The sequence below is a fragment of the Rhodococcus sp. NPDC059234 genome, assembly GCF_042754225.1.
Lineage (GTDB): Bacteria > Actinomycetota > Actinomycetes > Mycobacteriales > Mycobacteriaceae > Rhodococcus_G.
On record NZ_JBHZAH010000015.1, the window covers coordinates 1 to 56,188 of the forward strand.

Annotated in this window: 55 protein-coding genes and 4 tRNA genes; 50 read left to right on the forward strand and 9 right to left on the reverse strand. The window is 68.9% G+C overall.

What is annotated here, in order from left to right; genetic code table 11:
- Positions 1–306 precede the first annotated feature (306 nt).
- Positions 307–1,704, forward strand: a complete 1,398-nt coding sequence (locus ACFXGJ_RS05245) for a hypothetical protein (RefSeq protein WP_378617189.1) — start codon at positions 307–309, stop codon at positions 1,702–1,704.
- A 13-nt stretch (positions 1,705–1,717) separates the two neighbouring features.
- Here ACFXGJ_RS05245 and ACFXGJ_RS05250 read toward each other — a convergent pair whose 3' ends face one another.
- Together ACFXGJ_RS05250 and ACFXGJ_RS05255 are read right to left on the reverse strand one after the other, a co-directional pair.
- Positions 1,718–2,098 (reverse strand): VOC family protein, encoded by a 381-nt coding sequence (locus tag ACFXGJ_RS05250; RefSeq protein WP_378617288.1) that lies wholly within the window; start codon positions 2,096–2,098, stop codon positions 1,718–1,720.
- Between the two features lie 2 nt (positions 2,099–2,100).
- A complete protein-coding gene (locus tag ACFXGJ_RS05255; RefSeq protein ID WP_378617191.1) occupies positions 2,101–2,550 on the reverse strand; it encodes a hypothetical protein in 450 nt (149 codons plus the stop codon).
- A 101-nt stretch (positions 2,551–2,651) separates the two neighbouring features.
- On the opposite strand from ACFXGJ_RS05255, the gene ACFXGJ_RS05260 reads away from it, so the two are divergent.
- On the forward strand, positions 2,652–4,976 hold the full coding sequence (locus ACFXGJ_RS05260; RefSeq protein ID WP_378617193.1) for an arylsulfatase: 2,325 nt from the start codon (positions 2,652–2,654) through the stop codon (positions 4,974–4,976).
- Here ACFXGJ_RS05260 and ACFXGJ_RS05265 read toward each other — a convergent pair.
- On the reverse strand, positions 4,973–5,599 hold the full coding sequence (locus tag ACFXGJ_RS05265; RefSeq protein ID WP_378617195.1) for a TetR/AcrR family transcriptional regulator: 627 nt from the start codon (positions 5,597–5,599) through the stop codon (positions 4,973–4,975). The two genes, ACFXGJ_RS05260 and ACFXGJ_RS05265, sit on opposite strands and share 4 nt — an antisense overlap.
- A 104-nt stretch (positions 5,600–5,703) precedes the next feature.
- Between ACFXGJ_RS05265 and ACFXGJ_RS05270 the strand changes: the two genes are divergently transcribed.
- Genes ACFXGJ_RS05270 through ACFXGJ_RS05305 form a run of 8 tightly spaced genes read left to right on the forward strand, consistent with a single transcriptional unit; the run spans position 5,704 to position 13,644 of the window.
- Positions 5,704–6,495 carry a 3'(2'),5'-bisphosphate nucleotidase CysQ gene (locus ACFXGJ_RS05270; protein WP_378617197.1) on the forward strand — a complete coding sequence of 264 codons (792 nt, stop codon included), beginning with the start codon at positions 5,704–5,706 and terminating at the stop codon, positions 6,493–6,495.
- Positions 6,492–7,397 carry a sulfate adenylyltransferase subunit CysD gene (gene cysD / locus ACFXGJ_RS05275; RefSeq protein WP_378617199.1) on the forward strand — a complete coding sequence of 302 codons (906 nt, stop codon included), beginning with the start codon at positions 6,492–6,494 and terminating at the stop codon, positions 7,395–7,397. The genes ACFXGJ_RS05270 and cysD overlap by 4 nt, the downstream gene beginning before the upstream one ends.
- The gene (gene cysN, locus ACFXGJ_RS05280) at positions 7,397–9,298 is read left to right on the forward strand and encodes a sulfate adenylyltransferase subunit CysN (protein ID WP_378617201.1); all 1,902 of its coding nucleotides are present in this window, start codon (positions 7,397–7,399) and stop codon (positions 9,296–9,298) included. Before cysD ends, cysN begins: the two co-directional genes overlap by 1 nt.
- A 39-nt stretch (positions 9,299–9,337) precedes the next feature.
- Positions 9,338–9,697 carry a nuclear transport factor 2 family protein gene (locus ACFXGJ_RS05285; RefSeq protein ID WP_378617203.1) on the forward strand — a complete coding sequence of 120 codons (360 nt, stop codon included), beginning with the start codon at positions 9,338–9,340 and terminating at the stop codon, positions 9,695–9,697.
- Positions 9,694–10,506 (forward strand): SDR family oxidoreductase, encoded by an 813-nt coding sequence (locus tag ACFXGJ_RS05290; RefSeq protein ID WP_378617205.1) that lies wholly within the window; start codon positions 9,694–9,696, stop codon positions 10,504–10,506. The genes ACFXGJ_RS05285 and ACFXGJ_RS05290 overlap by 4 nt, the downstream gene beginning before the upstream one ends.
- 23 nt (positions 10,507–10,529) lie before the next feature.
- The gene (locus tag ACFXGJ_RS05295) at positions 10,530–11,675 is read left to right on the forward strand and encodes a sulfotransferase family protein (RefSeq protein WP_378617207.1); all 1,146 of its coding nucleotides are present in this window, start codon (positions 10,530–10,532) and stop codon (positions 11,673–11,675) included.
- A 35-nt stretch (positions 11,676–11,710) separates the two neighbouring features.
- Entirely contained in the window at positions 11,711–12,775 is a 1,065-nt protein-coding gene (locus tag ACFXGJ_RS05300) for a DUF1214 domain-containing protein (protein WP_378617209.1), read from the forward strand.
- Positions 12,772–13,644, forward strand: coding sequence for a TIGR03619 family F420-dependent LLM class oxidoreductase (locus ACFXGJ_RS05305; protein ID WP_378617211.1), 873 nt, complete (start codon positions 12,772–12,774; stop codon positions 13,642–13,644). Before ACFXGJ_RS05300 ends, ACFXGJ_RS05305 begins: the two co-directional genes overlap by 4 nt.
- A 54-nt stretch (positions 13,645–13,698) precedes the next feature.
- Here ACFXGJ_RS05305 and ACFXGJ_RS05310 read toward each other — a convergent pair whose 3' ends face one another.
- On the reverse strand, positions 13,699–14,592 hold the full coding sequence (locus tag ACFXGJ_RS05310) for a 1,4-dihydroxy-2-naphthoyl-CoA synthase (RefSeq protein ID WP_378617213.1): 894 nt from the start codon (positions 14,590–14,592) through the stop codon (positions 13,699–13,701).
- Between the two features lie 94 nt (positions 14,593–14,686).
- On the opposite strand from ACFXGJ_RS05310, the gene ACFXGJ_RS05315 reads away from it, so the two are divergent.
- The 4 genes from ACFXGJ_RS05315 (at position 14,687) to ACFXGJ_RS05330 (ending at position 17,744) form a co-directional block, all read left to right on the forward strand.
- The gene (locus ACFXGJ_RS05315) at positions 14,687–15,352 is read left to right on the forward strand and encodes a PaaI family thioesterase (protein ID WP_378617215.1); all 666 of its coding nucleotides are present in this window, start codon (positions 14,687–14,689) and stop codon (positions 15,350–15,352) included.
- Positions 15,353–15,384: 32 nt separating this feature from the next.
- The gene (locus ACFXGJ_RS05320; RefSeq protein WP_378617290.1) at positions 15,385–16,140 is read left to right on the forward strand and encodes a 2-phosphosulfolactate phosphatase; all 756 of its coding nucleotides are present in this window, start codon (positions 15,385–15,387) and stop codon (positions 16,138–16,140) included.
- Entirely contained in the window at positions 16,137–17,123 is a 987-nt protein-coding gene (locus tag ACFXGJ_RS05325) for an o-succinylbenzoate synthase (protein WP_378617217.1), read from the forward strand. Before ACFXGJ_RS05320 ends, ACFXGJ_RS05325 begins: the two co-directional genes overlap by 4 nt.
- Before the next feature lie 174 nt (positions 17,124–17,297).
- A complete protein-coding gene (locus ACFXGJ_RS05330) occupies positions 17,298–17,744 on the forward strand; it encodes a DUF6918 family protein (protein ID WP_378617219.1) in 447 nt (148 codons plus the stop codon).
- Positions 17,745–17,813: 69 nt separating this feature from the next.
- Here ACFXGJ_RS05330 and ACFXGJ_RS05335 read toward each other — a convergent pair whose 3' ends face one another.
- Together ACFXGJ_RS05335 and ACFXGJ_RS05340 are read right to left on the reverse strand one after the other, a co-directional pair.
- Complete coding sequence (locus ACFXGJ_RS05335; protein WP_378617221.1) at positions 17,814–18,656, reverse strand: siderophore-interacting protein; 843 nt, start codon at positions 18,654–18,656, stop codon at positions 17,814–17,816.
- 78 nt (positions 18,657–18,734) lie between these two features.
- Positions 18,735–19,337 (reverse strand): flavin reductase family protein, encoded by a 603-nt coding sequence (locus ACFXGJ_RS05340; protein ID WP_378617292.1) that lies wholly within the window; start codon positions 19,335–19,337, stop codon positions 18,735–18,737.
- 79 nt (positions 19,338–19,416) lie between these two features.
- Between ACFXGJ_RS05340 and menD the strand changes: the two genes are divergently transcribed.
- The 9 genes from menD (at position 19,417) to ACFXGJ_RS05385 (ending at position 30,280) form a co-directional block, all read left to right on the forward strand.
- Positions 19,417–21,039 carry a 2-succinyl-5-enolpyruvyl-6-hydroxy-3-cyclohexene-1-carboxylic-acid synthase gene (gene menD / locus ACFXGJ_RS05345; RefSeq protein ID WP_378617223.1) on the forward strand — a complete coding sequence of 541 codons (1,623 nt, stop codon included), beginning with the start codon at positions 19,417–19,419 and terminating at the stop codon, positions 21,037–21,039.
- The gene (locus ACFXGJ_RS05350) at positions 21,036–21,452 is read left to right on the forward strand and encodes a DUF3592 domain-containing protein (protein ID WP_378617225.1); all 417 of its coding nucleotides are present in this window, start codon (positions 21,036–21,038) and stop codon (positions 21,450–21,452) included. The genes menD and ACFXGJ_RS05350 overlap by 4 nt, the downstream gene beginning before the upstream one ends.
- Before the next feature lie 80 nt (positions 21,453–21,532).
- Complete coding sequence (locus tag ACFXGJ_RS05355) at positions 21,533–22,678, forward strand: glycosyltransferase family 4 protein (protein ID WP_378617227.1); 1,146 nt, start codon at positions 21,533–21,535, stop codon at positions 22,676–22,678.
- 71 nt (positions 22,679–22,749) lie between these two features.
- The gene (locus ACFXGJ_RS05360) at positions 22,750–23,448 is read left to right on the forward strand and encodes a demethylmenaquinone methyltransferase (protein ID WP_378617229.1); all 699 of its coding nucleotides are present in this window, start codon (positions 22,750–22,752) and stop codon (positions 23,446–23,448) included.
- Between the two features lie 113 nt (positions 23,449–23,561).
- Positions 23,562–25,883, forward strand: coding sequence for an ATP-binding protein (locus ACFXGJ_RS05365; RefSeq protein ID WP_378617231.1), 2,322 nt, complete (start codon positions 23,562–23,564; stop codon positions 25,881–25,883).
- 118 nt (positions 25,884–26,001) lie between these two features.
- A complete protein-coding gene (locus ACFXGJ_RS05370; RefSeq protein WP_378617233.1) occupies positions 26,002–26,463 on the forward strand; it encodes a Zn-ribbon domain-containing OB-fold protein in 462 nt (153 codons plus the stop codon).
- Between the two features lie 68 nt (positions 26,464–26,531).
- A complete protein-coding gene (locus ACFXGJ_RS05375; protein ID WP_378617235.1) occupies positions 26,532–28,886 on the forward strand; it encodes an ATP-binding protein in 2,355 nt (784 codons plus the stop codon).
- Between the two features lie 138 nt (positions 28,887–29,024).
- The gene (locus ACFXGJ_RS05380) at positions 29,025–29,894 is read left to right on the forward strand and encodes an alpha/beta fold hydrolase (RefSeq protein ID WP_378617237.1); all 870 of its coding nucleotides are present in this window, start codon (positions 29,025–29,027) and stop codon (positions 29,892–29,894) included.
- Positions 29,891–30,280 carry a Zn-ribbon domain-containing OB-fold protein gene (locus ACFXGJ_RS05385; protein ID WP_378617239.1) on the forward strand — a complete coding sequence of 130 codons (390 nt, stop codon included), beginning with the start codon at positions 29,891–29,893 and terminating at the stop codon, positions 30,278–30,280. Before ACFXGJ_RS05380 ends, ACFXGJ_RS05385 begins: the two co-directional genes overlap by 4 nt.
- A 22-nt stretch (positions 30,281–30,302) precedes the next feature.
- Here the strand turns inward: ACFXGJ_RS05385 and ACFXGJ_RS05390 are convergent, their stop codons facing one another.
- A complete protein-coding gene (locus ACFXGJ_RS05390) occupies positions 30,303–31,529 on the reverse strand; it encodes a geranylgeranyl reductase family protein (RefSeq protein WP_378617294.1) in 1,227 nt (408 codons plus the stop codon).
- Positions 31,530–31,730: 201 nt separating this feature from the next.
- Here ACFXGJ_RS05390 and ACFXGJ_RS05395 point away from each other — a divergent pair, with 201 nt between their 5' ends.
- The 3 genes from ACFXGJ_RS05395 (at position 31,731) to ACFXGJ_RS05405 (ending at position 35,651) form a co-directional block, all read left to right on the forward strand.
- Complete coding sequence (locus ACFXGJ_RS05395) at positions 31,731–32,762, forward strand: polyprenyl synthetase family protein (RefSeq protein ID WP_378617241.1); 1,032 nt, start codon at positions 31,731–31,733, stop codon at positions 32,760–32,762.
- A 103-nt stretch (positions 32,763–32,865) separates the two neighbouring features.
- The gene (gene htpX, locus ACFXGJ_RS05400; RefSeq protein WP_378617244.1) at positions 32,866–33,738 is read left to right on the forward strand and encodes a zinc metalloprotease HtpX; all 873 of its coding nucleotides are present in this window, start codon (positions 32,866–32,868) and stop codon (positions 33,736–33,738) included.
- Positions 33,739–33,848: 110 nt separating this feature from the next.
- Positions 33,849–35,651 (forward strand): CocE/NonD family hydrolase, encoded by a 1,803-nt coding sequence (locus ACFXGJ_RS05405; protein ID WP_378617246.1) that lies wholly within the window; start codon positions 33,849–33,851, stop codon positions 35,649–35,651.
- A gap of 101 nt (positions 35,652–35,752) precedes the next feature.
- Here the strand turns inward: ACFXGJ_RS05405 and ACFXGJ_RS05410 are convergent, their stop codons facing one another.
- A complete protein-coding gene (locus tag ACFXGJ_RS05410) occupies positions 35,753–36,244 on the reverse strand; it encodes a YajQ family cyclic di-GMP-binding protein (RefSeq protein WP_142099886.1) in 492 nt (163 codons plus the stop codon).
- 171 nt (positions 36,245–36,415) lie between these two features.
- On the opposite strand from ACFXGJ_RS05410, the gene ACFXGJ_RS05415 reads away from it, so the two are divergent.
- From ACFXGJ_RS05415 to rplA, 11 genes are all read left to right on the forward strand, one after another.
- Positions 36,416–36,498, forward strand: a tRNA-Tyr gene (locus ACFXGJ_RS05415).
- A 146-nt stretch (positions 36,499–36,644) separates the two neighbouring features.
- Positions 36,645–36,717: transfer RNA gene (locus tag ACFXGJ_RS05420), tRNA-Thr, on the forward strand.
- Positions 36,718–36,758: 41 nt separating this feature from the next.
- Positions 36,759–36,831 (forward strand) — tRNA-Met (locus tag ACFXGJ_RS05425).
- A gap of 84 nt (positions 36,832–36,915) precedes the next feature.
- Positions 36,916–37,080: a 50S ribosomal protein L33 gene (gene rpmG, locus ACFXGJ_RS05430; RefSeq protein ID WP_142099888.1), complete on the forward strand. Its 165-nt coding sequence runs from the start codon at positions 36,916–36,918 to the stop codon at positions 37,078–37,080.
- Positions 37,081–37,227: 147 nt separating this feature from the next.
- Positions 37,228–37,683, forward strand: coding sequence for a (3R)-hydroxyacyl-ACP dehydratase subunit HadA (hadA, locus tag ACFXGJ_RS05435; RefSeq protein WP_378617248.1), 456 nt, complete (start codon positions 37,228–37,230; stop codon positions 37,681–37,683).
- Positions 37,683–38,111 (forward strand): (3R)-hydroxyacyl-ACP dehydratase subunit HadB, encoded by a 429-nt coding sequence (hadB, locus tag ACFXGJ_RS05440; RefSeq protein ID WP_378617250.1) that lies wholly within the window; start codon positions 37,683–37,685, stop codon positions 38,109–38,111. The genes hadA and hadB overlap by 1 nt, the downstream gene beginning before the upstream one ends.
- 181 nt (positions 38,112–38,292) lie before the next feature.
- Positions 38,293–38,365 (forward strand) — tRNA-Trp (locus tag ACFXGJ_RS05445).
- 31 nt (positions 38,366–38,396) lie between these two features.
- Positions 38,397–38,831: a preprotein translocase subunit SecE gene (gene secE, locus ACFXGJ_RS05450; RefSeq protein ID WP_378617252.1), complete on the forward strand. Its 435-nt coding sequence runs from the start codon at positions 38,397–38,399 to the stop codon at positions 38,829–38,831.
- A gap of 41 nt (positions 38,832–38,872) precedes the next feature.
- Positions 38,873–39,679, forward strand: coding sequence for a transcription termination/antitermination protein NusG (nusG, locus tag ACFXGJ_RS05455; protein ID WP_378617254.1), 807 nt, complete (start codon positions 38,873–38,875; stop codon positions 39,677–39,679).
- Between the two features lie 61 nt (positions 39,680–39,740).
- Positions 39,741–40,175: a 50S ribosomal protein L11 gene (gene rplK / locus ACFXGJ_RS05460; protein WP_378617256.1), complete on the forward strand. Its 435-nt coding sequence runs from the start codon at positions 39,741–39,743 to the stop codon at positions 40,173–40,175.
- 102 nt (positions 40,176–40,277) lie between these two features.
- Positions 40,278–40,994: a 50S ribosomal protein L1 gene (rplA, locus tag ACFXGJ_RS05465; RefSeq protein ID WP_378617258.1), complete on the forward strand. Its 717-nt coding sequence runs from the start codon at positions 40,278–40,280 to the stop codon at positions 40,992–40,994.
- A 97-nt stretch (positions 40,995–41,091) separates the two neighbouring features.
- On the opposite strand, the gene ACFXGJ_RS05470 is transcribed toward rplA, so the two are convergent.
- On the reverse strand, positions 41,092–42,690 hold the full coding sequence (locus ACFXGJ_RS05470; RefSeq protein ID WP_378617260.1) for an MFS transporter: 1,599 nt from the start codon (positions 42,688–42,690) through the stop codon (positions 41,092–41,094).
- Between the two features lie 425 nt (positions 42,691–43,115).
- Here ACFXGJ_RS05470 and rplJ point away from each other — a divergent pair, with 425 nt between their 5' ends.
- From rplJ to ACFXGJ_RS05535, 13 genes are all read left to right on the forward strand, one after another.
- A complete protein-coding gene (gene rplJ, locus ACFXGJ_RS05475) occupies positions 43,116–43,652 on the forward strand; it encodes a 50S ribosomal protein L10 (protein WP_378421603.1) in 537 nt (178 codons plus the stop codon).
- Between the two features lie 119 nt (positions 43,653–43,771).
- Positions 43,772–44,158, forward strand: coding sequence for a 50S ribosomal protein L7/L12 (gene rplL, locus ACFXGJ_RS05480; RefSeq protein WP_378617262.1), 387 nt, complete (start codon positions 43,772–43,774; stop codon positions 44,156–44,158).
- Positions 44,159–44,442: 284 nt separating this feature from the next.
- Positions 44,443–45,486, forward strand: a complete 1,044-nt coding sequence (locus ACFXGJ_RS05485; protein ID WP_378617264.1) for an ABC transporter ATP-binding protein — start codon at positions 44,443–44,445, stop codon at positions 45,484–45,486.
- 9 nt (positions 45,487–45,495) lie between these two features.
- Entirely contained in the window at positions 45,496–46,290 is a 795-nt protein-coding gene (locus tag ACFXGJ_RS05490) for an MlaE family ABC transporter permease (RefSeq protein ID WP_378617266.1), read from the forward strand.
- A gap of 4 nt (positions 46,291–46,294) precedes the next feature.
- Positions 46,295–47,155, forward strand: a complete 861-nt coding sequence (locus tag ACFXGJ_RS05495; protein ID WP_378617268.1) for an MlaE family ABC transporter permease — start codon at positions 46,295–46,297, stop codon at positions 47,153–47,155.
- Positions 47,152–48,516 carry an MCE family protein gene (locus ACFXGJ_RS05500; RefSeq protein ID WP_378617270.1) on the forward strand — a complete coding sequence of 455 codons (1,365 nt, stop codon included), beginning with the start codon at positions 47,152–47,154 and terminating at the stop codon, positions 48,514–48,516. The genes ACFXGJ_RS05495 and ACFXGJ_RS05500 overlap by 4 nt, the downstream gene beginning before the upstream one ends.
- Complete coding sequence (locus ACFXGJ_RS05505) at positions 48,513–49,580, forward strand: MCE family protein (RefSeq protein WP_378617272.1); 1,068 nt, start codon at positions 48,513–48,515, stop codon at positions 49,578–49,580. The genes ACFXGJ_RS05500 and ACFXGJ_RS05505 overlap by 4 nt, the downstream gene beginning before the upstream one ends.
- The gene (locus tag ACFXGJ_RS05510) at positions 49,577–50,572 is read left to right on the forward strand and encodes an MCE family protein (RefSeq protein ID WP_378617274.1); all 996 of its coding nucleotides are present in this window, start codon (positions 49,577–49,579) and stop codon (positions 50,570–50,572) included. Before ACFXGJ_RS05505 ends, ACFXGJ_RS05510 begins: the two co-directional genes overlap by 4 nt.
- Positions 50,572–51,858, forward strand: coding sequence for an MCE family protein (locus tag ACFXGJ_RS05515; protein ID WP_378617276.1), 1,287 nt, complete (start codon positions 50,572–50,574; stop codon positions 51,856–51,858). Before ACFXGJ_RS05510 ends, ACFXGJ_RS05515 begins: the two co-directional genes overlap by 1 nt.
- Positions 51,859–51,890: 32 nt before the next feature.
- A complete protein-coding gene (locus tag ACFXGJ_RS05520) occupies positions 51,891–53,168 on the forward strand; it encodes an MCE family protein (RefSeq protein ID WP_378617278.1) in 1,278 nt (425 codons plus the stop codon).
- Positions 53,165–54,412, forward strand: coding sequence for an MCE family protein (locus ACFXGJ_RS05525; protein ID WP_378617280.1), 1,248 nt, complete (start codon positions 53,165–53,167; stop codon positions 54,410–54,412). Before ACFXGJ_RS05520 ends, ACFXGJ_RS05525 begins: the two co-directional genes overlap by 4 nt.
- A 78-nt stretch (positions 54,413–54,490) precedes the next feature.
- A complete protein-coding gene (locus tag ACFXGJ_RS05530; protein WP_378617282.1) occupies positions 54,491–55,105 on the forward strand; it encodes a hypothetical protein in 615 nt (204 codons plus the stop codon).
- Between the two features lie 47 nt (positions 55,106–55,152).
- Entirely contained in the window at positions 55,153–56,070 is a 918-nt protein-coding gene (locus ACFXGJ_RS05535; protein ID WP_378617284.1) for a hypothetical protein, read from the forward strand.
- Positions 56,071–56,188: the final 118 nt, after the last annotated feature.

A 56,188-nucleotide genomic window follows, 5' to 3' on the forward strand; every position in this document is an offset into this window, starting at 1 on the left:
GGGTTGTTGTCTGTGGTGTTGTCGCACCCCAGCCTGTGGGGTCTGGCGGGGCGCCTGCGGCCCCCACCCCCCACCCCTCGTCGTTCGCCGAGCGGTGATGCAACCCGGGCGCTCACTCCCGGCGGCCGTGGTCCGCTCCGGTCCCCGGACTGCTCGTGGCGAGCCCGATCGCCCGCTCCGGCCGCACTCAGCGCGGACTTTGCCTGACGAATCACCCTTCGCAGGTGAGTCGCTCCGCGGCGTGGCCTGCTCTACTCGTCATGGGAGCGGTGCGCGTGCGCGCGGCGTGACGGAAGGAGATCCGCGATGGCGGATGCGGAAACCGGCGGGCCGCACGGCGATGCCGCGAGTGGTGCCCCGCTGAATGCAGACGAGCGCGCGGAGCTGGTCCGGCTGCGAACCGAGGTGGCCGAACTCCGGTCGGCCGAGGTCGCGCCGACCGCCGAGCGACCGACACCGCCCGCAGGCGGCCATCCGGGGCTCCGCTGGACCGCGACCGCGCTGCTGCTCGTGCTGGTGATGGTGCTCGGGTACGCGTCAGTGGTGGCACGGTTCGCCCGGAGCGAGGTCCTCGACACCGACCGGTACGTGCAGACCGTGACGCCGCTGGCCTCGAACCCGGTGCTGCAGGCCGAGCTGGCGAACCAGATCACCGACCAGATCATGACCCGGGTCGACGTGGAGAAGATGACGGCCGACGCCCTCGGCGCGCTCACCGAGCTCGCGCCCCGGGTGCCACCCGCGGTAGTTGGCCTGGCCCCGGTGATCGCCGGCCAGGCCAAGTCCTTCGTGCACGAGGCGGCCTCGTCACTGGTGTCGTCGAGTCAGTTCGAGACCATGTGGGTCGAGGCCAACCGTCAGGCGCACGAGGAACTGGTCTCGGCGGCCACCGGCGAGAACACCGGCAGCGTCAAGATCAACGAGAAGGGTGAGGTGAGCGTCTCGCTCGCCGCGATCATCGACACCGTGAAGGCCAACCTCGTGCAGCGCGGATTCTCGTTCGTGGACAAGCTTCCCGACGTGAACGCCACCTTCGTGATCTTCGAGTCGGCCGACCTGGTCAAGGCGCAGCGGGCGGTCAACGCCCTCAACAAGGCTTCGGCGGTGCTCCCGTGGCTGACGCTGCTCGCCGCGGTGGCCGCGATCTGGGCCGCGCCGCGGGCCGGGCGGCGTCGGGCTCTGTCGCTCGTCGGTGCGGCCCTCGCGGTGGCGATGGCGCTGCTGGCCGTCTCCATCAGCATCGGCCGGGCCGTCTACCTCGGCGCGATCCCGCCGGACGTGCTGTCGGCGGACGCTGCGGCCGTCCTCTTCGACACCGTCGTGCAACCCCTCCGGACGACGCTGCGCGCGGTGTTCGTGGTCGCGGTACTGGTGGGCATCGTCGGCTACCTGTCGGGATCGTCGGCCTCCGCGTCCGCGATCCGCCGGGGGTACAGCAGGGCGATGGACAAACTGCGGTCCCCGCAGACCGACCGCGAACCGAGGTCGTTCGAGCGTGTGGCGGCCACCTTCCGGATCCCGTTGCGGGTGGGCATCATCGTCGTCGCCATCGCGGCCCTGGTGTTCTGGCGCTACCCGTCCGGAACCGTGGTCGTGGTCACGATCCTGATCGCGGTGCTGGCGCTGCTGGCGGTGGAGTTGGCGGCCCGGCCGGCGCTGGCCCACCGGGCGGCGACGGAGGAGGAGCCCGCCGCCGTCGAGTGACGGCCAGCCGAGGTCAGCGACTGTCCCGGCGCAGCGGGTGGTCCTCGGGCACCTGCACCAGCACGATAGGTACACCGTCCGGGTCCGCGATCCACAGCTCGTGCAGGCCCCACGGTTCCTGCCGGGCGTCCCGGACTATCGGGACACCCGCGAGCTCGAGTTCGGACTGGGCCTGCTGCAGGTCCCGCACCTGCAGCCAGATCGCCCCGGCGAAGGTCGACCCGCCGCCCGAGCCGCCGTGCCCGGCGACCTCGATCAGACCCTGGCCGGCGAAGAACACGGTGCCGCCGGGATACTCGCGGGCGACCGCCAGGCCGAGGGCGTGCGCATAGAAGTCCCGGGTGGCCGGATAGTCGGCGGGGCGCACGATGATTCGGCTGCTCAGTACCTCCACTGTCATCCCTCCTGCGTGGGGCGCGCCTCGTGCCCGGGTCTGCCGTGCGTGCGACGGTCTTCCTTCATCTCCGCCTCGTAGACGTGGCGTCGACCGCCCGTGATCGTGTCCCGCGCGTCCCGCTCGTGGTCGCGGAACTCCGACCAGTAGCCGTCGTCGAACTCCTCGACCACCTGAAAGGTCCAGCGTCCGGGCAGCACGTTGCGGCCGAGGAGTTCCTCGCGCAGGCGGGTGGCCAGGGCGCCGTGGCCGGCCGCGGCCAGCGCGTCGACGGCGTCACCGAGTTGGTGGTCGGCGTGGCCGATCAGTTGGTGGAAGTCGTAGAGGTGGCCGCGCGCCCGCTCCACGGTCTCGAGGGCTTCGGACAGCAGCCCAAGTGCCGCGACCTCGGCGTCGGTGACTCCGTCCGGCCGACGGTGCTCGGGTGCAGGCTGTTCCCGATCGACGCCCATCCGATCAGTCTGCCCGAAATCGTCCCTGCGCACGCGCCAGGTGGTGAAGTAGTGGGGTCGGAAGCTCGACTGTTTTGCTCGGTGACGAGAGGACAGAGTGCATGAGTTCGACTGTGCTCGGGGAACCCATTCCAGGCGGCGACACGCTGCCGTTCCCGCCGACGCCCTCGGGCAGCGTGGCCGGGCGGACCATGCAGGAGTCGGTGTACAGCCCGCGGGAGAAACCGCGCAGGCTGCCCGACGACGCCCCGAACATCATCGTCGTGCTGATCGACGACGCCGGGCCCGGTCTGCCCAGCACGTTCGGTGGGGAGGTCCGCACGCCGACGCTGGAGAAGGTGCTCGCCGAGGGCGTCGGATACAACCGCTTCCACACCACCGCGATGTGCTCGCCGACCCGGGCCGCGCTGCTCACCGGGCGCAACCATCACCGCGTGGGGTACGGACAGATCGCCGAGTTCGCGAACGACTGGGACGGCTACTCCGGCTGCATCCCGAGATCGAGCGCCACGATGGCCGAGGTGCTGCGGCACTACGGCTACAGCACGGCGGCGTTCGGGAAGTGGCACAACACCCCGGCCACGGAGACCACCGCCGCGGGACCGTTCGACAACTGGCCCACGAGCGTCGGGTTCGAGTACTTCTACGGCTTCCTTGCCGGGGAGGCCTCGCAGTACGAGCCGAATCTGGTGCGCAACACCACCGTGGTGCTGCCGCCCAAGACGCCCGAGCAGGGCTACCACCTCAGCGAGGACCTGGCCGACGACGCGATCGCCTGGCTGCGCCGGCATCAGGCGTTCGAGGCCGACAAGCCGTTCTTCATGTACTGGGCGAGCGGCTGCCTGCACGGGCCGCACCACGTGATGAAGCCGTGGGCCGATCGCTACGCGGGCAAGTTCGACGACGGCTGGGACGCCTACCGCGAGCGGGTCTTCGAGCGCGCGAAGGAGAAGGGCTGGATTCCGCCGGAGGCCGAACTCACCGCTCGGGACGCGACGATGGCGGCCTGGGACGACATCCCAGAGGACGAGAGGCCGTTCCAGCGGCGCCTGATGGAGGTGGCCGCCGGCTACGCCGAGCACTGCGACGTGCAGGTCGGGCGGCTGCTGGACGAGGTGGAGCGGCTCGGGCGCCTGGACAACACCCTGGTGGTCTACATCTGGGGCGACAACGGCTCATCGGGGGAGGGGCAGAATGGAACCATCAGTGAATTGTTGGCGCAGAACGGGATTCCCACCACGGTGGCGCAGCACCTCACCGCGCTCGACGAACTCGGCGGTCTCGACGTGCTGGGTTCGCCCCTGACCGACAACATGTACCACGCGGGCTGGGCGTGGGCGGGCAGCACGCCCTACAAGGGGATGAAACTGCTGGCCTCGCATCTCGGTGGCACCCGCAATCCGATGGCGGTGCGCTGGCCGCGGAAGGTCGCCCCCGACGCGACGCCGCGGTCGCAGTTCCTGCACTGCAACGACATCGCGCCGACCGTCTACGACGTCGTCGGCATCACGCCGCCGCGGACGGTCGACGGATTCCCGCAGGACCCGCTCGACGGAGCGAGCTTCGCCCGGACCCTTGTCGACCGGGATGCCAAGGCGGGCAAGCTCACCCAGTACTTCGAGATCATGGGCAGCCGGGCGATCTACCACGACGGCTGGATGGCGTCCGCCTTCGGACCGAAGGCGCCGTGGCTGCAGGGGATGCCGCCGGGGATCGCGGACTGGAGTCCGGACGACGACGTGTGGGAGCTGTACCACCTGGACGAGGACTGGACGCAGAACCACGACCTCGCCGCCGAGCAGCCCGAGAAGCTGGCTCAGCTGCGCGAGTTGTTCGCCATCGAGGCTGCGCGCAACGACGTGCTGCCGGTCGGAGGCGGGCTGTGGGTGCTCACCCATCCGCAGTACCTGTCCGCCTCGTCCCAGCGGCGGTGGGAGTTCACCGGCGACATCACCCGGATGCCCGAATTCTGCGCGCCCAGGCTGGGGAACGTCGGCAACCTGGTGACGATCGAGCTGACGGCGCCCGAGCAGTCCTCCGGGGTGCTGTACGCGCTCGGCTCCAACTCGGGCGGGCTCACCTGCTACGTCGACGACGGGTACCTCTGCTACGAGTACAACCTCTTCATCCTGATGCGCACCAAGATCCGGTCCGAGCGCAGGCTCCCCGCGGGGGCGCACACCGTCACCGTCGCGACGTCGTTCGCGGAGGCGCGGCCGGGCGGGCCCCTGCGGGTGGTGCTCGCGGTCGACGGCGAGACGTTCGCGGAGGGCGTGGTTCCGGTGAGCGTGCCGCTGCTGTTCACCGCCAACGACTGCCTCGACATCGGGACCTGCCTCGGCTCGCCGGTGTCGCTGGACTACCGCGACCGGGCGCCGTTCCCGTTCGCCGGGCGCATCGAGAAGGTACGGGTGGAGTACGTCTAGTCGGCGGCGCCCGGTGCGGTGATACCCCGCGTGATCGCCGCCGCCGAGAACTCCGCGAAGGCGGGCACCTCGAGGTCCGGGATCCACTTGTTGACGATGGTGTCGGACACGCCCATCAGTCCCGAAAGGACGAAGCGGATGAGCGAGGGATCGTCGAGCAGCGTGCGGCCCTCTGCCTCCGCTGCCTCGAGAATCGCCCGGAGTAGTTCCGCGTTGTACCGCTCCGCGGTCACGCGCAGTTCCCGAACGGACTCGCGTTCGGAGCGGGCGGCCCCCTCGACGTCGCGCCAGGTTGCCGTCATACGCCCGACTCGCGCCCACTGTCGTGCCGAGTTCGGGATGACCGCCTCGAGCAGCGAAGCGACGCCGCGGTCGCGGGGCAGCGCGGCGACGAAGGCTGCGGACTCGAGCTGGCTCTCGTTGAGCAGCGCGATGAAGATCTCCTGCTTGTCCGCGAAGTACTGGTAGATCAACCCGGTGCTGGTTCCGGCGCGCCCCGCAACGGATCGGATCGTCAGCGCGGCATAGCCGCCCTCGTCCAGCAGTGCGGCGGCCGCGTCGAGGGTGCGCCGGCGCCTCGCCTCCGCGTCGCCGTAGATCGATTTTCCGTTCGATTCGCTCACCGCGTCACCGTATCCGTCCAGCTCGGGGCGGGCCTCCCCACAAAAGAATGAACAATGTTCGATCTAGTATTGAACATTGTTCATTCTGTGCCTACAGTCACAGCATGACCACAGAAGTCGCGGCACTCGCGCCGCATCCTCCGGCCGTCGATGGCTCCGCGGACGACCGTGCTGCCGCCGAAATCGCGACCGCTGCAGGGCAACTCCTTCAGTCGTATCGACTGGACGCCGAACGGGCGGGTCAGGGCCCGGCCGAGGTGCGCGCCGCGGGCGACCGGCTGTCCCACGAGTTCCTCGTCGCCGAGCTGGCACGGCGGTTCCCGGGCGACGCGGTGCTGTCCGAGGAGGGCGCCGACGACGCCGCGCGGCTGACCGCCGACCGGGTCTGGATCGTCGACCCACTCGACGGCACCCGGGAGTTCGGCGAGTTCGGCCGCGCCGACTGGGCCGTTCACGTCGCGCTCGTCGAGCGCGGGGAGCTCACCACCGGCGCGGTCGCGATGCCCGCACTCGGCGTCACCTACTCGACGGCGGATTCGCCGACCCCGACCCGACCGGTGCCGGCCGCGCCCCGGGTCGTCGTCAGCCGGACCCGCAGACCCGAGCCCGTCATGGCGATGGCTGCCGCCCTCGGCGCCGAACTGGTCGAGATGGGCTCGGCCGGCGCGAAGGCGATGGCGGTGGTCCGCGGCGAGGTGGACATCTATGCCCACGCCGGAGGCCAGTACGAGTGGGACTCGGCGGCCCCGGTCGCCGTAGCCCGTGCTGCGGGACTTCATGTTTCGCGAATCGACGGATCCGTTCCCGTCTACAACCAGGAGAACCCCTGGTTGCCCGACCTGTTGATCTGCCGCCCGGAGTTGGCAGGCAAAGCACTGGAGGTACTTGCGCGATGACACGTGCACTGACCCACCTCGAGAGACTCGAGGCCGAGAGCATCCACATCATGAGGGAGGCGGTCGCGGGGAGTGAGAACCCCGTGATGCTCTACTCGGTCGGCAAGGACAGTGCGGTGATGCTGCACCTGGCCCGCAAGGCGTTCTTCCCGTCCCGGTTGCCGTTCCCGCTGCTGCACGTCGACACGACGTGGAAGTTCCAGGAGATGTACAAGCTCCGCGACGAGTCCGCTGCCACAGGTGATTTCGATCTCCTCGTCCACCAGAATCCCGAGTGCGTCGAGAAGGGGATCAACCCGTTCACGCACGGGTCGTCGACGCACACGGACATGTGGAAGACCGAGGGTCTCAAGCAGGCGCTCGACCTCCACAAGTTCGACACGGCGTTCGGTGGCGCCCGCCGTGACGAGGAGAAGTCCCGCGCGAAGGAACGGGTGTTCTCGGTCCGCTCGGCCGAGCACCGCTGGGATCCCAAGCGGCAGCGTCCCGAACTGTGGCGCATGTACAACGTCCGGCGCTCGCCCGGCGAGACGCTGCGCGTCTTCCCGCTGTCGAACTGGACCGAACTGGACGTGTGGGAGTACATCCGGCAGGAGAACATCCCGATCGTGCCGCTGTACTTCGCCGCGCCGCGCCCGGTGGTCGAGCGGGACGGCACCCTGATCATGGTCGACGACGACCGGATGCCGTTGCGTCCCGGGGAGGTTCCCGAACTCAAGAGCGTCCGGTTCCGGACCCTCGGCTGCTACCCGCTCACCGGCGCGGTCGAGTCGACGGCCGCGACCCTGACCGAGGTCATCCAGGAAATGTTGCTCACCACCACCTCCGAGCGGCAGGGCCGGGTGATCGACCACGACAGCAGCGCCTCGATGGAGAAGAAGAAGCAGGAAGGGTACTTCTGATGGTTCACTCGTCCAACCTGATCGCCGACGACATCGAGCAGTATCTCGAGCGGCACGCGACCAAATCCATGCTCCGGTTCATCACCTGCGGCAGCGTCGACGACGGCAAGTCCACGCTGATCGGCCGGTTGCTGTACGAGTCGAAGCTGGTCTTCGAGGACCAGCTGAGCGTGCTCGAGAGCGACTCGAAGAAGGTCGGAACCCAGGGTGAGGGCCTCGACTTCGCCCTCCTCGTGGACGGTCTCGCGGCCGAGCGGGAGCAGGGCATCACGATCGACGTGGCCTACCGCTACTTCACCACCGAGCGGCGCAAGTTCGTCGTCGCCGACACTCCCGGTCACGAGCAGTACACCCGCAACATGGTCACCGGTGCGTCGACGGCGGATCTGGCGGTGATCCTGATCGACGCCCGCAAGGGCGTGCTGACCCAGACCCGCCGGCACTCGTACCTCGTCTCGCTGCTCGGCATCCGGAACGTGGTGCTCGCGGTGAACAAGCTCGATCTCGTCGACTACTCACAGGAGGTCTTCGAACAGATCGTCGGTGAGTACACGGCCTTCGCGGCCGAGATCGGGCTCGACCGCGTCGTCCCGATCCCGATGTCCGCGTACCTGGGCGACAACCTCACCGAGCGCAGCCCGAACACGCCCTGGTACCAGGGTCCGTCGCTGATCGAACACCTCGAGACCGTCGACATCGACGACGACCTGCGCACCGGGCCGTTCCGGATGCCGGTGCAGTGGGTGAACCGGCCCGATCTCGACTTCCGGGGATTCTCGGGACAGGTCGTCGGCGGCTCGGTGCGCCCGGGCGACCGGATCCGGGTGCTGCCCAGCGGAACGGAGTCCACGGTCGCGCGAATAGTCACGATGGACGGCGACCTCGAGGAGGCCACCGCCGGCCGGTCGGTCACGATCACCCTCGCCGACGAGATCGACATCAGCCGCGGTGACGTCCTCGCCGCGGTGGACGCCCTACCTGGGGTTGCCGATCAGTTCGAGGCGCAGCTGGTGTGGATGGGTGAGCACGACATGCTGCCCGAACGCCCCTACGTGTGCCAGATCGGGACGATGACGGTGCAGGCGCGGATCACCAAGCCGAAGTACAAGATCAACGTCAACACGCTCGAGCAGACGGCGACGAACACGCTGGCGCTCAACGAGATCGGCGTGTGCAACATCAGCTTCGACCGGCCGGTCCCGTTCGACGCCTACACCGACAACCGCGACACGGGCGGCTTCATCCTGATCGACCGGCTGACCAACACCACCGTCGGTGCGGGCATGATCGCGCACTCGCTGCGCCGGTCGGACAACATCCACTGGCAGGCCGTGGACGTGAACGCCGAGTCCCGGGCGGTCCTGAACGGTCACCGGCCTCAGGTGCTGTGGTTCACGGGTCTGTCCGGGTCCGGCAAGTCGACCATCGCGAACGAGCTCGAGCGGCAACTGCACGCGAGTGGCTGCCACACCTATCTGCTCGACGGCGACAACGTCCGCCACGGTCTGAACCGGGACCTCGGCTTCACCGAGGCCGACCGGGTGGAGAACATCCGCCGGGTCACCGAGGTCGCCCGGTTGATGGCCGATGCCGGCCTGATCGTGCTGGCGTCGTTCATCTCCCCGTTCCGCGCGGAGCGTGACGCGGCCCGCGAGCTGATCGGCGAGGACCGCTTCTGTGAGGTGTTCGTCGACACGCCGATCGACGTGGCCGAGTCGCGGGATCCGAAGGGGCTCTACAAGAAGGCGCGGCGGGGCGACCTGACGAACTTCACCGGCATCGACTCCCCGTACGAGTCGCCGGAAAACCCCGAGCTGCGGGTCGACACGACCGTGACGACTCCCGCGGAGGCCGCAGCCCAGATTGTCGAGAAGCTCCGCAGCCGCGGCGTCATCGCCTGATCCGGCCCGTTTCACCCACCACCCTGAGGAGCGTTCCCTGTGCCTACCCGAGACGACATCTGTTCGGTGATCGAGTCGTACGTCAACCATCTCGGCAATCACGATGTCGACGAACTGGTCGCGCTGTTCGCGGCCGACGCGGTCCAGCACGAGCCGCTGGGCGTGCGGACCTACCGCGGCATCGACGAGATCCGCGAGTTCGACACCGCGAACGCGAAGATGCCGTTCACGGTCAGCCGATACTCGCCGATCGTCGTTTCCGGTCGGTACGCCTCGATGCAGGTGCGCGTGCAGCGAGAGGGCATGCCCGACTTCCTCGCCAGCGATCTCTTCGAGTTCGACGACGAGGGCAAGATCGTCTCGCTCAGCGTCGTTCTGGACCCCAAGGCGCAGGTATGACGTCGGGGCTTCAGGCACCGCAGGCGATGCCGGCGCTGCTCGACGGGAAGGTCGTGGTCGTCTCCGGTGTCGGGACGGGGCTCGGGCGCTCGGTGGCGGTCCGCGGCGCGCTGGCCGGTGCCCGGATCGTCCTGGCCGCGCGCACCGCGTCGCGGCTGGCCGAGGTCGCCGAGGAGATCCGCGAACTGGGCGGTACCGCGGTGTCCGTACCGACCGACCTCACCGACGACGCGTCGGCGACGAACCTTGTCGACGTGGCACTCGCGGAGTTCGGAGCGGTCGACGCGGTGGTGCACAACGCGTTCGTGCAGCCACCGCACGAGCGGCTCCTCGACGCCGAGTTCGAGTCGGTCCGGCAGGGCCTGGACGTCAACCTGCTGGCGGCGCTCAACCTGACCCGGAAACTGGTGCCCGCGCTGGAGAAGTCCCAGGGGTCGGTCGTGATGATCAACTCGATGGTGCTGCGGAACCAGCTGCCGAACTTCGGGGCCTACCGGGTGCAGAAGGCCGGGCTGCTCGCCCTCGCCCGCAGCCTCTCGGTCGAGTTGGGCCCGATGGGTGTCCGCGTGAACTCCGTTGCACCGGGCTACATCTGGGCGGAGCGGGTCCAGCGGATGGTCGAGAAGCAGGCCGAGCAGCGCGGTGTCGACCCGGCCGAGGTCTACGCCGAGATCGCGGCAGGCACCGACCTGCGCAGGCTGCCCGAACCCGACGACATCGCGAATGCGGTGCTGTTCCTCGCCTCCGACCTCGCTCGCGCGATCACCGGGCAGTGCCTGGACGTCAACTGCGGTCACGCCCACCACTGATCCACTCTCACAAGGACGTATGGATGACACACGATTACGACGGCATCGGTTCGATCGAGGACCTGCATCAGGCCGCGCGCGAGGCGGCCGGGTACAGCGACTTCGGCGGTGACGGCTACCTCGAAGGGCTGCGGGTGCTGCTCGAGTCGTTCGAGCGGGAGGCCGACCTCACTCCCCACGGCAAGGTGATCGCTCGCAAGATGATCGTGGCGGCGCTCGCGGGACGGCTGACCAGCGAGGCCGGATTTGCGAGATATCCCGAGCACGCCGATGTTCCGATCGAGCGCCCGATCTTCGTGGTCGGCTTGACGCGGACCGGTAGCACCGCGTTGCACCGGTTGCTCGGCGCCGACCCGGCGCACCAGGGTGCCGAGATGTGGCTCGCCGAGACCCCTCAGCCGCGTCCCGATCGCGACAAATGGTCGGAGAACGAGGACTTCCGGCGCGCCGACGCCTTCTACCGGGCGCGTCAGGCGAACGAGGCGGACCTGATGAAGGTGCACTTCATGGGATCGGAGGAGGTCGAGGAATGTTGGCGCCTGCTGCAGCAGACGATGCTCTCGACCGCGTTCGAGACCGTCGCGTACGTGCCGAGCTACACGCGGTGGCTGGCGGGGCAGGACTGGACCGAGACGTACGCGCGGCACAAGAAGAACCTGCAGTTGATCGGGCTGAACGACCCGGACCGGCGGTGGGTGCTCAAGAGCCCGAGCCACGTCTTCGCGCTCGACGAGATCATGACGGTCTACCCCGACGCGTTGTTCGTCCGCACCTTTCGGGACCCGCTGACGTCGATGGCGTCCACCTTCAGCCTTGCGGAGCAGGGCGGGCACGACATGTCGAAGGCCTTCGACCGCCCGGCAATCGGGCGCACCCAACTCGACCTGTGGGCGCGCGGCAACCAGACCTTCAATCGTGCCCGCGCCCGCTACAACCCGGATCAGTTCATCGACGTCGACTACAAGGACTTCTTCGCCGATCCGGTCGGCACCACCTCGAGGATCTACGCGCAGTTCGCCCTGCCCTTCACGGACGCGGCCCGCGCCGCGGTGGCGGCGTCGCACCAGGCCAGCCTCGCCGATCATCGCCGTCCTTCGCACCGCTATTCGCTCGAGGAGTTCGGCGTGACGGCCGCGGACGTCGAGGCGAAGTTCGCCACCACTGTCTGAATATTCGAAACATCAACCAGAACAGGGATACTCAAATGAACGCTACGTGGGAAAGGTTCTGCACAGACCTGCTCGAGGTCGGGAAGATCCTGGAGGACGACATCGTCCCGCGGGACTCGCTGACGCAGGCAGAGGGCGTCCGCTACCTGAGCCGGCTGCTGCGCTACGCGACGATCAACTGCGTCGAGTACACCGACCCGCGGTGGCCGCAGTTCACGTCCGCGCCGAACCCGAACATGATGACCAAGATCGGCGCCGACAATCCGGACAACATCTACATGCGCGCCAACATCTCCGGGCAGTACACGTACCGGATCACCGGCACCCGGGGAACGGTTCCTCTGATCACCTTCGGCTCGCGGGTCAACCGCTACCACATCGACGGCACCATGCTGCAGACCGGCGACCTGCACATCCACGACCTCGAGGTCGACGAGAACGGACGCTTCCAGTTCATCGCGAGCGTGGACGAGCCCGCCGAGGGGGCGTGGCTGCCGCTCGCGCCGGACAGCAACCTGATCTCCGTGCGGCAGACCTACGCGGACCGGCGTGCCGAGGTGCCCGGCGAGTTGTCCATCGAATGCCTCGACCCCGACGGCGAATTCGTTCCGCTGACCGAGGACGAGCTTGGACAGCGGTTGGCCCGGGCGATCGGCATGCTGAAGGGCTCGGCCGCCACCTTCCTCGAGTGGTCGCGCGACTTCATGCCGGAGCCCAACGAGATCTTCGACCGCGGGCAGGAGCAGTTCCAGAAGGCCGGCGGCGATCCGACGATCTTCTACCTGCACGGATACTGGAAGCTCGCCGAGGACGAGGCGTGGGTCATCGAGACCGAGGTGCCGAACTGCGACTACTTCAACTTCGTGCTGCAGAACTTCTGGGTGGAGTCGCTCGACTACAACCGGACGAACGTCTACATCAACAACCACACCGCCAAGCTCAACGACGACGGCACCCTCACGATCGTGGTGGCGGCGAAGGATCCCGGCTACGGCAACTGGATCGACACCGATTCCCACGCCGAGGGGACCTGGGCGATGCGTTGGATCAAGGCGGACTCGCACCCGATCCCGACGTCGAAGGTAGTGCGGCTGTCGTGAAGTGGTCGCTGCCGGTCGCGATGATCGACGCCCGCGACCTGCGTGAGATCGCGATCGCCGCCGAGGACGCCGGATTCGACTCCATCGCGTTGCCGGACTCGGTGTTCTACCCCGAGACGGTGTCCGCGCCGTACCCGTACTCACCGGACGGGAAGCGGATGTGGTCGGGGGAGACGTCGATGCCGGACCCGTTCATTGCGATGACGTCGATGGCGGCGGTCACCGAGCGGATCACCTTTTACACCAACGTGTTGAAGCTACCGCTACGCGATCCGCTGCTGACCGCGAAGCAGATTGCCACGATGGCGGTGATGTCGGACAACCGCATCGCCGTCGGCGTCGGATTGTCGTGGATTCCCGAGGAATTCGCGTTCACCGGCACCGACATGCGCACCCGCGGGGCGCGCACCGACGAGGCGATCGAGATCGTCAAGGCGGTGTGCGCCGGGCGGGGTCCCGAGTGGGTCGAGTTCCACGGCAAGCACTACGACTTCGACCGGCTGATGATCAGCCCCGCACCCGACCTGCCGGTGCCGATCTACGTCGGTGGGCACAGCGACGCGGGGCTGCGTCGAGCCGCCCGTCTTGCGGACGGATGGATCTCGGTCAACGCGGGCGTGGACGAACTCAGCTCAGCGATCGAGCGACTGCGCCGACTGCGCGCCGAATTCGGGCGTGAGAACGAGCCTTTCGAGATCAACGTGTCGCCGACCGGCGTCCGCGACCTCGACGGCTACCGCGCGCTCGCGGACCTCGGCGTGACCGAGTTTCGGGTCTCGCCGTGGCACCTCTACGGCGCCGACTTCACGGACGTCGGCGAGCGGCTGCGGGCGATCCGCCGGTTCTCGGACGAGGTTGTCGCGGCCTGACGAACTCGAGTGGCGGTGACTTCCGTTGGTTGTCACCGCCACTCGGTCAGCGCATCAGAAGTACCAGGGGTACGGCGACCAGTCCGGATCGCGCTTCTCCAGGAACGAGTCGCGGCCCTCCACGGCCTCGTCGGTCATGTACGCCATCCGGGTGGCCTCGCCGGCGAAGAGCTGCTGGCCGACCAGTCCGTCGTCGGTCAGGTTGAAGGCGTACTTGAGCATGCGCTGCGCCTGCGGGGACTTGCCGTTGATCTTGTCCGCCCACTCGAGCGCGACGTCCTCGAGCTCCGCGTGGTCGACGACCTTGTTCACCGCGCCCATCCGGTGCATCTCCTCGGCGGTGTACGTCTCGCCGAGGAAGAAGATCTCGCGGGCGAACTTCTGCCCGACCATCTTCGCGAGGTAGGCGCTGCCGTAGCCGCCGTCGAAGCTGCCCACGTCGGCGTCGGTCTGCTTGAAGCGGGCGTGCTCGCGGCTGGCCAGGGTCAGATCGCACACCACGTGCAGTGAGTGTCCGCCGCCCGCGGCCCAGCCGTTGACCAGGCAGATGACCACCTTCGGCATGAACCGGATCAGTCGCTGGACCTCGAGGATATGCAGCCGTCCCGCGCGAGCCTTGTCCACGGTGTCCGCGGTCTCGCCCGCGGCGTACTGGTAGCCGCTGCGTCCACGGATCCGCTGGTCACCGCCGGAGCAGAACGCCCAGCCGCCGTCCTTGCTGCTCGGACCGTTGCCGGTCAGCAGGACCGCGCCGACGTCGGAGGTCATGCGGGCGTGGTCGAGCGCCTGGTACAGCTCGTCGACGGTGTGCGGGCGGAAGGCGTTGCGCACCTCCGGACGGTCGAACGCGACGCGGACCGTGCCCTGCGTGACGTGCCGGTGATAGGTGATGTCCGTGAGGTTCTCGAACCCGGGGACGGGGCGCCACAGCTGCGGATTGAAGGTCACGACCGCCAAGGATATGCCCCACGACGCGGCGGTGGCGCGCGCCCGGACAACCCCGCACCGAGCCCCGCGGTGCCTCCGGGCTTACCGTGCAGTCATGAGTGATCAGGTGGAGGGGACGCCGAGCCCGCGCGGCCGGGGTGACGTGGACAGCTACGACCAGCACGGCGGGTTCCCGGTCTACAAGTCCGTGGAGGACGACGGCGGCCCCGACTTCGGCAGGCTGATCGCGGCGCTGCGCACCGTGCAGGACCTGGCCGTCTCGACCGCCCCGCCCGCCGACGCCGTCCGGCTCGCCGCCGAGCAGGCGGAGGCGCTCGCTGCCACCCTCGAGCCGTTCCGGGTACGCGAGGGGTTGCAGGCGGGAGGGCGCGCGATGGGCCTGCCGGGACGCGGCAGCCTGCTGATGATGCCATGGACGATCGAGAAGTTCGACGAGACCGGCGTGCGCAGCACCGGGGTGTTCCGGCGGTTCCACATGGGCGGGAACGGCGCCGCGCACGGCGGCACGCTCCCGCTGCTGTTCGACGACCTGTTCGGCATGATCACGCACGCCTACGGCCGTCCGATCAGCCGCACCGCGTACCTGCACGTGAACTACCGCAAGATCACCCCGATCGACACCCCGCTGACCGTCGAGGGACAGGTCGACCGGGTCGAGGGCCGCAAGACGTTCGTCAGCGCCAGGCTCGTCGACGCCGAGGGCGCCCTCCTCGCGGACTGCGACGCGCTGATGCTCGTACTGATGCCGGGACAGCCCTGACAATGAGCGGGCTGCGCGGGGAGGACGGGCGCATGCTGCGCGCCCACCGGCAGGGGAGCTACCCGGTCCGGTTCGACTGGGGCGCCACCGGCGCTGCCGCGCTCACCCAGGACTGCGACGTCGCGGTCGTGGTGGACGTGCTGTCGTTCACCACCACGCTCACCGTCGCGCTCGACGCGGGCACCGTCGTCTACCCGTACCGCTGGGACCCGAGCTCGGCCGTCGGGTACGCCGCCGACCGCGAGGCGGCGGTCGCGGTCGGGCGGTCCCGCGCCGCGGCGGGGGAGATCAGCCTCTCGCCGGCCTCGATGCGCGCCGCGCGGGCACCCGCACGGCTGGTGCTGCCGTCCCCGAACGGGTCGGCCCTCTGCTTCGGGCTCGCCGAGTCCGGTGTCGAGGTGGTCGGCGCCTCGCTGCGCAACGCGAGTGCGGCGGCCAGGTGGGTGCGAGAGCGTGGGGCCGAGCGGGTCGCGGTGATCGCGGCGGGGGAGCGATGGCCCGATCGCACCCTGCGTCCGGCCGCCGAGGACCTGTGGGGTGCGGGCGCGGTGCTGTCCTCCCTCGGCGTGGTGCCCGGCCGCTTCTCGCCCGAATCGCGGTCGGCGGCCGAGGCCTTCGCCGCGGCGTCGGCCGACCTGGGCGCCCGCCTGCGCGAGTGCGCGAGCGGGCGGGAACTGATCGACAAGGGCTTCGCGGCGGACGTGGAGATCGCCGCCGAGTTCGACGCGAGCGCGGTGGTGCCCGTGCTGCGCGGCGAGGCCTTCGTGGACGCGGCGGCGACGCCGTGACCGCCGCGGTGCCCGCGCTCGACGACCTGCTCGCCGCCGCCACGGTGGTGAGCCTGCCGATGCGGGTACGTTTCCGCGGCATCACCGTCCGCGAGGTGTTGCTGCTGGACGGCCCTGCCGGCTGGGGCGAGTTCGGGCCCTTCCCCGAGTACGACGACGCCGAGGCCGCGTCCTGGCTGCGGTCGGCGATCGAATGCGCCTGGCAGGGTCCGCCCACCGCCCGCCGCGCGGAGGTCCCGGTCAACGCGACCGTGCCCGCGATCGAGGCGGCCCGGGTACCGGAGATCCTGGCCCGCTTCCCCGGCGCGCGCACCGCGAAGGTCAAGGTCGCCGAGCGGGGCCAGAGCCTCGCCGACGACCTGGCCCGCGTCGCGGCGGTCCGCGCGCACGTCGAGCACGTCCGGGTCGACGCCAACGGAGGCTGGTCCGTCGACGAGGCCGCCGCCGCGCTGACGGCGCTGACCGTCGGCGGTGACCTGCAGTACGCCGAACAGCCCTGCGCCAGCGTGCCGGAACTCGTCGAACTGCGCCGCAGGCTCACCGGCCGCGGCATCCGGATCGCCGCCGACGAGAGCATCCGGCGGGCCGACGACCCGATGCGGGTGGTCCGGGCCGGCGCGGCGGACGTCGCGGTGGTGAAGGTCGCGCCGCTCGGCGGCATCCGCGCGCTCCTGCGACTGTCGGAGGAACTCGCGGAGCACGGCGTGCCGGTCGTCGTGTCGAGCGCGCTGGACTCGGTGGTCGGGATCGGCGCCGGGCTGGCCGCCGCCGCGGCCCTGCCGGAGCTCGAGTTCGCGTGCGGGCTCGGGACCGGCAGCCTCTTCGAGGAGGACGTCGCCGCGCCGCGCCCGATGCGCGACGGGGCGCTCTCCGCGACCCTCGTGGACCCCGATCCGGAGCGGCTCGCGCGGTTGCGCGCGACCGGTGAGCGGACCGACTGGTGGCTGGCCCGGCTGGCGCGCTGTCATAGTCTCCTCGGCTGACTTCGGGCCGCCCGAAGGCGGCGGCCGTGAGTGCGCTGGATTGTTGCCGGCGATCGGCCGCAGCGCAGATTGCCGAGTGGCCGGTGTGAACTGAGTGACTGGTGTGTACTGAGGGGTCGCCTCGTCGTATAAGGTCTGGCCTCGACATCCCAGTCAACATCGGAGGCATTGAAAGTGGTTGCAGCACTGAACGAAACCCTGCTCGACCCGTCGCGGCTGCCCGCCGTCGTCGCGGACGTGCAGGAGCTGATCGACGCCGAGGTCTCGGACAAGTCGGGCGCCTCGGGTCTGGCCCTCAAGGGCGGCTACGGCGCCGTGAAGAAGGTCGGACCGTCGATCGTTCCGGACGCGGTCGAGGGACTGCTCCCGGGCTTCGTGGCTCGTCTGGAGCCGTTCTGGCAGGACTTCGGCGCGACCGGTGCCACCGGCTTCGGTGAGTTCCTCACCGGCCGTGGCGACGAGGTCGCCGACGCCCTGCTCGGCGTCACCGACGAGAAGATCGAGGGCACCAGCAAGTCCGCGATCAAGAAGGTCTACTCGGGCCTGCGCCCCTCGGCCAAGAAGAACGTCGTCGAGGCCCTGCCCCGGCTCGGCGCGCTCGTCGAGAAGCACGCCGGATAGGCAGCTTCGCTGCAGTGGAGTGCTCACGGATAGCGGGACCTCCGTAAGCACTCCACTGCGCGCAGCGCACTAGGGCGCGGACTTGCCGAATCGCCAGAACCCGGTGAAGGCGATGTCGGCCTTCGCGACCCCGCGGTCGCTCACGAGATGGCGCCGCACCCCGGTCGCCAGATCGGATTCCCCGGCGACGAACGCGTACGACGGCGCGTCCGGCCACTGTGCCGCCCGGACCGTCTCGAGCGCGAGCACGCCCGGTCGTGCGGGCGAATCGCCGCGGACCAGCCAGTGCACGCGCACCCCCGCGGGCTCGCCGAGTTCCTGGGCGTCGTCGGCGTGCGGCACCTCGAGGAACACCTCGGCCCGCAGGGTCGGCGCCGCCGAGCCGAGGATGCCCGCGATCGCGGGCAGGGCGCTCTCGTCGCCGACCAGTAGCTGCCAGCCGGCCGTCGGCGCCGGGTGGTAGATCAGCCCCTCGTCGAGCAACGCCATCTCGTCGCCGGGGGCCACCCCGGTGGCCCAGGTCGACGCCGGACCGGCGTCCCCGTGCGCGTCGGCGCCGTGGCAGACGAAGTCGACGTCCAGTTCGGGGGTGTCGCCGTGCAGCGCCCGGTCGGCGGCGCGGTAGGCGCGGACGGTGTAGTTGCGCACCACCGGCCGGCTTCCCTTCGACATCGCCAGGTACTGGGCGTACCAGAGGTTGCTCGTCGCGCTCGGCAGTCGCAGCGCGCTCGCCCCGGCCTGCGGGACGAACATCCGGAACCACTGGTCGAATCCGAGCGGGGTGAACCCGCGCAGCTCCTCGCCGCCGACCGTCACCCGGACGAAGTTGGGGCTGATCTGTTTGCTGGCGAGCACTCGGGTCCGGATGAACTCGCGGTGCTCGGGTTTGACGAACTTGCTGCGCTTGGCCATCGACAGTCCTCGCCTGAGAGATGTTTCGGTGCGCTGCACGGGCGCTGCACGTGAAGCTCAGGCAAGCCTAACCTACGGTTAGCTGGGGAGGGGTCGCCCCGGCCGCTGCAGCACCCGCACCTGGGGAGGCAGGCCCCACTCCGAGCGCCCGAGCCTGCTCACAGGGGCGATGGCCGCGAAGTCCGGCAGTCCGTCCTCGGCCAGCGCGTCGGTGCGCACCGAGATCGCACGCACCGCCCCCATCACCACGAAGCTGTTGCCCACCTCGATCACCCGGTGCAGGCCGCACTCGATCGCGATCGGCGACTCCGCGACCCGCGGCGGGCGCACCGAAGCGCTCGCCTCCGGCGTCAACCCGACCTCGTCGAACTCGCTCACGGCGGCGTCGAACACGGCCGAGCTGGCGTTCACCCGATCGATCAGCGGCGCCGTCGCCAGGTTCACCACGAACTCGCCGGTCTCCTCGATGTTGCGCAGGCTGTCCTTGCGGGTGACCGAAGTGAACTGGACGACCGGCGGGTCCGTGCTCGTGACGGTGAAGAAGCTGTAGGGCGCCAGGTTCGTGGTGCCGTCCGCGCCGCGGGTGGACACCCACGCGATCGGTCGCGGCACCACCGAGGCGGTCAGCAGGGCATACATCCGTCCGGCATCGACGTGGGCGGGTTCGAAGAGGGTGCGCACCGTCGCCATCGTGCCAGCGGGCCCCAGCGTCCCGGTGCCGACGATGTCGCGGCGCGCGCCGTCTGACACCCTGGAACCCGTGAATCCGTCCACCGCCCAGGCCACCGCAGTCGTCGACGAGCTGATCCGCGGCGGGGTCCGGGACGTGGTGCTGTGCCCGGGTTCCCGCAACGCGCCGCTGGCCTTCGCGCTGCAGCGCGCCGACACCGCCGGGCAACTGAGACTGCACATGCGGATCGACGAGCGGACCGCGGGCTTCCTGGCACTGGGCCTGGCGATCGCCGACGGCCGCCCGGTGCCGATCGTGATGACCTCGGGCACCGCGGTCGCGAACCTCGGCCCGGCGGTGCTCGAGGCCAACTACGCCCGGGTGCCGCTGGTGGTGCTCAGCGCCAATCGGCCCTACGAGATGCTCGGCACCGGTGCCAACCAGACCGTCGAGCAACTCGGACTGTTCGGCAGCCAGGTCCGCGCGACCATCAGCCTGGGCCTGGCCGAGGACGGGGTGGACCAGAACAGTCAGTGGCGCTCCGCGGTGTGCCGGGTCCTCGCCGCGGCCCGCGGTACCCGGTCGGGCAACGCCGGGCCCGTGCACTTCGACATCCCGCTGCGGGAGCCGCTGGTCCCGGACGTGCACCTGCAGGGGCCGGTCCCCGAGGGCAGGCCGGGCGGCGCCGCCTGGACCACCACCGAGCACGCCACCCTGGACGTCCCGCTCGAACTCGACCTCACCCCGGACACGGTGGTGATCTCCGGGCACGGCAGCGGTCATCGCCCCGAACTCGCGGGACTGCCCACCGTCGCCGAACCGACCGCACCGTTGCACGGGGTGCCGCTGCACCCGCTGGCGCTCTCGCAGCTCAATCCGCGCCAGGCCGTCATCACCGGGCGGCCGACGTTGCACCGGCCGGTCTCCAAACTGCTCGCCGACCCGAGGGTGTCGGTGTACGCCTTGACCACCGGCCCGCGCTGGCCCGACGTCTCCGGCAACGTGCTCGCCACCGGCACCCGCGCGGTGATCACCGGGGCGCCGGAGCAGGCCTGGCTGGACCGCTGCCGGCACCTGACCGAACACGCGGACAAGGCCGTGCGGCAACAACTCTCGGCGCATCCGCGGGCGACCGGCCTGCACGTGGCTGCGGTCGTGACGGACGCCCTCGCGCCCGGCGACCAGTTGGTGCTCGGCGCGTCCAACCCGGTCCGGGACGCGGCGCTGGTCGGCTACCCGCGCGAGGGCGTGCGGGTGCTGTCCAACCGCGGCGTGGCGGGCATCGACGGCACCGTCTCCACCGCGGTCGGCGCGGCGCTGGTGGCGGCCCGCACCGGCGCGCGGACGGTCGCGCTGATGGGCGACCTGACCTTCCTGCACGACGCGTCCGGACTGCTGATCGGCAGCGGTGAGCCCCGACCGGCCGACCTGACGATCGTGGTGGCCAACGACGACGGCGGCGGCATCTTCGAACTGCTCGAGCAGGGCGACCCGCAGTACGCGGGCGTCTTCGAGCGGATCTTCGGCACCCCGCACGGGATGGACCTGTCCGCGCTGTGTGCGGCGTACCGGGTCGTCCACCGCGCGGTGACGCCCGACCAGCTGGCGGTCACGCTCACGCAGCCGAACCCCGACGGCATCCGGGTGCTCGAGGTCGCCACCGACCGATCCGGACTGCGCGAACTGCACGCGGCCGTGCGGGCCCAGCTGTGACGCCGACCGCCGCGCGCCGGACAACCCGGGGGGTGCTGGTGGTCGGGATCGGCATCTCCGTGCTCGCGGTGCTGCTGGTGCTCGCCGCCTGGCGCAACGACCACACCATCAGCTCGGACAAGGGCGTCGCGACCGCCGAGGTGCTGTCCGCGGGCGCACGGCGCTCCGCGGTCAGCTTCGTCACCCCGGACGGGGTAACCCACACGCCGCGTCTCGGCGTGCTGTACCCGACCAAACTGATCGCCGGGCAGCGCATCGACGTCGAGTACGCCCGGTCCGATCCGGACCTGGTGCGGGTGGCCGGCCGCGACGCCCGCGTGGCCCTGGTCCCGGCCGGCTCGGTGATCGTGGTGACCTGGTTGGTGGCGCTGCCGGTGTTGTGGGTGGTGCGGCGCCGGACGAAGGTCGAGTAGACCCGAGGGTTCGCACGAACTTTCCCGACCCGTCACCTGCGGCCCCCGTGCCGGTGGTCGCCGGGCCGGACACTGGTGTGGTGCGCGTAGCCGTCGTTGCGGAGTCGTTCCTGCCGAACGTGAACGGAGTCACCCATTCGGTGCTCCGGGTCGTCGAGCACCTGGACCGGCGTGGGCACCAGGCGATGATCGTGGCCCCGGACACCGTCGCCGGGCGGCCGCCCGCCGCCGTCGACCACGACGGCGTCCCCGTGCACCGCGTGCCCGCGATGATGATCCCCAGGGTCAGTTCGCTGCCGGTCGGCATCCCGCAGCCCGGGCTGACCGCTGCCCTGCGGGCGTTCGCCCCCGACGTGGTGCACCTCGCGTCGCCGTTCGTGCTGGGTGCGGGCGGCCTGGCGGCCGCGCGCCGGCTGGACGTGCCCGCGGTCGCGGTGTACCAGACCGACGTTGCCGGTTTCGCCGAGAGCTACGGCCTCGGGCTGACCAGCCGGGTCGCGTGGCGGTGGACCCGGCGGCTGCACCGTGGTGCGGCCCGGACCCTCGCCCCGTCCTCCTCCGCGGTGGACGCGCTCGTCGCGCACGGGGTGCCGCGGGTGCACCGCTGGGCGCGCGGCGTGGACACCACCAGGTTCGCGCCCTCCCGCCGCAGCGCCGAGCTGCGATCGCGATGGGACGACACCGGCGAGCGACTGATCGTCGGCTTCGTCGGCCGACTGGCACCCGAGAAGCACGTCGAGCGGCTGGCGGTGCTCGCCGACGACCCGAGTCTGCAGCTGGTGATCGTCGGGGGCGGCCCCGAGCGTTCGCGGCTACAGGCACTGTTGCCGTCCGCGGTCTTCACCGGTGAGCTCGGCGGCGACGACCTCGCTCGTGCGTACGCGAGCCTCGACGTGTTCGTCCATCCCGGCGAGCACGAGACGTTCTGCCAGGCCGTGCAGGAGGCGCTCTCGAGCGGGGTGCCGGTGATCGGCCCGGACGCGGGCGGCCCGCGCGATCTGATCGCGCACTGCGGCAACGGGTACCTCCTCGCGGTCGAGCGCTTTGCCGACCTGCTGCCCAGTGCCGTGGATGCGTTGCGAGAGCCGTTGCTGCGCAGTCGCTTCGCCGAGTCCGCCCGGCGTTCGGTCCGAGGTCGGAGCTGGGCCGCCGTGTGCGAGGAGCTGCTCGGCCACTACGCCGAGGTGACCGGGTCCGCGGCGGCGAGGTTTCCGCGGACCGCGTGAGTGACGGACGGCACCGTCGACGCCGTGAACTGGCCGCAGGCGGCCGTCGTCGCGCCTGTACCGTCAATGGCGTGGCAACAACACACGGGTCGCGGGCGTCGCTCGACAAGAAACCGCACGAGGTCGCGTCGATGTTCGACGGCGTCGCCAAGCGCTACGACCTCACCAACACCGTTCTCTCGTTCGGTCAGGACCGGAGCTGGCGCAAGGCGACCCGCGCGGCACTCGACCTGAAGCCCGGCGAGCGGGTTCTCGACCTCGCGGCGGGCACCGGCGTCTCGACGGTGGAACTCGGACGGTCCGGCGCCTGGGTGGTCGCCACCGACTTCTCCAAGGGAATGCTGCACGCGGGAGCCGCCCGCCGGGTGCCGATGGTCGCCGGCGACGCGATGGCACTGCCGTACGCCGACGCGGTGTTCGACGCCGCGACGATCTCGTTCGGGCTCCGCAACGTCTCGGACTTCGAGGCCGGACTGCGCGAGATCGCCCGCGTCACCAAGCCGGGCGGGCGCCTGGTGGTCAGCGAATTCTCCACTCCGACCTTCGGGCCGTTCCGGCAGGTCTACATGGAGTACCTGATGAAGGCGCTGCCGTGGGTCGCGCGTGCGGTGAGCAGCAACCCCGACGCCTACGTGTACCTTGCGGAGTCCATCCGGGCCTGGCCGACGCAGGAGCAGCTGGCCGCCACGATCGAGGCCGCCGGCTGGCGGCACGTACAGTGGCGCAACCTGACCGGCGGGATCGTGGCGTTACATAGAGCACACCGCTAGAAAACCCCGGGAGTGTCGGCTCCGATCTCGATAGGTTGGCGTTTCGGCCGCACCATCGAAGGCCGGTTACCGAACTGTCCGCTGAGGGTTCCACGCGGGAGGAGTGACGTCTGATGAAGCAGTCCGCCGTCCGTGGTGCACCGGGCAATCTGCCCCAGGAGCTGACCAGTTTCGTGGGCAGGCGCCGCGAGGTCACCGAGGCGAAGCGGCTGCTGTCGGTGTCGCGGCTGGTGACCCTCACCGGTATCGGCGGGGTGGGCAAGACCCGGCTGTCGCTGCGGGTTGCCGAGGATTCGCGCCGGGCGTTCGAGGACGGCGTGTGGCTGGTCGAACTCGGCGAGCTCCAGGACGCCGCCCTCGTCGTCGACACCGTCGTGGCGGCGCTGGGCCTGCGCGAGCTGCCGGGGCAGGGTGCGCTGTCCCTGCTGACCGACTACCTGGCCACCCGGCGACTGCTGCTGGTCCTCGACAACTGCGAGCACCTGATCGATGCCGTCGCGAGCCTCGCGGAGAACCTCCTGCGCGCCTGCCCGGAGCTGCGGATCCTGGCGACCAGCCGTGAACCCCTCGCCATCGGTGGCGAGGCCGTCATGCGGGTGCCCTCGCTGACCGTCCCGGACCCCGACAAGCCGCCGACACTGCAGGGCCTGCCCCGCTACGAGGCGGTGACGCTGTTCGTCGAGCGGGCCGGCGCGGCGGTGCCCGGATTCGCCCTGACCGACGACAACCGGGCCGCGATCGCCCAGATCTGCCGCCAGCTCGACGGCCTGCCGCTGCCCATCGAGCTGGCGGCGGTGCGGTTGCGGGCGATGTCCGCGGAGCAGATTCTCGAGCGGCTCACCGACCGGTACCGGCTGCTGACCATGGGCAGCCGCGGAGCGCCCACCCGCCAGCAGTCGCTGCGGATGAGTGTCGACTGGAGTCACGAGTTGTGCACGCCGGACGAACAGGTGCTGTGGCGGCGGCTGGCGGCGTTCGCCGGCAGCTTCGAACTCGATGCGGTCGAGGGTGTGTGCACCGGGGATCCGGTACCGGTCGACCTGCTGGACGTGCTCGCGTCGCTGGTCGACAAGTCGATCCTGATCCGCGAGGAGGCCGGGGCGGTCGTCCGCTACCGGATGCTCGAGACGCTGCGCGAATACGGCCGCGAGAAGCTGGAGTCCTCGGGCGAGTACGAGGCGGTGCACCGCAGGCACCGGGACTGGTACGAGGCGCTGGTACTGCGCGCGGAGGCCGAATGGATCAGCCCGAAACAGGTGCAGTGGCTCACCCGGCTCGAACGTGAGCAGCCCAACCTGCGCGAGGCCATGCACTGCTGCATCGCGGTGCCCGGCGAAAGCCTGCCGGGCCTGCGCATCGCGACGGCCCTGTACCCGTACTGGCTGTGCCGGGGACTGCTGGTCGAGGGCAGGCTCTGGCTGGACCGCACGGTGGCCGCGGCACCGGAGTACCCGACCCCGGAGCTGGTGAAAGGCCTCTACGTCACGTGCGTGCTGGCGGGCACTCAGGGCGACATCGACGCGGCCGGCGCCCTGGTGGCACGGGCGCGAGCGGTGGCGGACCGGCTCGGCGATCCACGGTCGGACCTGTTGGTGACGCTGGCCGCGGGTTCGCAGGCCTTGTTCGGCGGCCGGCTGCCGGAGGCTGTCGAGTTGTTCGAGCCGGCGATCGAGGGGTTCGAGGCGGAGGGGGACCTGCTCCGGCAGACCACCTCGCTGCTCGGCCTCGCCGTCGCGTGCGGACTGCTCGGCGACGAGGAACGGGCGGTGGGATATCACGAGCGGGTGCTGGCCATCACCGAGCCGCACGGCGAGTCGGCGTTCCGCGGGTACTCGGCGCTGGCCCTCGGCCTGACGGTGTGGGCGGAGGATCCGGTGCGATCGGAGGCGTTGCTCGCGCAGGGACTGCGACTGTCACGGGTGGTCGACGACCCGCTCGGATCCAGCTCGTGCCTCGAGATCCTCGCCTGGATCGCGGGCCGCGACGGCCAGCATCGGCGCGCGGCGGTGCTGATGGGTGCCGCCGGCTCGCTGTCCCACACGGTCGGCAGCCCGCCGGTGCTCGTGCCCAACCTCCTCGTCTTCCACGAGGAGTGCGAGCGCAGCGCCCGCGCGGGGCTCGGTGACGGGCTGTTCGAGGTGGCGCTCAGGCAGGGCCGGAACATGAGCTTCGAGGACGCGGTCGGCTACGCCCTCGACGAGCGGCAGACACCCGCCGTGCCGCAGCAGGCCGCCGACGTCGGGCTCACACGGCGCGAACAGCAGGTCGCCGAGCTGGTCGCCCAGGGCCTGACCAACAAGGCGATCGCGGCGAAGCTCGTCATCTCGCAGCGCACGGCCCAGGGGCACGTCGAGCACGTGCTCGCCAAGCTCGGGTTCACCTCACGCACCCAGATCGCCGCGTGGGTCGTGGAGCAGGCACGGGACCAGGACTGAGCAGGACCGACGGCAAAAGCAGGTATGCCTCCGGGTCATCCTGCCCTCGTCGGTCCTGCGCTTCGCGAGGAGTGTGGTGGGGGTCGCATTCATCCACCGGGCGAGTTGAGGTCTGAAGATGTTCCACACCACGTCACGCAGTGAACGACCGGCCGGTTCGACGTCGGCCGTGCTGGACCGTCGGCCCGGGCCGATGCCGGAGGTGCCGTGGCCGAACGTCACGAGGGATGCGCTGATGATCCGGCGTTGCGACCGCTGCGAGGCCTTTCTCGCCCCGGGTACCGCGCCGTGCGACGCCTGCGGAAGTTCGGCACTGTCCGTCGTGGCGTCCACCGGGCTCGGGGCGGTCCAGCGGTGGACGGTGGTCGATTGCGCTCGCTCGGGCGCCGGGGACGAGCCGATGCCGTGCCTGCTCGCCGTGGTGGCACTGGACGACGGTCCGTGGATCTGTACCTGGATCGACGGCGAGACCGCGGTGTGCACCGAACGGGAGGTTCGGGTGCGCTTCGACCACTCGGTGTCGGGCGAGCGGTATCCGGTGTTCTGCCGGTGTGGCGGTGCTTCGCCCTCGGCGAGCTGACCTCAGCCGGGTATCGCGCGCGAAGGTAGCGTGGGCGCAGGGGAACCACCCACGGAAAGCGACAGTCGATGCCACCTGCTACCCGAGGACGCGCGCTCGGGAATCTGCCTCTGGAACTGACCACCTTCGTCGGTCGTCGCCGGGAGGTGACGGAGGCGAAACGGCTGCTCGCGGCCTCGCGGCTGGTGACCTTGACGGGGATCGGCGGTGTCGGCAAGACCCGATTGGCGTTGCGGGTGGCCGAGGAGACGGCACGGAGCTTCCCGGACGGGGTCTGGCTGATCGAACTCGGCGAACTGCACGATCCAGCTCTGGTGCCGGTGACCGTGGCCGCCGCGGTGGGAATGCGGGACAACTCGAGCAGGCCGTCGACCGAGATGTTGGTGGAGCGGCTCCGGGACCGGAACCTGTTGCTCGTGTTCGACAACTGCGAGCACCTCGTGGGAGCCGTCGCCGAACTCGCCGACACCGTGCTGCGCGGGTGCCTGGGCATTCGGATCCTGGCCACCAGCCGCGAGGCCCTGGAGATCGGCGGCGAGGCGTTGCTGCGGGTGCCGCCGTTGGCCTTTCCGGCTCCCGACCCGGCGTCGACCTTGCACGGCCTGCCCAGCTACGACGCGGTTGCACTGTTCGCCGAGCGAGCCACGGCCATGGTCCACGGGTTCGAGGTCACCGACGAGAACCGGCACGCTGTCGCCGAGATCTGCCGCCGACTGGACGGGCTGCCCCTGTCCATCGAGCTCGCCGCGGCACGGGTTCGGGTGTTGTCTCCGGACCAGATCCTCGATCGCCTCACCGATCGCTTCCGGCTGCTCACCGGGGGGCATCGCGGATCGCCGAGCCGGCAGCAGAGCCTGCGTCTGTGCGTGGACTGGAGCCACGAACTGTGCACCGCGCCGGAACGCGAACTGTGGGGACGGCTCGCGGTGTTCGCCGGCGGGTTCGAAATCGACGCCGTCGAGGGTGTGTGTGCCGAGGGCGTGCCCGCGGACGAGGTCCTGGATCTCCTCGCGTCGCTGGTGGACAAGTCGATCCTGATCCGCGAGGACGTCGGGGCGGTGGTGCGCTACCGGATGCTCGAGACCCTTCGTGAGTACGGTCGGGACAAGCTGCTCGAGGCCGGTGACTTCGAGGACCTGCGGCGCCGTCACCGGGACTGGTACCAGCAGCTCGTGCTCGCCGTGCGGTCCGAGTGGATCGGACCGCAGCAGGTCGGCCTCACAGCCAGGCTCGACCGGGAGCAGTCGAATCTGCGGGAGGCAATGCAGTTCAGTCTGACCGAGCCCGGCGAGGCCGACCACGGGCTCCGGATCGCCGTCGCGCTGTTCGCGTTCTGGATGTCGCAGGGACTGCTCCGCGAGGGCCGGTACTGGCTCGACCGCGCACTCTCGCTGCAGGACGGCGAACCGAGCGTCACACGGGTCAAGGCGCTGTGCGCAGACAGCCTGCTGGCCAGCAATCAGGGCGACATCGCCGCCGGAACCCTGCTGATCACGGAGGCAGCAGACCTCGCCGAGCAGCTCGGTGACCCGATGACGCGCGCGCTCGTGATGCACGCCGCCGGATACCTGGCCGCTTTCAGCGGCGACCTCACCGGCGCATTGGCCTCGCTGGAAGGGGCGCTCGAGGTCTTCCGGTCCGAGGGGAATCACATCCGGCAGATCTCGACCCTGCTCGGGATCGCGGTGGCGTCCGGGCTGCTCGGCGACACCGCTCGGGCCGTCGAATGCCAGGAAGAGGCTCTCGCGATCAGTGAGTCGACGGGTGAGTCGGTCTACCGGGCGTACGCGGTGTGTGCGCTGGGGCTGTCCCTGTGGGAGAGCGATTCCCGGCGATCGCAGGCACTGCTCGAGCAGGGACTGCGGCTGACCCGGCCGACCGGCGACGTGATGGCCGCCGCCATGTGCCTCGAGGCGTTGGCCTGGATCGCCGGAGCCGAGCGACATGGTCGCCGCGCGGCGATGTTGTTGGGTGCGGCGAGGTCGTTGTGGCGGGGCATCGGCAGTACCACCGGGGTGGTCGCGCCGAAACTGAAGACCTTTCACGGGGAGTGCGAACGGCGAACTCGGCAGGTGCTGGGGGACACGGCGTTCGAGGCTGCGGTCGCGGAGGGGTCGGGGTGGAGCGCGGAGGAGTCGATCGCCTTCGCCCTCGACGAACGCGCCGCCGGCCCGCGTTCCGATCCGGGGGACGGCCTCACGCGACGCGAGCAGGAGGTCGCCGCGCTGGTTGCCCGCGGAATGACGAACAAGGAGATCGCCGCGGAACTCGTCATCTCGTTGCGTACCGCGCAGGGGCATGTGGAACGTCTGCTCGCGAAGCTCGGATTCAGCTCGCGCACCCAGATCGCCGCGTGGGTCGTCGAGCGGGCCGCTCGGGTGGACGCGGATGGGGTACCGCAGTCGGCTCCGGGACTGAACTGACCTGCGACTTTGCGTCACCCCGGGTACCCGTTCGGTCAAAAACAGGTACCTACACCGGTAGTTCGGCCGTGGTGCGAATGCGCGATACCGGGCACTGTGATGCAAGTCTCAGATGTCTGTCGCGAAGTCGAGGTTCCGATGCACGAGTTCGAGTACGGCCAGTCCCGCCCCAATGTCCTGCGCCCGGCGCAGGACATTCGATGGAGGGACGTCCGCGTCGGCTCGTCCGAGGTGTCCTACGGTGTCGGCGGGCACGGCCGGCCGGTGGTGTTCCTGCACGGGTGGGGGCTCGCGCCCGGCGCGTACCAGACGGCGCTGCGCAGCCTGGCTCACCGCGGTGTGCGCGTGTACGCCCCCGCGATGCCCGGATTCGGCGGTACCGCGGAGCTCCCCGAGGGCGAGCGCGACCTGGCCGGGTACGCGCGGTGGGTCGGCAGGTTCATCGACGCGGTCGGCATTCGCGGCGCGGTGACGGTGGTCGGCCACTCCTTCGGCGGCGGTGTCGCCGCGCGGGCCGCGCACGACCTGCCCGACCACGTGGATTCCCTGGTTCTCGTGAACTCGGTCGGTGGGGCGCACTGGTCGCCCGACGGCGAGGTGCGGCCGATCCGGGAGCGGCCGCTGTGGGAGTGGGCCTGGCACCTGCAGGCGACCGCGTTCTCGGCGCGACCGTTCAAGCAGGTGGTCGGCGCGATCGCCGGCGATGCGCTGCCGAACGTGCTGCGTGATCCGATGGCAGTCTGGCGCGCCGGGCACGTCGCCCGCAAGGCCGACCTGCGCGCCGAACTCGCGGAGCTGGCGGATCGCGGCCTGCCGGTGACCCTCCTGTGGGGGACCGCGGACACCGTCATTCCGCATGTCAGCTTCGAGGCCATGCGGGCGGCGCTCGGCGATCCGCGGGTGGTCACGGTGGCGGGAAACCACTGCTGGCTGATCGGTGATCCCGAGGGCTTCGGTGATGCGATGGTGAGAGCCCTGAAGTCGGAGCGAGACGCGGTGTCGGCATGACGGCGATGCTGCGGCCCACGACGGTCGACACCCTGATGATCCGCTGCTGCGAGGACTGCGCGACCATGTTCGCCCCGGACACCTGGGCGTGCACGTCCTGCGGGTGCGACGAGCTCGACTGGGTGCCGTGCTCGGGCACCGGATCGATCGTCTCGTGGACCCGTATGCACCCCGACGCCGTGCCGCCGGTGACCCTGCCCGGCTGCATGCCGCACACCCACGACGAGCCGGCCACGATCGCGATCGTGGAACTGGACGACGGACCGTGGGTCTACGCCTCGATCGAGGGGACGCTGCCCGACCGCACCCGGTCGCATGCCCGGGTGGAGTTCCGCGGGCACCGCGCCGGTGGACGTTTCCCCACCTTCTCGCTCGGAAGGATCTGAGACCACCTCGGGGACGGCGGGTTCAGCTGAACGGCGGTCGGCCGTCCAGCCGCAGCGACGACGCTCCGGAGGCCCGCCAGGCCCGGGCGGTGAGGTCTCGGTCGGCCTCGGTGACGAGGTTGCCCATCACCCGCACCGCGACCGTCATCAGCGCGCGCGAGCGCATCGCGACCGGTCCGGACGCGGGCAGGATCCGCGGCACGGTGAGCAGGCCCGCGAGCCGTCGGGCGATGGAGAACGCGTGCCCGTAGCGTCGACGCAGCTCGCTCGGCCACAGCTCGGTGAGGTCGGACTCGCCCAGCACCTCCGCGACGACCCGACCGGTTTCGAGGCCGTAGTCGATGCCCTCGCCGTTGAGCGGGTTCACGCAGGCTGCGGCGTCGCCGATGATGGCCCAGTTCGGTCCGGCGATGTTCGAGACCGCGCCGCCCATCGGCAGCAGCGCGGACGCCACCGCACGGACCGGCCCGTCCAGCTCCCACTCGGTCCGCCGCTGCTCTGCGTACAGCTCGATGAGCGGTCGCAACGCGCCGGGGGCCGGTCGCTTCGCGGTGGCCAGGGTGCCGACGCCGAGGTTGACCTCGCCGGTGCCCAGCGGGAACACCCAGCCGTATCCCGACTGCAGGGTGCCCTCGCGGTCCCGCAGTTCGAGGTGTGAGGTGATCCACTCGTCGTCGCTGCGGCCGGAGTCGACGTACGCGCGGGCCGCCACGCCGTAGGCGGTGTCGCGGTGCCACTGCCTGCCCAGTCGCTTGCCCAGGGTCGAGCGCACCCCGTCGGCGACGATCAGCCGCTCGCAGGCGACCACACGCGGTCCGTGCGCGGTCTGCAACGTCACGGAGCGGACCCGGGCGCCCGCGCGGTCGACGTCGACGGCCTTGGCGCCCTGCACCATTCGCGCGCCGGCGGCGACCGCGAGCTGCCGGATCCGGTCGTCGAGTTCGGTACGCGGGACCGCGCTCCCGGTCGCGGGCAGCGACCCGCCCGGCCACGGCAGCTCCAGTTCCTGGCCGAAGCCGGAGAGCCGAAGTCCCCGGTTGGTGGCCCGGCCCGCGAGCCAGTCGCCGAGGCCGAGGCGGCCGAGTTCGGCGATCGCGCGGGGGGTGAGCCCGTCGCCGCAGGTCTTGTCCCGGGGGAACGTCGCGGCGTCGGCGAGCAGCACGTCCCGGCCGGCGCGGGCGGCCCAGGCTGCGGCCGCGGAACCCGCCGGACCTGCGCCGATCACCAGCACCTCGGTCGCTGCGGGCATGACGGGGAGGTCGCTGGACGGGATCGTCGACGAGTCTGCGTCGACCTGCGGAGGCACCACAGCAGTATCTTCTCAGGCCGACCCGCGGCGGTCGGGGCAGCCCGGGGGAGCGGCCGACCCGATAGGTTCACTACCGTGGCACCAAACGCGGTTGCCGGGTGGCGGATGTCGGGTGCGGGTACCGGTATCCCGAGAACAAGGATGGGTACTGAGATCGTGAGCACGAGCGAAGCGACGAACACCGTCGTCGCCGGTGTGGATCTGGGCGACCAGGCGCTGGCCGACGTGGTGCGGTCCGGGCTGGCCGACGTGGAGGCGTTGCTGGTCGGTGAGCTGTCCGACGGGGAGGACTTCCTGACCGAGGCGGCGCTGCATCTGGCGAAGGCGGGTGGCAAACGCTTCCGCCCCCTGTTCACGGTGCTCACCGCGCAGCTGGGTCCCGATCCGACGGCCGCGGCGGTGACCACCGCCGCGACTGTCGTCGAGCTCACCCACCTCGCGACGCTCTACCACGACGACGTGATGGACGAGGCGTCCATGCGACGCGGCGCCCCGAGCGCCAACTCCCGGTGGGGGAACAGCGTGGCGATCCTCGCCGGGGACTACCTGTTCGCCCACGCGTCCCGACTGGTCTCGACCCTGGGACCGGAGGCGGTGCAGATCATCGCCGAGACCTTCGCCGAGCTGGTCACCGGTCAGATGCGCGAGACGATCGGCGTCAAGAAGGACCAGGACCCGGTCGAGCACTACCTGAAGGTGGTCTGGGAGAAGACGGGTTCGCTGATCGCCGCCTGCGGCCGGTTCGGCGGCACCTTCTCCGGCGCCTCGCCCGAGGACGTCGAGCGGCTCGAGCGCCTCGGTGACGCGGTAGGGACGGCCTTCCAGATCTCCGACGACATCATCGACATCTCGTCGGTCGCGGCGCAGTCGGGCAAGACGCCAGGCACCGATCTCCGCGAGGGCGTGCACACCCTGCCGGTGCTGTACGCGCTGCGCGAGGAGGGCCCGGACGCGGACCGGCTCCGGGTGCTGCTGGCCGGACCCGTCACCGACGACGACGAGGTGGCCGAGGCGCTGGCGTTGCTCGAACGCTCGCCCGGAATGGCCGCGGCGAAGGCGAAGCTCTCCGAGTACGCGGACTCCGCCCGCGCCCAGCTCGCGCAGCTGCCGCAGGGGCCCGCGAACGAGGCCCTGGCGCGCCTCGTCGAATACACGATCGACCGGGTCGGCTGACGGTAGCGTTGGTCCCGGCGTGGTGGCGACGCCCCGCGGGTGGGAACTCTGATCGTGGTTTTCTTCGTTCACCTCTTGACTGACTGCGAGAGAAGAGGCGACCGTGCATCGGTACTCGAACGGGCTCAAGACTTTCGGCTTGCTGGTCGGAATGTCGGCGCTGATCGTCTTCATCGGGGCACTGTTCCGGAATCCGACGATTCTGGTGCTCTCGATCGTGCTGGCGGTCGGTATGAACGCCTACGCGTACTTCAACAGCGACAAGCTGGCGCTCAAGGCGATGCACGCCCAGCCGATCACCGAGGTCGAGGCTCCGGTGATCTACAAGATCGTCCGGGAACTGGCGACCACCGCGCACCAGCCGATGCCGCGGCTCTACATCAGCCCGACCGCGGCGCCCAACGCGTTCGCCACCGGCCGCAACCCACGCAACGCCGCGGTGTGCTGCACCAGCGGGATCCTGCAGATCCTCGACGAGCGCGAACTGCGCGCGGTGCTGGGGCACGAACTCTCGCACGTCTACAACCGCGACATCCTGATCTCCTCGGTCGCGGGTGCGATGGCCGCGGTGATCTCCGGGCTGGCCAACATGGCGATGTTCGCCGGCATGTTCGGCGGCCGCGGTGACGACCGCCCGAATCCGTTCGCGCTGCTGCTGGTCTCGCTGCTCGGGCCGATCGCGGCGACCGTGGTGAAGATGGCGGTCTCGCGATCGAGGGAGTACCAGGCTGATCAGTCGGGGGCCGAGCTGAGCGGCGACCCGCTGGCGCTGGCGTCGGCGCTGCGCAAGCTCGAGCGGGGTGTGCAGGCGGCGCCGCTGCCTCCGGAGCCGAAGATCGCCGCGCAGTCGCACATGATGATCGCCAACCCGTTCCGCGCCGGCGACAAGATGAGCCGGATGTTCTCCACCCATCCGCCGATGGCCGATCGCATCGCCCGGCTCGAGGATCTGGCCGGGCGCAAGCTGCCCGATTGACGGCTGGCGTGTCGCAAAACAGCCTTACCGGTCGGTAGGCGTAGATTGCCGGTGCCGGCAGGGCGGAGGCCCCCGTCGGCGCAGGCGATGGCGACGGGACGGATTGGCCCATGACACAACGAACCAGGGCGGCCGGATCTGCCCTGACCGCGGCGCTGCTGGCGGCGGCCGCGATGACGATCGCCCCGGCCTCGGCGGCCGCGGAACCCTCCGGATTCACCGTGAGCACCCTGCACTTCGACGCCACGGTGGGGCCGGACGGCACCCAGCACTGCGACGTCGAGGGCGACCTGTACACACCGGCCGGGGTGTCGGCCGCCGCTCCCGCGCCCGCGGTGCTCACCACCCACGGGTTCGCGCAGACCAAGGACGCGCTGCGGCCGACCGCCGAGTTCCTCGCCGGCCGCGGCTACGTGGTGCTGGCGTACTCGGGCCTCGGCTTCGGCGGGACCGGCTGCAAGGTCAGCCTCGACAGCCCGGACCAGGACGGTCGCGCCGCCCAGGACCTGGTCAGCTTCCTCGGCGGCGCGAACGGGATCGCCTATCGCGACGCCGCGCACACCCAGCCGGTGCCGGGCCTGGACTACGTGGTGCGCGACACGGTCGCCAACAACGGCGAGGCGCTCGGCAACGACCCCCGGGTCGGCATGATCGGCGGGTCCTACGGTGGGGCGGTCCAGTTCGCCGCCGCGGCCGTCGATCCCCGCATCGACGCGCTGGTGCCGATGATCACCTGGAACGACCTGAGCTACTCGTTGGCGCCCAACGCCGCAGCCGGGGTCAGCTCCGAGGTGCCGGGTGTGGCGAAGACGTCGTGGGCCCTGCTGTTCACCGGGGCCGGTATCTCCGCGCCCGGTGCGGCCGGCTACCAGCGGTACCCGGAACGGGTGCTGCCCTGCCCGAACTTCGTCGACTTCGTCTGCGCAGAGCTGCCGCAGGCGGTCGCGCAGGGCTATCCGAACCCGGCGGCCGTGCAGGTCCTCCGTTCGGCGTCGGTCGCCTCGTACGCGGACCGGATCACCGTCCCGGTGCTGCTGGTGCAGGGCGAGCAGGACACTCTGTTCAACCTCAACGAGGCCCGGGCCACCTACGACGCGCTGGCCCGTCGGGACGCCCCGGTCAAGATGATCTGGCAGGAGGCCGGGCACTCGGCACCCGGTCTGCTGACCGGCGCGGCGCGGAAGCCGGACCCGGACACCCAGTACCCGACCCGGCGCTACCTCGACTGGTTCGACCACTACCTCAAGGGCGCGGCGGTGGACACCGGCCCGACCTTCGCCTACCACCGGGACTGGGCCGCCGACGCCGACGACCCGGCGCGGGCCTACGCATCCGCGCCGAATGTCGATGTCGGACAGCGGCATTCGCTGTACCTCTCGGACGGCGGTCGGCTGACGGGCGAGCGCGACGCGATCCGTCCGGGGGTGCAGACGCTCGGCACGCCCGCGGGCGGGCTGGTCGCCGGTTCCACCCCGTCGAACATCACGGTGCCGCCGGGGCCGCGGCCCGAGAACCAGCCGCCGGGCAGCTACACGAGCTGGACCGGGCCGTCACTGTCGGCGCCGCTGGACGTCGTGGGCGCGCCCACGGTGAACCTGCAGGTGTCGACTCCGACCCCGGTCACGGGCCCGGCAGACGCCGTGGTGCTCTTCGCCAAGCTCTACGACGTGGCGCCGGACGGGGCGGCGACGCTCGTCAACGGTCAGATCGCCCCGGTGCGGGTCCTCGACCCGGCCGCGCCGGTCCGGGTGACGCTGCCGGCGATCGTGCACCGGTTCGACACCGGTCACAGCGTGCGTCTCGTGCTGGCCGGCGGCGACTCGAACTTCCGCGGTGGGCTGGTCCCACGCCAGGTGAGCATCGCCGCGGGCGATCCCGCCCAGCAGCTGGTGCTGCCGGTGGTCGCGGAGTGATCGCCGCACCCGCCTGAGCGGCCCGTGACACGACGACGCCGGGGAGCCCTCTCGGGCGCCCCGGCGTCGTCGTATGTCGGCCGCTGGCGGCTCGCGAACAGCTAGCGGTAGTTCACGAACTGCAGGGCGATGCCGAAGTCCGAGCCCTTGAGCAGCGCGATGACCGACTGCAGGTCGTCGCGGTTCTTGCTGGTCACCCGCAGTTCCTCGCCCTGAATCTGCGCCTTGACGCTCTTGGGGCCCTCGTCGCGGATCTTCTTCGAGATCTTCTTCGCGTTCTCGCTGGTGATGCCCTGGACAAGGGTGCCGGTGAGCTTGTAGACCTTGCCGGACTGCGCGGGCTCGCCGGCCTCGAAGGCCTTGAGCGAGATGTCCCGGCGGATCAGCTTCTCCTTGAACACCTCCAGCGCGGCGAGCAGACGCTCCTCGGTGTCCGCCGTCAGCGCGATCGCCTCGTCGCCGGACCACTCGATGCTCGCGCCGGTGTTGCGGAAGTCGAAGCGCGTCGACAGCTCCTTGCCGGCCTGGTTCAGCGCGTTGTCGACCTCCTGCCGGTCAACCTTGCTCACCACGTCGAAGGACGAATCCGCCACGGCGTCTCCTAGTTCTGCTCGGTGCGCACGGACCCGTTCCGGCGCTCGAGAACCCACGATAACCACACGGTTTGCGTTAACCCGCCCCGGTCGTTGTATTCTGCTTTCCGCGCCAGGGAACGTTCCGAGAGCGCCGGCAACGGCGGTTCGAGCTGACTCTGGATGACACCAGGCAGGTTGCCCGAGCGGCCAATGGGAGCGGACTGTAAATCCGTCGGCTTATGCCTACGTAGGTTCGAATCCTACACCTGCCACACCTGGGTCCCGGTGAGCTCACGCTCGCTGGGATCCGGTGGTTAGACAGTCGAAAACGGGTCCTGACCTCGCGGTTTGGAACTCCGGACGGAGACTGTGTAACCTCTTGGAGGCTTCAACGCACGAACGAAGTGCGCGGAAGCACGCCCCCTTAGCTCAGTCGGCAGAGCGTTTCCATGGTAAGGAAAAGGTCAACGGTTCGATTCCGTTAGGGGGCTCGCTGGATTGGGTGCCTATTAGACTGGCATCGATGCACCGAGGCGGTGTAGCTCAGTTGGTAGAGCAAACGACTCATAATCGTTGTGTCGCCGGTTCAAGTCCGGCCATCGCTACACAAGTGACACATGGTTTCACAGAAGTACATGGCAACACACCCTGATTGACCCCGATCAGATTCACCCGAAAGAAGGCATACCGTGGCCTCGACTGACGTTCGACCCAAGATCACCTTGGCCTGCGAGGTATGCAAGCACCGGAACTACATCACCAAGAAGAACCGGCGCAACGATCCCGATCGCCTCGAGATCAAGAAGTTCTGCCCGAACTGCGGAACTCACCAGGCGCATCGCGAATCCAAGTAGTCTTCTTCGCGTGCCCCGCAGTCTTCATCGCGGGGCACGCGAATTTTTTTATGGTGTGACGCACGCTCGACGGAGTCCGGAGCAGGTTTCCATGACCGACAACCGCCCCTCAACTGCTGCGTCCAGTGCAGATAGGGTGCTTCTTCGGTGAAACTGACAGCTGATCTCGTTGGCCTGCATCACAGGTTCAGCGACTACTACGAGGTCGGCCGCGAGAAGGTGCGCGAGTACGCGCGGGCGGTCAAGAACGACGACCCCGCCTTCCGGGACGAGGCCGCGGCGCAGGAGCTCGGGTACGACACCCTGATCGCCCCGCTGACGTTCATCTCGGTGTTCGGCTTCCTCGCTCAGGAAGAGTTCTTCAACACCCTGAACGTGGAGCTGGACCTCAGCCGGATCCTGCACACCGACCAGCGACTGGTCTTCCACCGTCCGATGAAGGTCGGGGACCGCTTGTACTGCGACGTGTTCGTCGACTCGCTGCGTGTGATGGGCGGCAGCGACATCATCGTGACCCGCAACGACATCACCGACCAGGACGGCGAGCTGGTGCTCACCACCTACACGACACTGATGGGCCGACACGTCGAGGAGGGCGAGTGATGGCGCTGCGCACTTTCGGCGAGATCGCCGAGGGCCAGGAACTGCCGGAGAAGACGGTCCGGTTGACCCGGTCCGACCTGGTGCAGTACGCGGGCGTGGCCGGCGACCCGAACCCGATCCACTGGGACGATGCGGTGGCGCAGGGGGTCGGTCTGCCGACGGCGGTCGCGCATGGCATGCTGACGATGGGAATCGGCGCGGGCTACATCACCGGATGGGTGGGCGACCCGGGTGCCGTTCTCGAGTACAACGTGCGCTTCACCAGCCCGGTTGCCGTTCCGAACGACACCAAGGGCACGGCGATCGTGCTGACCGGTAAGGTTCGGTCTGTCGACAGCGAGAACCGCACCGCGGTGATCGCCATCGTCGCGAAGGTGGACGAGAAGAAGATCTTCGGACGGGCCACGGCTACCGTCCGATTCGGCTGACTTCCAGCCGATTGGGAATGCAAGACCACCGTGCAGTACACTGAGATTTCTGCGATAACTCAGCGCTGCGCGCTGCCCTGGGGTGCCGGTTCAAGGCCGATCGGGGTGGCGCGCGTGTTGTGTGATCACAGATTGGTCGGCTGGTTCGGGTCCTGAGGACTCGGACGCGACGGTCGACCAGAGGGGCGTAGCTCAACTGGCAGAGCAGCGGTCTCCAAAACCGCAGGTTGCAGGTTCAAGTCCTGTCGCCCCTGCCCCGGATGCCAGCGACTGAGAGGAACGACGGTGAGCGAGGATCGCGGAAACGCCGGCAACGCGGCGGGGTCCTCGGACTCCGGCGACATCGTTGACGACGCAAACACCGTCGCTTCGGATTCCTCTCGGCCGACCGGCAAGCGTCCGGGACGTCGTACCCGCGCCAACGGCGCGGATGCCGACACCTCCGCCGCGACCACGGTCGCCGCCACCGCCGGAGCGCCGGCCGTGGCCAAGCCCGGCAAGAAGGCCAAGGCCGACAAGCCGCGCAAGGAGAACTTCTTCAAGCGTCTGCGGAAATTCCTGCGCGAGGTGATCGCCGAGCTCCGCAAGGTGATCTGGCCGAACCGCAAGCAGATGATCACCTACACCACTGTGGTCCTGGTCTTCGTCGCCTTCATGGTGGCGTTCATCAGTGGACTGGACCTGGCGTTCATCAAGGGCGTCAGCTGGTTGTTCGGCTGATACCGGACACCGAAATGCGATGAGAGGAAGCGAGTGCGCCAGTGAGCACCCCCGAGAACGACGCAATTGAGGCTGCAGCGCAGGAGCATGTTGCCGATGACGCGGTCGCTGTGGAGTCCGCTGACGGCGTAGTCGTCGACGAGGGCGCTGACGGCGACGCCGTCGAGGCCGAGGTCGCAGCCACCTCCGAGGCGGATGCCCCCGCCGCTGCAGAAGAGCCGGTCGACCCGGTTGCCGAGATGAAGGCCGCGCTCCGTCGCGCCCCCGGCGACTGGTACGTCATCCACTCCTACGCCGGCTACGAGAACAAGGTGAAGGCCAACCTCGAGACCCGCGTCCAGAACCTCGACGTCGGTGACTACATCTTCCAGGTGGAGGTTCCCACCGAAGAGGTCACCGAGATCAAGAACGGCCAGCGCAAGCAGGTCAACCGCAAGGTTCTGCCTGGCTACATCCTTGTCCGCATGGAGCTCAACGACGAATCGTGGGGCGCGGTGCGCAACACCCCGGGTGTCACCGGTTTCGTCGGCGCCACCTCGCGTCCGTCGCCGCTGACCATCAACGAGGTCGTGAAGTTCCTGATGCCGCAGGAGGGTGCGAAGAAGCCCGCCGCCGCGGCGTCGGTCGCCGCGGGCGAGAGCGCGGTCGGCGAGACCGCCGCGAAGCCGCTCATCGAGGTGGACTTCGAGGTCGGCGAGTCCGTGACCGTCATGGACGGCCCGTTCGCGACGCTGCCCGCCAGCATCAGCGAGGTCAACGCGGAGCAGCAGAAGCTGAAGGTGCTGGTCTCGATCTTCGGTCGCGAGACCCCGGTCGAGCTCTCGTTCAACCAGGTCTCGAAGATCTAGCGCCCCACACACTTGCACTGCAGTAGCAAGAAACACACACCGCAAGAAATTAGGAACGAAGATGCCCCCCAAGAAGAAGAAGCTCGCCGGGCTCATCAAGCTTCAGATCCAGGCCGGTCAGGCTAACCCTGCCCCGCCCGTGGGTCCCGCGCTTGGTCAGCACGGCGTGAACATCATGGAGTTCTGCAAGGCCTACAACGCCGCGACCGAGTCGCAGCGAGGCAACGTGATCCCCGTGGAGATCTCCGTCTACGAGGACCGGACCTTCGACTTCAAGTTGAAGACCCCTCCGGCCGCCAAGCTGCTGCTCAAGGCTGCTGGCGTGCAGAAGGGCTCCGGCGAGCCGCACAAGACCAAGGTCGCGACCGTGACCATGGACCAGGTGCGCGAGATCGCGAAGACCAAGGCCGAAGACCTCAACGCCAACGACATCGATCAGGCCGCGAAGATCATCGCCGGCACTGCCCGTTCCATGGGCATCATCGTCGAGGGCTGAGAACCACAGCACGCGTGGGAGGGCCGGCCAGGCCCGCAACCACAACTGAACCATTCACCGCTGCAGGTACACACACTGTGGTGAGAAGTTAGGACAGAAGAAATGGCAAAGCGCAGCAAGGCGTACCTCGCCGCCGCTGAGAAGATCGACCAGAGCAAGCTCTACAGCCCGCTGCAGGCTGCGAAGCTCGCCAAGGAGACCGCCTCCACGAAGATGGACGCGACCGTCGAGGTCGCCGTTCGACTCGGCGTCGATCCCCGCAAGGCGGACCAGATGGTCCGTGGCACCGTCAACCTCCCGCACGGCACCGGTAAGACCGCCCGTGTGATCGTGTTCGCCGTTGGCGAGAAGGCCGCCGAGGCCGAGGCCGCCGGTGCGGACGCGGTCGGTGCCGAGGACCTGATCGAGCGCATCCAGGGCGGTTGGCTGGACTTCGACGCCGCGATCGCCACCCCGGATCAGATGGCCAAGGTCGGCCGCATCGCCCGCGTCCTCGGACCGCGTGGCCTGATGCCGAACCCGAAGACCGGCACCGTCACCGCCGACGTCGCCAAGGCTGTCACCGAGATCAAGGGCGGCAAGATCAACTTCCGCGTCGACAAGCAGGCCAACCTGCACTTCGTGATCGGCAAGGCGTCCTTCGACGACGCTCAGCTGGTGGAGAACTACGGCGCCGCGCTGGACGAGATCCTGCGTGCGAAGCCGTCTTCCGCCAAGGGCCGCTACGTCAAGAAGGTCACGGTTGCGACCACCACCGGACCGGGCATCCCGGTGGATCCGAACCGCACCCGCAACCTCCTCGAGGATACCGAGGCGTAGCTTGCCGGAGCCGACCCTCTGCACTGCAGAGTAAGTCGCTACACAGCCGACAAGGCCGGTACGGGATTCCCGTACCGGCCTTGTCGTCGTTTCGGGGTCAGTCTCTGTCCCGCCAGGCCAGCATGACGGAGTCGCCGCCGGCCGGCGCCCACGGCAGGAAGACCGCGACGATCAGTGCGCACACGAGCACCGCGCCGGTGGCCACGAGGGACGCGGTGTGCGAGCCGTGCAGCACCGTCGTCTTCATCGCGGTGATCAGCTGTTCGCGTTGCGGCTCGAGCAGGGCCGGGATCTCCCGCTTCCGGATCTCGAGGACGCTGAGCACCGTGGCGCGCGCGAACCCCTTCTCGTCCTCGTTCATGAAGCTGTCGGGCACCCGGCTGATGACCGGCGCGATGGTGCTCGCGTAGTACGAGGCCACGATGGACCCGAGCACCGCGACGCCGAGGGTGCCGCCGATCTCGCGGGTGGTGTCGTTGACCGCCGAGCCCGCGCCGGCCTCGTCGAGGGGGAGTGAGGACATGATGGACTCGGTGGCCGGGCCCTGCACGATGGCGAGGCCGAGGGCCATCGAGACCATCGAGGGCAGTACGCCGGTCAGGTAGTCGCTGTCGACGGTGACCTGCCCGCCCAGGTAGAGCCCGAGCCCGGTGAGCAGCAGTCCGAACACGATGACGGCGGTCGTGCCGATCCGCTGGGCGAGCAGGGTGGCGATGGGTGCGCCGATCGCCACCGAGGCGGCGAACGGCAGCGAGGCGACGCCGAACTCGAACGGGGTGTACTCCCGCACGCCCTGGAAGTACTGGGTGATCAGGAAGAGGAACCCGAACATCGAGAAGTAGGCGATCGCGATCGCCAGTGCGGGCAGGGAGAAGCGCCGGTTCCGGAAGAGCGTCATGTCCAGGATCGGCGTCGGGGTGCGCAGCTCCCAGGCCACGAACGCGACCAGCAGCCCTGCCGCGGCCGCGATGCCGCCGAGGGTGGCGGCGCTCGTCCACCCGTACTTGGGGGCCTCGATGATCGACCACACGAGCAGGGTGATGCCCGCGATCGACAATCCGATCCCGAGCGGGTCGAGGCGGCCGACGGTCGACGCCTTGGACTCGGGGACCAGTGCCAGCGTGGCGACGACCGCGACCGCGGCGACGGGGACGTTGATCCAGAACACCGAGTGCCAGGAGAAGTGTTCGAGCAGCCAGCCACCGGACATCGGTCCGATCGCGATCGCGAAGCCGGCCATCGCCGTCCAGGCCGCGATGGCCAACGCGCGCTCGCGGACGTCGGTGAAGATGTTGATGATCAGGGCAAGGGTGGCGGGGAAGACGGCGGCGGCGAACACACCCATCGCGGCGCGCGCGGCGATCACGTGACCGAGGGTCTCGGCGTTGGCGCCGACGACGGACATCACGCCGACCCCGGCGAGGCCGACCACCATCACCCGGCGCCGCCCGTAGCGGTCGCCGAGGTTGCCGCAGGCCAGCAGCAGTCCGGCGAAGGTCAGGGTGTAGGCGTCGACGACCCACTGCAGCCCGCTGACGCCGGTCTGCAGGTCCACGCCGATGGAGGGCAGCGCGACGTTGACGATGGTGTTGTCGAGGACGACGAGAAGTTCGGCCAGGCAGATGACGGCGAGCGCGGCGAACCGTCGCGAGCGTGAGGCGAGGAGCCCGGTCGGGGCTTCGAGTGTGGACGTCATGGATCGACAATAGGGCTATGTGTTACGGCATATAACATCTAAATACGCGTTGCTTTCGTCGACTGCATCACTCGTCGGTAGGCGATGTGACGTGCATCTCTCGAGACCTCGGGGTTGCTGGGGCGTTTTGGCGTTCACCTGCGGGGTCCGGTACTGTCTCGGAAAGAGTTCGAACTGTTTCGAGTTCACCCCAAAGAAGTTCTACCCAAGACCGTTGGTCACCGACGTTGGAAACAGCATCGGTTGAAGGTTCGGGACATGCCCGGCGGCCCACGCAGGAGGACGAGGTAGGGGAGATGTGCGTCCGGCGTGAGCTGGCGCGGACCTCCTCGTGTACGCCCCGTGTGCCCTGCACCGGGGCGTTTTGCATGTTGTGGCCACGTCCGCAGGGCGGACCAACACGATGTCACGAGAGGAGGCGAAGTATGGCAAAGCCCGAAAAGGTCTCCGCGGTTTCGGAGATCACTGAGCAGTTCAAGGGTTCGACTGCCGCTGTCATCACGGAATACCGTGGTCTGTCGGTGACGAGTCTGACGCAGCTGCGTCGCGCGCTCGGAGCAGGCGCTACCTACTCCGTCGCCAAGAACACCCTGGTCAAGCGTGCCGCCGCAGAGGCGGGCGTCGAGGGCCTTGACGACCTGTTCGTCGGACCGACCGCCATTGCATTCATCAAGGGCGAGCCGGTCGACGCCGCGAAGGCCATCAAGGCTTTCGCGAAGGACAACAAGGCGCTCGTCATCAAGGGCGGCTACATGGACGGCAACGCGCTGTCCGTGGACGAGGTCAACAAGATCGCGGACCTCGAGTCCCGCGAGATCTTGCTGGCCAAGCTCGCCGGCGCTATGAAGGGCAACTTGGCAAAGGCCGCTGGCCTGTTCAATGCCCCGGCATCGCAGGTGGCCCGTCTGGCCGCCGCGCTGCAGGAGAAGAAGGCCGCGGAAGGTTCCGCAGCCGAAAGCTGATCCGCACGAGGCCGTGTCCACCTCAGGGTAGACGCATCGAGGTCTTGCGTATCACGTAACACACCCCTCCCACTTCGTCGCGGATCAGCGACATGGGACTTACAGGAAGGACCGCCATCATGGCGAAGCTCACCACCGAAGAGTTGCTGGACCAGTTCAAGGAGCTCACCCTCCTCGAGCTCTCGGAGTTCGTGAAGGCGTTCGAGGAGACCTTCGAGGTCACCGCCGCTGCTCCGGTCGCCGTTGCCGCCGCCGGTGCCCCGGCCGCCGCCGCTGAGGCCGCTGAGGAGCAGGACGAGTTCGACGTCATCCTCGAGTCGGCTGGCGACAAGAAGATCCAGGTCATCAAGGTCGTCCGTGAGGTCGTCTCCGGTCTGGGCCTGAAGGAGGCCAAGGACCTCGTCGAGGGTGCGCCGAAGGCCATCCTGGAGAAGGTTGCCAAGGACGCGGCCGAGGCCGCCAAGGAGAAGCTGGTCGCCGCCGGCGCCACCATCTCCGTCAAGTAAGACTCCTCGTGTAACGCCTCGGCGTCACGATCGGAAAGAGGGTTGCTCCCCCGTGTGGGGAGTAACCCTCTTTTCGCGTTTTCAGGGGCTCCGTTCGGGCCGTCGACCATCTGGAAAGTGTCCACTTTGCGCAGGTCGGGGGCGTGAGTCGGGGGTTCCCGGGATGCTCTTGCGCTATGTACTTACTCGTGAGTAGCATCGAGGGTCACAGGTACCACATCGATGCGATAGAGTGACCCAACCCACAACAGGGGTCGGTGTATCGAACAGCGTGGAGGTTTGCGGTGGGAGTAGAGGTATCGGTCGAAGGACTCACCAAGTCTTTCGGCTCTCAGAAGATCTGGCAGGACGTCTCGTTGACGCTGCCTGCGGGCGAGGTCAGTGCCCTTCTCGGGCCTTCGGGAACCGGTAAGTCGGTGTTCCTGAAGTCGCTGATCGGTCTTCTGCGGCCCGAACAGGGGTCGATCGTGATCGACGGCACCGACATCCTTCAGTGTTCGTCCAAGGAGCTCTACGAGATCCGGCAGATGTTCGGCGTCCTCTTCCAGGACGGTGCGCTGTTCGGTTCGATGAACCTCTACGACAACGTCGCGTTCCCGCTGCGCGAGCACACCAAGAAGTCCGAGTCCGACATCCGCAAGATCGTGATGGAGAAGCTCGAGCTCAACGGCCTCATCGGTGCCGAGAGCAAGCTTCCCGGCGAGATCTCCGGCGGTATGCGCAAGCGCGCCGGGCTGGCCCGGGCCCTGGTGCTCGACCCCGAGATCATCCTCGTCGACGAGCCGGACTCCGGCCTCGATCCGGTGCGCACCACGTACCTCAGCCAGCTGCTGATCGACATCAACGCGCAGATCGACGCGACGATCCTGATCGTGACGCACAACATCAACCTTGCTCGCACCGTGCCGGACAACCTGGGCATGCTCTTCCGCAAGCAGCTGGTGATGTTCGGCCCCCGAGAGGTCCTGCTCACCAGCGAGGAGCCGGTGGTCAAGCAGTTCCTCAACGGCAGCAAGATCGGTCCCATCGGCATGTCCGAGGAGAAGGACGACTCGCAGATGGCCGCCGAGCTCGCGATGAAGGAAGCCGGCCATCACGACGGCTCGCAGGAGGTCTCCGGCGTGGTCCCGCAGATGCAGGCGACCCCGGGAATGCCGGTGCGGCAGGCGGTCGGACGTCGGCAGGCCCGCGTGCGTTCGATCCTGCACACCCTTCCCCCGGAGGCGCAGCAGCCGATCCTCGAGAGCCTCGGCGACGACCAGGCCACTCAGGTGATCCCCGTGTACAACGACTCCGGTGCCGAGTCGTCCTCGTGGAGTCACGGGTAGTCCGCGCGAATGGGGGGATCGAAGAATTCGCTGCTCAGTCCCGTTTCAGCAGCGTTGACCCAGGCCGGTCTGATCGTCCAGCTGTTCGTCGACGTCGTCCGGAATCTGTTCCGTAAGCCGTTCCAGCTCCGGGAGTTCATCGAGCAGGCCTGGTTCATCGCGAGCGTCACCATCCTGCCGACCGCACTCGTCGCCATCCCGTTCGGCGCCGTCGTGTCGCTGCAGACCGGCTCGCTGATCAAGCAGCTCGGGGCGGAGTCGTTCACCGGTGCCGCGAGCGTCCTCGCGGTGATCCAGCAGGGCAGTCCGATCGTGACGGCCCTGCTGATCGCCGGCGCGGCCGGCTCGGCGGTCACCGCCGACCTCGGCTCACGGACGATCCGCGAGGAGATCGACGCGATGGAGGTGCTGGGCATCAACCCGGTTCAGCGCCTGGTCGTGCCCCGCGTGCTGGCCATGGTGCTGGTCGCGGTCCTCCTCAACGGACTGGTGTCGGTCGTCGGTATCGCCGGTGGGTACTTCTTCAACGTGATCCTCCAGGGTGGCACCCCCGGTGCCTACCTGTCCTCGTTCTCCGCGCTGGCGCAGCTGCCCGACCTCTACATCGCCGAGGCGAAGGCCGCGATCTTCGGTGTCATCGCCGGCGTCGTGGCCGCCTACAAGGGCCTGCACCCGAACCCTGGTCCCAAGGGCGTCGGCGAGGCCGTGAACCAGACCGTCGTCATCACGTTCCTGCTGCTCTTCTTCGCGAACCTGATCCTGACCATGGTGTACCTGCAGATCGTTCCGGCGAAGGGGGCTTGACCGAATGACCATCGCGAAGGGGCACGGTGACCGCACCCTGATGCGGGTGCGAAAGGTGGGTCGCGCGCCGCTGAACGTGCTCGACCGGGCGGGCGACCAGATGTCGTTCTACGCCCGGGCGATCGGGTGGATCCCGCGGACCGTCACGCACTACGGCCGTGAGGTGCTCAGGCTGCTCGCCGAGGTCACCTTCGGTAGCGGCGCCCTCGCCGTGATCGGCGGCACCATCGGCGTCATCGTGATGATGTCGGGCTTCACCGGTGTCGTCGTCGGGCTGCAGGGCTACGCGGCGCTCGATCAGCTCGGCAGCTCGGTCCTCACCGGCTTCCTCTCCGCGTACGTCAACACTCGCGAGATCGCACCCATCGTTGCGGGGCTGGCCCTGTCGGCGACGGTCGGCTGTGGTTTCACCGCCCAGCTCGGTGCCATGCGGATCTCGGAAGAGATCGACGCGCTCGAGGTGATGGCGGTGCCGAGCGTGCCCTTCCTGGTCACCACTCGCATGATCGCCGGATTCGTCGCGGTCATCCCGCTCTACATCGTGGGCCTGCTGGCCTCGTACTTCGCGTCGCGGATCATCAGCACCCTCTTCAACGGGCAGTCGAGTGGTTCGTACGACCACTACTTCAACCTGTTCCTGCCGCCGGCCGACGTGTTGTGGTCGTTCGGAAAGGTGCTGGTCTTCGCCTTCGTGCTGATCATGATCCACTGCTACTACGGCTACAACGCCTCCGGCGGTCCCGCCGGCGTCGGCGTGGCCGTGGGCCGGGCGGTCCGCACCGCGATCGTCACCATCGCCGTGCTCGACTTCTTCCTCAGCCTCGCGATCTGGGGAACCACGACCACAGTGAGGGTTGCTGGATGAGCGACACAGCTTCGGTCGTGCGCCGGCGGGTGCTCGGACTGGTCTTCTTTCTCGTGCTCGCTCTGTTCGTCGCGTTCACGATCGGCATGTACAACAAGTCCTTCAAGAAGGTCGTCAACGTCAAGCTCGTGACCGACACGGTGGGCAATTCGCTGCCCGATCACGCGGACGTGAAGGTGCGCGGCCTGATCGTCGGGGAGGTCCGGTCGGCGTCCACCTCGAACGGCAAGGTCACCTCGGTGCTGGCCATCGACCCGGACAAGGCGGAACTGATCCCGGCCAACGCCACCGCGCGACTGCTGCCGAAGACGCTGTTCGGCGAGCGCTACGTGTCGCTGATCGTGCCGGCGGGTGACACCACGGCGCCGATCACCAACGGCGACACCCTCTATCAGGACGCGAGCGGCAACGCCATCGAGGTCGGCGAGCTGCTCGACGGGCTGCTCCCGCTGCTGCAGGCGGTCCCGCCGCAGGACCTCGCGAACACCCTCGGTGCGCTGAACCAGGCGCTCACCGGGCGCGGCAACGAGATCGGCGTGAGCCTGGAGCGGCTCGAGACGATCTTCGCGGGCGTGAACACCGAGATGCCGAACCTGCGCCAGGGGCTGAAGGGGCTCGCCGACTTCTCGCAGACCTACGCGGACGCGGCACCCGAACTGGTGAACGCGCTCGACAGCCTGCGCACCACCAGTGCGACGGTGGTCGAGCAGCAGAACCAGATCCGCACCCTGATCTCGACGGCCACCGGCACCGCAGGCACCACCGCCGACTTCCTCGAGGTGAACAAGAACTCGCTGATCACCATCGCGAACGACTCCACCGAGACCCTCGAGGTGCTCGCGAACGCGTCACCGACGTTCGGCTGCACGTTCGCCCAGTTCGTCCCGATCGTCAAGAGCGCCAGCGACATCCTCGGCCTCAACGCGGACGGCAGCCTCAAGGACCATCCCGGCGCCCGGGCGGCGACGGTATTCGTCAACCCGAAGGGTCGGTACCTGCCGAACCAGGACGAGCCGCGGCTCTTCGACACCCGCGGGGCCAAGTGCTACACGCCGGCGGCTCCCGGCGACAAGTTCGGCCAGTACCCGGGCGGCTCCTACAACGACGGCTCGCTCCAGGTGCCGACCCGCAACCCGGGTCCGGCCTACGTGGCCAGTCCGGAGCGTCCGCAGTACTCGCCGGTCCCGACCGCCGCGGGTGCCCAGAACACGCCTGCCAGCTACACCGGCTCGACACTCGAACAGGACACACTGGCCGTGATCTACGGGGCAGGGACCGACACGCTGCCGGAGAACGTACCCGGCTGGACCACACTGCTGGGCGCACCGGCACTGCGGGGTGCGGAGGTGAGCGTCAAATGAGAGGTCTCGCAGCACCTTTGACCAAGCTCATCATCTTCGCCGTCGTCACCATCGTGGCCACCGCCATGCTCGCGTTCACCATCGCGAACACCAGTGGCGGCGGGGGCACCAAGTTCAACGCGGTGTTCTCCGACGTCGCCTCGCTCAACAAGGGCGACGAGGTGCGGATCGCGGGCGTTCGGGTCGGTCAGGTCGACAAGATCGCGATCGTCAACGACCGCGAGGCGCAGGTGCAGTTCTCGCTCACCGACCGCAGCTGGATCCCGGCCAGTTCCACCGCGACCATCCGGTACCGGAACCTGGTCGGTCAGCGCTACATCGCGCTCGAGCAGGGTCAGGGCCAGCAGGGCATGAAGATGACCGAGGGCGAGACCATCCCGCTCGACCACACCAAGCCCGCGGTCAACCTGACCACACTGTTCAACGGTTTCCGGCCGCTGTTCCAGACACTGAGCGCCGACGACGTGAACAAGCTGTCCTTCCAGATCATCCAGGTGTTCCAGGGGGAGGGCGGGTCCATCTCGGAGCTGGTGCGCAACACCGCGTCGCTGACGAACACCATCGCCGACAAGGACAAGGTCATCGGCGACGTCATCAACAACCTCAACGGCATCCTCGCCACGGTGAACAAGCACGACGACGAGCTGGGCTCGCTGATCGTGAACACCCAGCAGCTGGTGACCGGACTGGCCAACGACCGCGGCGTGCTGGGCAGCGCGGTGACCTCGCTCGCCGACCTCGCCGACACCACCGCAGGCCTGCTCGAGCCGACGCGGCCGTCCATCCAGGGCTCGGTGTCCGCGCTCAACTCCCTCGCGGGCACGCTGAACGCGCAGAGCGACAAGGTGAACAAGATCTTCCAGACCCTGCCGGTCAAGCTCGACAAGCTGAGCCGGATCGCGAGCTACGGCTCCTGGTTCCAGTTCTACCTCTGCGGCATCGACGTCGTGGCCGGCCCCGGTGAGTCGAAGCACCTGAACCTGCCGACCGGGTTGCCGACCGTGAATCAGCCGCTGTACACCAACTCCGCACCGCGGTGCTCGGCGAACGGAGCCGGCCAGTGAAGCAACGCCGCAGCCCGGCGACCATCGGCGCGCTCGGCATCGTCGTGGTGCTGCTCGCCACCATGTCGGCCTTCTTCCTGGAGGACCTGCCGCTGATCGGGGCCGGTGCCACCTACCGGGCCGAGTTCAGCGAGGCGGCGGGCCTCAAGCCGAACAACGAGGTCCGCATCGCGGGCGTGAAGGTCGGCAAGGTCACGAACGTCTCGCTCGACGGGGACAAGGTCGAGGTCGCCTTCAAGGTCAAGGATGCGTGGGTGGGCGATCAGACCACGGCGTCGATCCAGATCAAGACGATCCTCGGGCAGAAGTACCTGTCCCTGGACCCGCGCGGTTCGTCCTCTCTGCGGGCGAGTGATCCGATTCCTCTCGACCGCACCACCTCGCCGTACGACGTCATCGACGCTTTCTCGACCGCGGCGACCACATTGAGCGAGATCGACACCCCACAGCTGGCGAAGAGCATGGAGACGCTCTCGCAGGCGTTCTCAGGTACCCCCGCCGACGTGCGCGCCTCGCTCGACGGCGTCTCGCGGCTGTCGAAGACCATCGAGAGCCGGGACGTGGAGCTCAACAAGCTGTTCGGGGCGACGGCGAAGACCTCGAAGGTGCTCGCCGACCGCAACGCCGAGTTCACCCAGCTGATCGGGAGCGCCGGCCTGCTGCTCGGTGAGCTCAACGACCGTCAGCAGTCGATCTCGAAGCTGCTCACCGGAACTCAGCGACTGTCGCAGCAGCTGACCGGCCTGGTCAAGGACAACGAGGCGCAGATCGGTCCCGCACTCGAGCAGCTTCGGGGCGTGGTCCAGATCCTGCAGGACAACAACGCAAACCTGGACAAGGCGATCAAGTTGTACGCACCGTTCACGCGCCTGTACTCGAACATCGTCGGCAACGGCCGCTGGTTCGACCAGGTAGTCGTCAACCTGACGCCGCCCGCGCTCCCGCTCATTCCGGGATACCGCGATCCGGTGCGCACGCTGGGGGGTAGCTGATGACCGGGGTGACTTCGGGCAAGAGGACGCGGTTCACCCGCGCCCAGGTGGTCACCACCGCCCTCGTGGTGGTGGTGGCGCTGGTGCTGGCGTTCGGCGGCTGGTGGCTGCTGACTCGCGCCGGCACCACCAAGATCACCGCGTACTTCGACAAGTCGGTCGGCATCTACGCCGGCTCGGACGTGCGGGTGCTCGGCGTGAAGGTCGGCTCGGTCACCGACGTGGAGCCGCAGGGTGACCAGGTCAAGGTGCAGATGCGCGTCGACCGCGGCGTCGACATCCCGGCCGAGGCGAAGGCCGCGCAGATCACGCCCTCGGTGGTCTCGGACCGGTACATCCAGCTCGCCCCGGCCTACAGCGGCGGCGACGTGATGGAGTCCGGCACGACGATCCCCCGCGAGCGCACCGCGACGCCGGTCGAGGTCGACCAGCTGTACTCGAGCATCGAGGGGCTATCGGAGGCTCTCGGACCGAACGGGGCCAACAAGAACGGCGCGCTGTCGGATCTCGTCGACACCGCGTCGAAGAACCTCGACGGCAACGGCGAGGCGCTCGGCACCACGATCACCGAGCTGTCCAAGGCCGCCGCGACGCTGAACTACTACCGCGGCGACCTGTTCGACACGGTCAAGAACCTGCAGACCTTCGTCAGCGCGCTCGCCGCGAACGACGCCCAGGTGCGCCAGTTCAACAGCCAGCTCGCGGACCTGAGCGGGTTCCTCTCCGGCGAGCGCCAGAATCTCGGCGCCGCGCTGAACCAGCTCTCCTTCGCGCTCGGCGACGTGGCCAACTTCGTCCGCGACAACAAGGATCTGGTGGCCAGCAACGCCGAGGGGCTGGTCCAGGTGACGCAGACCCTCGCGGACAACCGCCAGGATCTGGTCGACTCGTTGACCACCCTGCCGCTCGCCATCAGCAACGTCGTGAACTCGTACGACGCCGAGTCCGGCACCCTGGCCTCGCGGGTGAACCTGCCCGAGACCCAGGATCCGTTCGGCACCCTGTGCAAGCTGATGGACCTGGGCAAGCTGATGCCGGGCGACCCGAAGTTCGACGCGCTCGGACGGCAGATGCGGCCGGTGCTCGACAACTGCAAGGCGATCATGGACCAGGTCACCGCCGGGGTGAAGACGCCGACCCTGAACCTGCCGTTCGGCATCCTCAGCGGTGACAACCTGCAGCGGCCCTCGCAGCCGGGCACGGTACCGGGCACGCTCTCGCCGCGTCTGGGCAACTCGCAGGCGCCGGGTCTCAGCGACCAGAACATCCCCAGGACTGGGCAGTGAAGCGGGGGCGGGAAGTGAAACAGGAGTGGGCAGTGAAGCGCTCGATTGCCATCGGCGCCGGCGTCTGCGTGATCGCCCTGGTCGCCACGGGCTGCGGTTCCCAGGGCATCTACAGCATCCCGTTGCCCGGCGGGGCCGCGATCGGTGACAACCCGATGCATCTGACGGTGCAGTTCGACGACGTGCTGGACCTGGTCCCGCAGTCCACCGTCAAGGTCGACGGGGTGCCCGTCGGCCGCGTCGAGAACATCGGTGTGCCCACCGACGGCTGGACCGCGAACGTGGACGTCGTGGTGGACAGCTCCGTCAACCTGCCCGCGAACGCCCTCGCGAGTGTGCAGCAGACCAGCCTGCTCGGCGAGAAGTTCATCGAGCTCAAGGCGCCCGCGGCGAACCCGTCCGTGGCGCGGCTGTCGGACGGCGCGACGATTCCGGTGGACCGGACCCGGCACGCCACCGACATCGAGCAGGTGCTCGGCGCGCTCTCGTTGCTGCTCAACGGCGGCGGCGTCGCCCAGTTGCAGCCGATCATCCACGAGCTGACCAACGTCTTCGACGGTCGCGAGCAGAAGGTGCGCGCCCTCCTCGACCAGGCGAACACGCTCGTCGACGGGCTGAACCAGCAGCGTGACGACATCACCCGTGCGCTGGACGGCCTCGACGCGCTCAGCGGCCGGGTGGTCGAGCAGACCGGGCAGATCGACAAGATCCTCGCCGAGATCCCGCCTGCGGTGCAGGTGCTCAACGAACAGCGCCCGCAGTTCGTGCAGATGCTCACCCAGCTCGACCGGCTCGGCCAGGTCGGCACCGACGTCCTCACCAAGTCGAAGGACAGCCTGATCACGGACCTGCGAGCGCTGCGGCCGACCCTTCAGGCGCTGGCCGACTCGGCCGACGACCTGGTGACGGTCCTGCCGCTGATCCCGACCTTCCCGTTCCCGGACGGGGCCGAGAAGGTCATCCACGGCAACTCGATGAACCTCTTCCTCTCGCTGGACATGCGGATCGGCCAGCAGCTCGACGCCCTCGGTGTCGGGCAGCCGGACCCGCAGTACGTCCCGACGCCGCCGGGCTACGGCGGCTACGTGCCGAAGATCGACCCGTCCAACCCGTACTACAACGGGAACGGTCCGCGACCGGGTTGGCCGACGGTCTCGCTGCTACCGCTGCCCCCGATCGTGCCGGCGCCCGCGCCGCCGCCGGGAGCGCCGGTGGCCCCCGGCACGGAGCCGGTCAAGGGCAAGAAGGACGAGGCTCCGCAGAACCCGCTGAGCGGGATCCTCGACAAGCTGGGGGTGGGTGGCCGATGAGGTCGCGGTTGGTTCGCATACAGCTGGTGGCGTTCGTGCTCGTCGCCGTCGTCGGGCTCTTGTACGTCGGCGCGAAGTACGTCCGGCTGGACAATCTGCTCGGCTTCGGCCAGTACACCGTGAAGGCGGACTTCGCCGACTCCGGCGGCATCTTCACCAACGCGGAGGTGACCTACCGCGGCGTTCCGGTCGGCACCGTCGGCGACCTGCACCTGACCAGCGACGGTGTGCAGGTGGACCTGAAGCTCAAGGCCGGCGCACCCCAGGTCCCGGCCTCGGCCAAGGCCGTCGTCGCCAACCGGTCCGCGATCGGTGAGCAGTACGTGGATCTGCAGCCGACCAGCGACGAGGGACCGTTCCTCGAGGACGGCTCGCTGATCACCCGGCCGAACACGGTCATCCCGGTGCCGGTGGAGCAGGTGCTCTCGAGCACCAACTCGCTGGTGCGGTCGGTGCCGCTCGACGCGCTGAACACCACGGTCACCGAGCTCGGCAAGGCCTTCGACGGCAAGGGCGACGACCTGCAGAAGCTGGTCGACTCGGTCAACTCGTTCACCCAGACCGGCATCGAGAACCTGCCGCAGACGCTGAAGCTGATCCACGACAGCCGGACCGTGCTGGACACCCAGTCCGCGCAGTCCTCGTCGATCAGGCAGTTCAGCTCCGATCTGAACCTGATCGCGGCGCAGCTGAAGGCGAATGATCCCGACATCCGCCGGCTGATCGGGACCGGGACGGCCGCCAGCGACCAGGTCGGTTCGCTGATCAGTACCGCCGGTCCCGCGTTGACCACGGACCTGACCAACCTGTCTTTGCTGACCCAGACGCTCGGCCCGCGCAGCATCGCCTTGAACATCCTGCTGACCTTCCTGCCCGGACTGGCCGCGGGTGCGAGTACCGCTGCGCCCGGTGACGGGACGCTGCACCAGGGTCTGCTGCTCGAGACGAACCAGCCGCCGCCGTGCACCCAGGGCTACGAGGGGACCTACGAGATCCTGGCCCAGATGAAGAAGGACAACCCGAACTTCGATCCCACCCGCGACGAGTTCCCGCTCAACACGAAGGCGAACTGCACCACGCCGCTCGGCAGCGTCACAGGTGTTCGCAGCGCGAATCGCGTGGTGTACGCGGATCCGCAGACACCGCAGCCGTGGGACAACAAGCCGAAGAAGGCTCCGGAGACGTTGAACCTCAATCCGATCGCGACCCAGCTCGCGACCCTGCTCGGGGTGACCCCGAAGTAGGTGGGGGAGAGGTTCCCGAGGCTCCGCTCGAGCCGGCTCGACGGACCAGAAGTTACTAGCTAGTAGGGTGTAGACGTGATGCGTGACACGAAACTGCAGAAGGCCGCTCTGGCGGCGGTGAGCGTGCTCGCTGTCGTCGCACTCGGATTCGCGGTGTGGCTCGGCTACGGGTGGGGGCACGCCCTCTTCAGCGACAAGCCCGCGGCCGCCGCCCGGGACGACGCGCTGACCGGTGGGAGGCAGGCCGCGATCAACCTCAACACGGTCGATTCGGCGAACCTCGACAAGACCTTCGCCGACATGGAGTCGTCGATCACGGGCGACGACATGCTGAAGTCGCTCAACGACACCAAGGGGCAGATGGCCGAACAGGTCAAGCAGACCGGGGCCAAGAGCGAGGCGCAGATCATCGACGCGGCGCTCACCGACTTCAGTCGGGACGAGGGCACCGCAACCTCGCTCGTCGTGCTCACCACGACCACCACGTGGCCGGACAAGCCGGTCAACAAGGTGAAGGTGACCATGCGCATCGGTCTGACCGAGGTCGACGGCACCTGGAAGGCGTCGAAGGTCGAGAACGTCGGCGCCCCGCTGGCGATGGACCCGGGTTCGGCGGCGCCCGCGCCCGCCCCCGCACCTGCGCCCGCGCCGGGAGCCCAAGCACCCGCGCCCGCGAACTCGGGCGGCCAGTAGCGGCTCGCAGCCCTACGCCCGCCGAGGAACTCAAGGAGTATCGAACAGTGCCCCCAACTCGTCGCACCAGCAACACACCGCAGCCCAAGGGTCGTCGACCCAAGATCGCCGGAACCGGTGCAGCGGGCCGCAGGGAGTCCGTCTCGCCTGCGGACGAGGCACGGGCATCGACGAAGCCTGCGGACACCGAGGAGTCGAAAGCCGAGCCCGCAGGCGTGGCCCCTGCCGCGGTGGAGTCGGACGCCCCGGCCGCGGACGACGTCGCCGACGTGGCAGCGACCGCCGCGGAGGCGGAGGTCGCGTCGGACGACGCGGCGCAGGCCGAGCCGACGGCCGAGGCCGAGCCGCAGGCCGAGGCCGTGGAGCCCGAGGTGCCGCGCAAGCGCATCAACCGCACCAGCTCGCTGCGCCCGCGCGGGGAAGGGGGCGTCGCCGTCGACTCGGGCGAGGAGGCGGCCGGCGCCACCGCTTCCGACCGCGCCGCGTGGAAGCCGGTCGTCGCGATCGGCGCGGTCGCGGTCGTGCTGGGCGCGTTCGCCGTCCTGGCCGCGTTCGAACCGGGCGCGGACGTGTCCAACCGCGCGTGGGTGGACACCTCGGAGACGTCGAAGGTGACCGCGGACGCAAAGCACGCCATCGAGACTCTGTACACCTACAAGTTCGACACCGTCGATCAGGACTTCGACAATGCACGCGCGGTGCTCACGGACAACATGCGCGCCGAGTTCGACAAGACCGCCAAGGTGACCCGCGACGCGGTCGTGCAGACGAAGACCGCGACAGTCGCCCAGGTCACCGACATCGGAGCCAAGCTGCTGTCCAGCGACCAGGCCGAACTGGTGGCCAGCATGAACGTCAGCGCAAGCAACGACGGACAGGCGCAGGGGAGTGCCGAGGGGCCGCTCTCTGTGACCATGACGAAGGTCGGCGACACCTGGTTGCTGTCCGACATTCGGGACCGCTGACGTCCGCGCTGAGTGGCCGGTTCGGCGATCCGTCGCGCAAATCGCCGCACCGGGTCTTGACGCGGAGGGCGTGACGCGTCACTCTATTGGCGAGACATGCGAGTGATCGCGGGTCTGT

Excerpts from the sequence above, each read along its gene's own strand:
- ACFXGJ_RS05365 (WP_378617231.1), top strand. The coding sequence starts at position 23,562 with ATGAAGCAGTCCGCCGTCCGTGGTGCACCGGGCAATCTGCCCCAGGAG.
- ACFXGJ_RS05295 (WP_378617207.1), top strand. The coding sequence starts at position 10,530 with ATGACACACGATTACGACGGCATCGGTTCGATCGAGGACCTGCATCAG.
- ACFXGJ_RS05495 (WP_378617268.1), top strand. The coding sequence starts at position 46,295 with ATGACCATCGCGAAGGGGCACGGTGACCGCACCCTGATGCGGGTGCGA.
- ACFXGJ_RS05530 (WP_378617282.1), top strand. The coding sequence starts at position 54,491 with ATGCGTGACACGAAACTGCAGAAGGCCGCTCTGGCGGCGGTGAGCGTG.
- rplK (WP_378617256.1), top strand. The coding sequence starts at position 39,741 with ATGCCCCCCAAGAAGAAGAAGCTCGCCGGGCTCATCAAGCTTCAGATC.
- ACFXGJ_RS05490 (WP_378617266.1), top strand. The coding sequence starts at position 45,496 with ATGGGGGGATCGAAGAATTCGCTGCTCAGTCCCGTTTCAGCAGCGTTG.
- ACFXGJ_RS05335 (WP_378617221.1), bottom strand. The coding sequence starts at position 18,656 with ATGGCCAAGCGCAGCAAGTTCGTCAAACCCGAGCACCGCGAGTTCATC.
- ACFXGJ_RS05380 (WP_378617237.1), top strand. The coding sequence starts at position 29,025 with ATGCACGAGTTCGAGTACGGCCAGTCCCGCCCCAATGTCCTGCGCCCG.
- ACFXGJ_RS05320 (WP_378617290.1), top strand. The coding sequence starts at position 15,385 with ATGCTGCGCGCCCACCGGCAGGGGAGCTACCCGGTCCGGTTCGACTGG.
- ACFXGJ_RS05470 (WP_378617260.1), bottom strand. The coding sequence starts at position 42,690 with ATGACGTCCACACTCGAAGCCCCGACCGGGCTCCTCGCCTCACGCTCG.
- ACFXGJ_RS05245 (WP_378617189.1), top strand. The coding sequence starts at position 307 with ATGGCGGATGCGGAAACCGGCGGGCCGCACGGCGATGCCGCGAGTGGT.
- ACFXGJ_RS05290 (WP_378617205.1), top strand. The coding sequence starts at position 9,694 with ATGACGTCGGGGCTTCAGGCACCGCAGGCGATGCCGGCGCTGCTCGAC.
- hadB (WP_378617250.1), top strand. The coding sequence starts at position 37,683 with ATGGCGCTGCGCACTTTCGGCGAGATCGCCGAGGGCCAGGAACTGCCG.
- ACFXGJ_RS05525 (WP_378617280.1), top strand. The coding sequence starts at position 53,165 with ATGAGGTCGCGGTTGGTTCGCATACAGCTGGTGGCGTTCGTGCTCGTC.
- ACFXGJ_RS05300 (WP_378617209.1), top strand. The coding sequence starts at position 11,711 with ATGAACGCTACGTGGGAAAGGTTCTGCACAGACCTGCTCGAGGTCGGG.
- ACFXGJ_RS05315 (WP_378617215.1), top strand. The coding sequence starts at position 14,687 with ATGAGTGATCAGGTGGAGGGGACGCCGAGCCCGCGCGGCCGGGGTGAC.
- ACFXGJ_RS05375 (WP_378617235.1), top strand. The coding sequence starts at position 26,532 with ATGCCACCTGCTACCCGAGGACGCGCGCTCGGGAATCTGCCTCTGGAA.
- rplL (WP_378617262.1), top strand. The coding sequence starts at position 43,772 with ATGGCGAAGCTCACCACCGAAGAGTTGCTGGACCAGTTCAAGGAGCTC.
- rplA (WP_378617258.1), top strand. The coding sequence starts at position 40,278 with ATGGCAAAGCGCAGCAAGGCGTACCTCGCCGCCGCTGAGAAGATCGAC.
- rplJ (WP_378421603.1), top strand. The coding sequence starts at position 43,116 with ATGGCAAAGCCCGAAAAGGTCTCCGCGGTTTCGGAGATCACTGAGCAG.
- ACFXGJ_RS05395 (WP_378617241.1), top strand. The coding sequence starts at position 31,731 with ATGGGTACTGAGATCGTGAGCACGAGCGAAGCGACGAACACCGTCGTC.
- ACFXGJ_RS05260 (WP_378617193.1), top strand. The coding sequence starts at position 2,652 with ATGAGTTCGACTGTGCTCGGGGAACCCATTCCAGGCGGCGACACGCTG.
- ACFXGJ_RS05385 (WP_378617239.1), top strand. The coding sequence starts at position 29,891 with ATGACGGCGATGCTGCGGCCCACGACGGTCGACACCCTGATGATCCGC.
- ACFXGJ_RS05370 (WP_378617233.1), top strand. The coding sequence starts at position 26,002 with ATGTTCCACACCACGTCACGCAGTGAACGACCGGCCGGTTCGACGTCG.
- ACFXGJ_RS05270 (WP_378617197.1), top strand. The coding sequence starts at position 5,704 with ATGACCACAGAAGTCGCGGCACTCGCGCCGCATCCTCCGGCCGTCGAT.
- ACFXGJ_RS05390 (WP_378617294.1), bottom strand. The coding sequence starts at position 31,529 with ATGCCCGCAGCGACCGAGGTGCTGGTGATCGGCGCAGGTCCGGCGGGT.
- cysN (WP_378617201.1), top strand. The coding sequence starts at position 7,397 with ATGGTTCACTCGTCCAACCTGATCGCCGACGACATCGAGCAGTATCTC.
- ACFXGJ_RS05255 (WP_378617191.1), bottom strand. The coding sequence starts at position 2,550 with ATGGGCGTCGATCGGGAACAGCCTGCACCCGAGCACCGTCGGCCGGAC.
- cysD (WP_378617199.1), top strand. The coding sequence starts at position 6,492 with ATGACACGTGCACTGACCCACCTCGAGAGACTCGAGGCCGAGAGCATC.
- ACFXGJ_RS05505 (WP_378617272.1), top strand. The coding sequence starts at position 48,513 with ATGAGAGGTCTCGCAGCACCTTTGACCAAGCTCATCATCTTCGCCGTC.
- ACFXGJ_RS05500 (WP_378617270.1), top strand. The coding sequence starts at position 47,152 with ATGAGCGACACAGCTTCGGTCGTGCGCCGGCGGGTGCTCGGACTGGTC.
- ACFXGJ_RS05405 (WP_378617246.1), top strand. The coding sequence starts at position 33,849 with ATGACACAACGAACCAGGGCGGCCGGATCTGCCCTGACCGCGGCGCTG.
- ACFXGJ_RS05515 (WP_378617276.1), top strand. The coding sequence starts at position 50,572 with ATGACCGGGGTGACTTCGGGCAAGAGGACGCGGTTCACCCGCGCCCAG.